This is a genomic window from Sulfurovum aggregans, from assembly GCF_055385215.1.
In genome coordinates, this window is sequence record NZ_AP042387.1 from 403,701 (window position 1) to 461,371 (window position 57,671).

Annotated in this window: 55 protein-coding genes, 4 tRNA genes and 2 pseudogenes (2 of these 61 cut by a window edge); 26 read left to right on the forward strand and 35 right to left on the reverse strand. The window is 37.2% G+C overall.

Translation table 11 applies throughout. From position 1 onward, the window contains the following. Window positions 1-2,046, reverse strand: a pseudogene (locus ACZ48W_RS01890) (type I restriction-modification system subunit M); it reaches 177 nt to the left of the window's first position. A 372-nt stretch (window positions 2,047-2,418) separates the two neighbouring features. Here ACZ48W_RS01890 and ACZ48W_RS01895 point away from each other — a divergent pair. Beyond that, window positions 2,419-2,790: a YbgC/FadM family acyl-CoA thioesterase gene (locus tag ACZ48W_RS01895; RefSeq protein ID WP_464829291.1), complete on the forward strand. Its 372-nt coding sequence runs from the start codon at window positions 2,419-2,421 to the stop codon at window positions 2,788-2,790. Window positions 2,791-2,857: 67 nt separating this feature from the next. Here the strand turns inward: ACZ48W_RS01895 and ACZ48W_RS01900 are convergent, their stop codons facing one another. The 3 genes from ACZ48W_RS01900 to ACZ48W_RS01910 all read right to left on the reverse strand — a co-directional run bounded on the left by ACZ48W_RS01900 (window position 2,858) and on the right by ACZ48W_RS01910 (window position 8,243). Beyond that, window positions 2,858-5,428 carry a bifunctional aconitate hydratase 2/2-methylisocitrate dehydratase gene (locus tag ACZ48W_RS01900; RefSeq protein WP_464829293.1) on the reverse strand — a complete coding sequence of 857 codons (2,571 nt, stop codon included), beginning with the start codon at window positions 5,426-5,428 and terminating at the stop codon, window positions 2,858-2,860. Between the two features lie 145 nt (window positions 5,429-5,573). Beyond that, window positions 5,574-5,975 carry a hypothetical protein gene (locus ACZ48W_RS01905; protein WP_464829296.1) on the reverse strand — a complete coding sequence of 134 codons (402 nt, stop codon included), beginning with the start codon at window positions 5,973-5,975 and terminating at the stop codon, window positions 5,574-5,576. A 9-nt stretch (window positions 5,976-5,984) separates the two neighbouring features. Further along, complete coding sequence (locus ACZ48W_RS01910) at window positions 5,985-8,243, reverse strand: FtsK/SpoIIIE family DNA translocase (protein ID WP_464829298.1); 2,259 nt, start codon at window positions 8,241-8,243, stop codon at window positions 5,985-5,987. Between the two features lie 172 nt (window positions 8,244-8,415). Between ACZ48W_RS01910 and ACZ48W_RS01915 the strand changes: the two genes are divergently transcribed. From ACZ48W_RS01915 to hisS, 7 genes are all read left to right on the forward strand, one after another. Next, window positions 8,416-8,500, forward strand: a tRNA-Leu gene (locus ACZ48W_RS01915). 24 nt (window positions 8,501-8,524) lie between these two features. Further along, window positions 8,525-8,601, forward strand: a tRNA-Gly gene (locus ACZ48W_RS01920). 13 nt (window positions 8,602-8,614) lie between these two features. Further along, a tRNA-Gly gene (locus ACZ48W_RS01925) sits at window positions 8,615-8,689 on the forward strand. A 205-nt stretch (window positions 8,690-8,894) separates the two neighbouring features. Beyond that, a complete protein-coding gene (locus ACZ48W_RS01930) occupies window positions 8,895-9,419 on the forward strand; it encodes a UbiX family flavin prenyltransferase (RefSeq protein WP_464829300.1) in 525 nt (174 codons plus the stop codon). A gap of 140 nt (window positions 9,420-9,559) precedes the next feature. After that, window positions 9,560-10,036 carry a pantetheine-phosphate adenylyltransferase gene (coaD, locus tag ACZ48W_RS01935; RefSeq protein ID WP_464829303.1) on the forward strand — a complete coding sequence of 159 codons (477 nt, stop codon included), beginning with the start codon at window positions 9,560-9,562 and terminating at the stop codon, window positions 10,034-10,036. After that, complete coding sequence (gene tmk / locus ACZ48W_RS01940) at window positions 10,036-10,611, forward strand: dTMP kinase (protein ID WP_464829305.1); 576 nt, start codon at window positions 10,036-10,038, stop codon at window positions 10,609-10,611. The genes coaD and tmk overlap by 1 nt, the downstream gene beginning before the upstream one ends. Window positions 10,612-10,706: 95 nt before the next feature. Next, the gene (gene hisS / locus ACZ48W_RS01945) at window positions 10,707-11,918 is read left to right on the forward strand and encodes a histidine--tRNA ligase (protein ID WP_464829307.1); all 1,212 of its coding nucleotides are present in this window, start codon (window positions 10,707-10,709) and stop codon (window positions 11,916-11,918) included. Here the strand turns inward: hisS and ACZ48W_RS01950 are convergent. From ACZ48W_RS01950 to ACZ48W_RS01965, 4 genes are read right to left on the reverse strand one after another with little or no spacing between them, the layout of a single operon-like run. Next, window positions 11,915-12,493, reverse strand: coding sequence for an ABC-type transport auxiliary lipoprotein family protein (locus tag ACZ48W_RS01950; RefSeq protein WP_464829310.1), 579 nt, complete (start codon window positions 12,491-12,493; stop codon window positions 11,915-11,917). The two genes, hisS and ACZ48W_RS01950, sit on opposite strands and share 4 nt — an antisense overlap. Next, on the reverse strand, window positions 12,490-13,443 hold the full coding sequence (locus ACZ48W_RS01955) for an MlaD family protein (protein WP_464829314.1): 954 nt from the start codon (window positions 13,441-13,443) through the stop codon (window positions 12,490-12,492). The genes ACZ48W_RS01950 and ACZ48W_RS01955 overlap by 4 nt, the downstream gene beginning before the upstream one ends. Then, a complete protein-coding gene (locus ACZ48W_RS01960) occupies window positions 13,436-14,248 on the reverse strand; it encodes an ABC transporter ATP-binding protein (RefSeq protein WP_464829317.1) in 813 nt (270 codons plus the stop codon). Before ACZ48W_RS01960 ends, ACZ48W_RS01955 begins: the two co-directional genes overlap by 8 nt. Then, window positions 14,245-15,351 (reverse strand): MlaE family lipid ABC transporter permease subunit, encoded by a 1,107-nt coding sequence (locus ACZ48W_RS01965; protein WP_464829319.1) that lies wholly within the window; start codon window positions 15,349-15,351, stop codon window positions 14,245-14,247. Before ACZ48W_RS01965 ends, ACZ48W_RS01960 begins: the two co-directional genes overlap by 4 nt. Window positions 15,352-15,428: 77 nt before the next feature. Here ACZ48W_RS01965 and speA point away from each other — a divergent pair, with 77 nt between their 5' ends. From speA to ACZ48W_RS01985, 4 genes are all read left to right on the forward strand, one after another. Continuing rightward, entirely contained in the window at window positions 15,429-17,294 is a 1,866-nt protein-coding gene (gene speA, locus ACZ48W_RS01970; RefSeq protein WP_464829321.1) for a biosynthetic arginine decarboxylase, read from the forward strand. Between the two features lie 2 nt (window positions 17,295-17,296). Then, window positions 17,297-17,998 (forward strand): serine O-acetyltransferase, encoded by a 702-nt coding sequence (gene cysE / locus ACZ48W_RS01975; RefSeq protein ID WP_464829323.1) that lies wholly within the window; start codon window positions 17,297-17,299, stop codon window positions 17,996-17,998. 94 nt (window positions 17,999-18,092) lie between these two features. After that, window positions 18,093-19,262: a pyridoxal phosphate-dependent aminotransferase gene (locus tag ACZ48W_RS01980; protein WP_464829325.1), complete on the forward strand. Its 1,170-nt coding sequence runs from the start codon at window positions 18,093-18,095 to the stop codon at window positions 19,260-19,262. 99 nt (window positions 19,263-19,361) lie between these two features. Next, window positions 19,362-21,443 (forward strand): patatin-like phospholipase family protein, encoded by a 2,082-nt coding sequence (locus ACZ48W_RS01985; RefSeq protein WP_464829327.1) that lies wholly within the window; start codon window positions 19,362-19,364, stop codon window positions 21,441-21,443. A gap of 13 nt (window positions 21,444-21,456) precedes the next feature. Here ACZ48W_RS01985 and ACZ48W_RS01990 read toward each other — a convergent pair whose 3' ends face one another. Continuing rightward, complete coding sequence (locus tag ACZ48W_RS01990) at window positions 21,457-22,014, reverse strand: DedA family protein (RefSeq protein ID WP_464829329.1); 558 nt, start codon at window positions 22,012-22,014, stop codon at window positions 21,457-21,459. Window positions 22,015-22,158: 144 nt separating this feature from the next. On the opposite strand from ACZ48W_RS01990, the gene ACZ48W_RS01995 reads away from it, so the two are divergent. The 4 genes from ACZ48W_RS01995 to ACZ48W_RS02010 all read left to right on the forward strand — a co-directional run bounded on the left by ACZ48W_RS01995 (window position 22,159) and on the right by ACZ48W_RS02010 (window position 25,683). Further along, window positions 22,159-23,073, forward strand: a complete 915-nt coding sequence (locus ACZ48W_RS01995) for an AEC family transporter (RefSeq protein ID WP_464829331.1) — start codon at window positions 22,159-22,161, stop codon at window positions 23,071-23,073. Window positions 23,074-23,160: 87 nt separating this feature from the next. Next, window positions 23,161-24,381, forward strand: coding sequence for a saccharopine dehydrogenase family protein (locus ACZ48W_RS02000; protein ID WP_464829333.1), 1,221 nt, complete (start codon window positions 23,161-23,163; stop codon window positions 24,379-24,381). Continuing rightward, on the forward strand, window positions 24,381-25,088 hold the full coding sequence (locus ACZ48W_RS02005) for a TIGR02453 family protein (protein ID WP_464829335.1): 708 nt from the start codon (window positions 24,381-24,383) through the stop codon (window positions 25,086-25,088). Before ACZ48W_RS02000 ends, ACZ48W_RS02005 begins: the two co-directional genes overlap by 1 nt. 85 nt (window positions 25,089-25,173) lie before the next feature. Further along, entirely contained in the window at window positions 25,174-25,683 is a 510-nt protein-coding gene (locus ACZ48W_RS02010) for an FAD-dependent oxidoreductase (RefSeq protein ID WP_464829338.1), read from the forward strand. 34 nt (window positions 25,684-25,717) lie between these two features. Here the strand turns inward: ACZ48W_RS02010 and pgeF are convergent, their stop codons facing one another. After that, window positions 25,718-26,485, reverse strand: a complete 768-nt coding sequence (gene pgeF, locus ACZ48W_RS02015) for a peptidoglycan editing factor PgeF (RefSeq protein ID WP_464829341.1) — start codon at window positions 26,483-26,485, stop codon at window positions 25,718-25,720. Window positions 26,486-26,564: 79 nt separating this feature from the next. Between pgeF and ACZ48W_RS02020 the strand changes: the two genes are divergently transcribed. The 3 genes from ACZ48W_RS02020 (at window position 26,565) to ACZ48W_RS02030 (ending at window position 28,527) form a co-directional block, all read left to right on the forward strand. Beyond that, window positions 26,565-27,704 (forward strand): FtsW/RodA/SpoVE family cell cycle protein, encoded by a 1,140-nt coding sequence (locus ACZ48W_RS02020; protein ID WP_464829343.1) that lies wholly within the window; start codon window positions 26,565-26,567, stop codon window positions 27,702-27,704. Between the two features lie 3 nt (window positions 27,705-27,707). Beyond that, a tRNA-Ile gene (locus ACZ48W_RS02025) sits at window positions 27,708-27,784 on the forward strand. Between the two features lie 434 nt (window positions 27,785-28,218). After that, complete coding sequence (locus ACZ48W_RS02030) at window positions 28,219-28,527, forward strand: hypothetical protein (protein ID WP_464829345.1); 309 nt, start codon at window positions 28,219-28,221, stop codon at window positions 28,525-28,527. 18 nt (window positions 28,528-28,545) lie between these two features. On the opposite strand, the gene ACZ48W_RS02035 is transcribed toward ACZ48W_RS02030, so the two are convergent. After that, a complete protein-coding gene (locus ACZ48W_RS02035; protein WP_464829347.1) occupies window positions 28,546-28,740 on the reverse strand; it encodes a hypothetical protein in 195 nt (64 codons plus the stop codon). A 49-nt stretch (window positions 28,741-28,789) separates the two neighbouring features. Beyond that, window positions 28,790-29,059: a hypothetical protein gene (locus tag ACZ48W_RS02040; protein ID WP_464829349.1), complete on the reverse strand. Its 270-nt coding sequence runs from the start codon at window positions 29,057-29,059 to the stop codon at window positions 28,790-28,792. Between the two features lie 383 nt (window positions 29,060-29,442). Here ACZ48W_RS02040 and ACZ48W_RS02045 point away from each other — a divergent pair, with 383 nt between their 5' ends. Continuing rightward, window positions 29,443-30,576 carry a Fic family protein gene (locus ACZ48W_RS02045; protein ID WP_464829351.1) on the forward strand — a complete coding sequence of 378 codons (1,134 nt, stop codon included), beginning with the start codon at window positions 29,443-29,445 and terminating at the stop codon, window positions 30,574-30,576. 330 nt (window positions 30,577-30,906) lie between these two features. On the opposite strand, the gene ACZ48W_RS02050 is transcribed toward ACZ48W_RS02045, so the two are convergent. From ACZ48W_RS02050 to ACZ48W_RS02105, 12 genes and pseudogenes are all read right to left on the reverse strand, one after another. Next, window positions 30,907-31,272, reverse strand: a complete 366-nt coding sequence (locus tag ACZ48W_RS02050; protein WP_464829353.1) for a hypothetical protein — start codon at window positions 31,270-31,272, stop codon at window positions 30,907-30,909. Beyond that, window positions 31,266-31,721, reverse strand: a complete 456-nt coding sequence (locus ACZ48W_RS02055) for a hypothetical protein (RefSeq protein ID WP_464829355.1) — start codon at window positions 31,719-31,721, stop codon at window positions 31,266-31,268. Before ACZ48W_RS02055 ends, ACZ48W_RS02050 begins: the two co-directional genes overlap by 7 nt. 109 nt (window positions 31,722-31,830) lie before the next feature. Next, window positions 31,831-33,070: pseudogene (locus tag ACZ48W_RS02060) on the reverse strand (IS256 family transposase). 4 nt (window positions 33,071-33,074) lie between these two features. Continuing rightward, window positions 33,075-33,617 (reverse strand): FtsW/RodA/SpoVE family cell cycle protein, encoded by a 543-nt coding sequence (locus tag ACZ48W_RS02065; protein ID WP_464829357.1) that lies wholly within the window; start codon window positions 33,615-33,617, stop codon window positions 33,075-33,077. Next, entirely contained in the window at window positions 33,610-33,915 is a 306-nt protein-coding gene (locus tag ACZ48W_RS02070; protein ID WP_464829359.1) for a hypothetical protein, read from the reverse strand. The genes ACZ48W_RS02065 and ACZ48W_RS02070 overlap by 8 nt, the downstream gene beginning before the upstream one ends. 95 nt (window positions 33,916-34,010) lie before the next feature. Then, the gene (locus ACZ48W_RS02075) at window positions 34,011-35,240 is read right to left on the reverse strand and encodes a PIN domain-containing protein (protein WP_464829361.1); all 1,230 of its coding nucleotides are present in this window, start codon (window positions 35,238-35,240) and stop codon (window positions 34,011-34,013) included. 175 nt (window positions 35,241-35,415) lie between these two features. Further along, window positions 35,416-36,489, reverse strand: a complete 1,074-nt coding sequence (locus tag ACZ48W_RS02080) for a protein kinase domain-containing protein (protein WP_464829363.1) — start codon at window positions 36,487-36,489, stop codon at window positions 35,416-35,418. Beyond that, the gene (locus ACZ48W_RS02085; RefSeq protein ID WP_464829366.1) at window positions 36,461-37,486 is read right to left on the reverse strand and encodes a PP2C family serine/threonine-protein phosphatase; all 1,026 of its coding nucleotides are present in this window, start codon (window positions 37,484-37,486) and stop codon (window positions 36,461-36,463) included. The genes ACZ48W_RS02080 and ACZ48W_RS02085 overlap by 29 nt, the downstream gene beginning before the upstream one ends. Window positions 37,487-37,561: 75 nt before the next feature. After that, a complete protein-coding gene (locus ACZ48W_RS02090; RefSeq protein WP_464829371.1) occupies window positions 37,562-38,257 on the reverse strand; it encodes a vWA domain-containing protein in 696 nt (231 codons plus the stop codon). Between the two features lie 265 nt (window positions 38,258-38,522). Then, window positions 38,523-39,962: a tetratricopeptide repeat-containing protein gene (locus ACZ48W_RS02095; RefSeq protein ID WP_464829373.1), complete on the reverse strand. Its 1,440-nt coding sequence runs from the start codon at window positions 39,960-39,962 to the stop codon at window positions 38,523-38,525. 150 nt (window positions 39,963-40,112) lie between these two features. After that, window positions 40,113-40,646 (reverse strand): hypothetical protein, encoded by a 534-nt coding sequence (locus tag ACZ48W_RS02100; RefSeq protein ID WP_464829376.1) that lies wholly within the window; start codon window positions 40,644-40,646, stop codon window positions 40,113-40,115. A gap of 110 nt (window positions 40,647-40,756) precedes the next feature. After that, window positions 40,757-42,424 (reverse strand): DUF4407 domain-containing protein, encoded by a 1,668-nt coding sequence (locus ACZ48W_RS02105; protein ID WP_464829379.1) that lies wholly within the window; start codon window positions 42,422-42,424, stop codon window positions 40,757-40,759. 198 nt (window positions 42,425-42,622) lie between these two features. On the opposite strand from ACZ48W_RS02105, the gene ACZ48W_RS02110 reads away from it, so the two are divergent. Next, the gene (locus ACZ48W_RS02110; RefSeq protein ID WP_464829381.1) at window positions 42,623-44,188 is read left to right on the forward strand and encodes an AAA family ATPase; all 1,566 of its coding nucleotides are present in this window, start codon (window positions 42,623-42,625) and stop codon (window positions 44,186-44,188) included. Between the two features lie 317 nt (window positions 44,189-44,505). Further along, window positions 44,506-44,730 carry a hypothetical protein gene (locus tag ACZ48W_RS02115; RefSeq protein ID WP_464829385.1) on the forward strand — a complete coding sequence of 75 codons (225 nt, stop codon included), beginning with the start codon at window positions 44,506-44,508 and terminating at the stop codon, window positions 44,728-44,730. 89 nt (window positions 44,731-44,819) lie between these two features. Here the strand turns inward: ACZ48W_RS02115 and ACZ48W_RS02120 are convergent, their stop codons facing one another. Continuing rightward, entirely contained in the window at window positions 44,820-48,911 is a 4,092-nt protein-coding gene (locus ACZ48W_RS02120) for an ATP-binding protein (protein WP_464829388.1), read from the reverse strand. 197 nt (window positions 48,912-49,108) lie between these two features. Here ACZ48W_RS02120 and ACZ48W_RS02125 point away from each other — a divergent pair, with 197 nt between their 5' ends. From ACZ48W_RS02125 to ACZ48W_RS02135, 3 genes are all read left to right on the forward strand, one after another. Next, a complete protein-coding gene (locus ACZ48W_RS02125; protein WP_464829391.1) occupies window positions 49,109-49,339 on the forward strand; it encodes a CopG family transcriptional regulator in 231 nt (76 codons plus the stop codon). Continuing rightward, complete coding sequence (locus ACZ48W_RS02130) at window positions 49,332-49,583, forward strand: type II toxin-antitoxin system RelE family toxin (protein ID WP_464829394.1); 252 nt, start codon at window positions 49,332-49,334, stop codon at window positions 49,581-49,583. The genes ACZ48W_RS02125 and ACZ48W_RS02130 overlap by 8 nt, the downstream gene beginning before the upstream one ends. Before the next feature lie 163 nt (window positions 49,584-49,746). Further along, window positions 49,747-50,121 carry a hypothetical protein gene (locus ACZ48W_RS02135; protein ID WP_464829397.1) on the forward strand — a complete coding sequence of 125 codons (375 nt, stop codon included), beginning with the start codon at window positions 49,747-49,749 and terminating at the stop codon, window positions 50,119-50,121. Window positions 50,122-50,142: 21 nt separating this feature from the next. Here ACZ48W_RS02135 and ACZ48W_RS02140 read toward each other — a convergent pair whose 3' ends face one another. From ACZ48W_RS02140 to ACZ48W_RS02155, 4 genes are all read right to left on the reverse strand, one after another. After that, on the reverse strand, window positions 50,143-51,933 hold the full coding sequence (locus tag ACZ48W_RS02140; protein WP_464829400.1) for a vWA domain-containing protein: 1,791 nt from the start codon (window positions 51,931-51,933) through the stop codon (window positions 50,143-50,145). A gap of 56 nt (window positions 51,934-51,989) precedes the next feature. Next, window positions 51,990-52,361 carry a heat shock protein transcriptional repressor HspR gene (locus ACZ48W_RS02145; protein ID WP_464830457.1) on the reverse strand — a complete coding sequence of 124 codons (372 nt, stop codon included), beginning with the start codon at window positions 52,359-52,361 and terminating at the stop codon, window positions 51,990-51,992. 11 nt (window positions 52,362-52,372) lie between these two features. Further along, entirely contained in the window at window positions 52,373-53,227 is an 855-nt protein-coding gene (locus tag ACZ48W_RS02150; protein WP_464829402.1) for a DnaJ C-terminal domain-containing protein, read from the reverse strand. An 88-nt stretch (window positions 53,228-53,315) separates the two neighbouring features. Further along, entirely contained in the window at window positions 53,316-53,717 is a 402-nt protein-coding gene (locus ACZ48W_RS02155) for a rhodanese-like domain-containing protein (protein ID WP_464829405.1), read from the reverse strand. 78 nt (window positions 53,718-53,795) lie between these two features. On the opposite strand from ACZ48W_RS02155, the gene ACZ48W_RS02160 reads away from it, so the two are divergent. After that, on the forward strand, window positions 53,796-54,572 hold the full coding sequence (locus tag ACZ48W_RS02160; RefSeq protein WP_464829408.1) for a TrmH family RNA methyltransferase: 777 nt from the start codon (window positions 53,796-53,798) through the stop codon (window positions 54,570-54,572). 46 nt (window positions 54,573-54,618) lie between these two features. On the opposite strand, the gene ACZ48W_RS02165 is transcribed toward ACZ48W_RS02160, so the two are convergent. The 6 genes from ACZ48W_RS02165 to ACZ48W_RS02190 all read right to left on the reverse strand — a co-directional run. Then, complete coding sequence (locus ACZ48W_RS02165) at window positions 54,619-55,542, reverse strand: helix-turn-helix transcriptional regulator (protein WP_464829411.1); 924 nt, start codon at window positions 55,540-55,542, stop codon at window positions 54,619-54,621. 15 nt (window positions 55,543-55,557) lie between these two features. After that, entirely contained in the window at window positions 55,558-55,716 is a 159-nt protein-coding gene (locus ACZ48W_RS02170; protein ID WP_464829413.1) for a PD-(D/E)XK nuclease family protein, read from the reverse strand. Between the two features lie 35 nt (window positions 55,717-55,751). After that, window positions 55,752-56,186 carry a hypothetical protein gene (locus ACZ48W_RS02175; protein ID WP_464829415.1) on the reverse strand — a complete coding sequence of 145 codons (435 nt, stop codon included), beginning with the start codon at window positions 56,184-56,186 and terminating at the stop codon, window positions 55,752-55,754. Next, window positions 56,183-56,518: a hypothetical protein gene (locus tag ACZ48W_RS02180; RefSeq protein ID WP_464829417.1), complete on the reverse strand. Its 336-nt coding sequence runs from the start codon at window positions 56,516-56,518 to the stop codon at window positions 56,183-56,185. The genes ACZ48W_RS02175 and ACZ48W_RS02180 overlap by 4 nt, the downstream gene beginning before the upstream one ends. Window positions 56,519-56,602: 84 nt before the next feature. After that, window positions 56,603-57,004 (reverse strand): hypothetical protein, encoded by a 402-nt coding sequence (locus ACZ48W_RS02185; RefSeq protein WP_464829419.1) that lies wholly within the window; start codon window positions 57,002-57,004, stop codon window positions 56,603-56,605. Between the two features lie 26 nt (window positions 57,005-57,030). Then, on the reverse strand, window positions 57,031-57,671 hold the 3' portion of the coding sequence (locus ACZ48W_RS02190) for a PDDEXK-like family protein (protein ID WP_464829422.1). Its footprint extends 412 nt past the window's final position; 641 of the gene's 1,053 nt are visible here — the last part of the coding sequence; its start codon lies off the right edge, out of view; it ends in the stop codon at window positions 57,031-57,033.

Genomic DNA, 57,671 nt, shown 5'->3' on the forward strand with positions numbered 1-57,671 from the left:
GAGCATATCTGCTACCAAAGCTTTTACATCATCAACACGTTCAAAAAGCTCTGCTTTGTTATCAGAAATTTTGTCACGAAGCACTGCTTTATCACTCTCTTCTTTGGCAGATTTGAGTTTTTTGAGTAGCTCTGTGAGCTTTTGGACTAAAGCCTTCTGCTCATCATCAAGTTGCTCTGTAAAAAACTGACTACCTGCAAGATACGCATCACTAAGAAGATTGTAGTGATACCCACTGCTTTTGATCGACTTGAGGGTAAATTTGTTTTTTACCCACCATGAAGCAAAGATACCCCGTATCTTGAAACGGTCAACTACAGGGTACTCCTGAGCTTCAAAAGCCTTTTCCATTAGTGCATAGCCATCTTTATAGAGCATCGCAATATCTTTACTCTCATCATCTATGAGGCTCTGGTACACTTCATACCAGTTAGAGATAATCTCCTGTACCATCGCATCTGTCTTTTGAAAGTTCTCAGAGCCTTCCAGCACTTCACGGATCTGTGATTTTTCTGTTATTGCATCTATAAAAGCGTAATAGTTCTCATCTTTTTCTTCAAATACAATCTCTGGAGCCAAAGCATAGCTGTCCATCAGCTTACTGTTCCACTCAACCTTTGGCACGCCTCCGTGAATGTGAGCTTTGACATCATGTGGCTCAGGTGGTGGTGTATTGTCAACATAACGACGGATGTTCAGGTTAAAGTCTTCTGCTTCTATCTCTTTGAGTGTCACTAAACGAGAGTAAGCAGGTATCTCCAGCATGTTATGATAGACAAAGTTTATCTTCTCTATATCTTCCGCACGAAGATGGTTTTGGTTTTTACTCTCTTGGTACTCTCTATCTGCATTGATAAAAAATACTTTGTCATCTTTTTTCGCTTTGTTGATGATGAGCAGAGCCGCAGGGATCCCCGTACCATAAAAGAGTCCAGCAGGTAAACCAATGACTGCTTCAAGTATCTTTCTCTCTTTGATGAGATGTTTTCTAAATTCCCCTTCTACACTCCCTCAAAAAAGTACACCATGAGGCATAACAACACCCATTTTGCCGTCACTTTTAAGTGAGGCAATCATATGCTGTACAAACATATAGTCAGCCTTTTTCCCAGACTCAGGCATGAAGTGGCTAAAACGCTCTTTGAAGGTGATCTCAGACTTTTTATAGTTCTGAGAAAATGGAGGATTGGCTATCACCCTGTCAAACTGTTGGAGCTGTCCATTTTTGGTATGTAGAGGCTTTTCCAGAGTATCTTCATTTTTGATATCTGCATCTGCTACACCGTGCAAGATCATATTCATCTTACACATCGCCCAGGTACTCGCTATGGCATCTTGCCCATTGAGTGAAAAGTCTGTAGAGTCATAGATCTCTTTGATGTGCTCCTTTGCCTGGATTAGCATACCACCACTTCCCACTGTAGGGTCATAGATGCTCATCCCAGGCTTGGGGTCCAGTATCTTGGTTAAGAGTGTTACCACACCTGTTGGCGTATAGAACTCTCCTGCCTTTTTCCCTGCACTGTCTGCAAAGTATTTGATGAGATACTCATACGCAGCACCCAGAAGGTCCGGGAACTCAAAATCTTCATCTCTTAGACGAAGTTTGTCAAAATGCTGGATGAGCTGTTGCAGTTTTGCATCAGATATCTTGGAGTTACCCACTTTTTTGTTAAAGTCTATATGCTTGAGTACCCCCTCCAAAGAAGAGAGATTGGCTTCTTCTATGGCAGCCATAGCAATATTGAGTTTTTCTCCGATGTTTTTCTTCAAGTGACGCAAGGCACTCCACTTAGCCTCATCGGGTACATTGAAAGCAAAGGCATGTGAAGCCATAAGTATCTCAATAGTCTCCTCATCATGCCCATCTTTCTCAAACCCCTGGCGTACTTTTTCATACTCCACATCATACTGGTCTGAGAGACGTTTCAAAAACAACATCCCAAAAATATACTCTTTAAATTCACTCGCTTCCATCTTACCCCGCAAGATGTCAGCCGCAGCAAAAAGGTGTCGTTCCAGTTGTGTAAGGGTTAGTTTTTGCATCTATGTTTATTCTTTCTTTCTAGGTTATTGATATGGTATTACATTAGTAGTTAGAAGCCACTTTTAAAAGATCTTTTTCTTTTTTTGATAGCTTTTTTTATAAAAATCGTTGAGCTGTCATCGGCTGCAAATAAATATCATGACGATTAGGAGACCCAAATTTTTAATTTTGTGTCACATAATTCCTTCATACCTTTTAATTCAATTACCATTATACCCTCAAAACTTGTTAAAACTTAACTTCTTCTTGGAAACCTCAAAAAGACTGGGATCAAAGCACGAGTCATGTATAATCTTGGATATATTCCGCATCACAGACCATAAGCAAAGGTGCAAATATCATCAGGTTGTCAAAATACCGGAGGTTTGAAAGTGAAAATACGAGTCTATTACGAAGATACCGATGCAGGGGGTATCGTCTATCATACAAATTATATTAAGTACTGTGAAAGAGCACGTTCCGAAATTTTTTTTAAAAGAGGAATGATGCCCGGGGAAGGTAATCATAATGGATTTGTAGTACGGGATATCAGAGCAAGTTTTTTAGCTACTTCTACTTTAGGTGATATGCTGGAAGTGACTTCCAAGATCTTAACATTAAAAAACAGTTCGATGATATTGCTACAAGAGATATTTAAAGGTGAAGAGAAAATCTTTTCTATGGAGGTTGTATTAGTTTATATCGATAAAGGAAAACCTTCTCGCATCCCTGATCATTTTAAAGAGATTTTTGCTGAATTGTAGCATATGAAAGTCTAAATGTAATAAAGAAGGCAGATATTTTATCTGCCTTAGAAAATGGAGAGTAAAACTACTCTACCATTGCTTCAAGATCTTCTTTAGATACTTTGTTAAAGTTCAAATATCTATAAACTTCATCTGTCATCTCCGGCTTGATCTTGTTTGGTACGATCTCCATATACTCAGCTGCTGTCGGTAACTTACCTTTAAGAGCAACCACTGCTGCAAGCTCCGCAGAACCAAGATAAACTTGAGAATCTTTACCAAGTCTGTTGTCAAAGTTTCTTGTAGATGTAGAGAACACATAGGCACCTCGACCAACTTGTGCCTGGTTACCCATACAGAGTGAACAGCCGGGGATCTCAGTTCTTGCACCTGCTTGACCAAAGATAGAGTAGTACCCTTCTTCGATCAGTGTCTTCTCATCCATTTTTGTCGGAGGACATATCCATAGTTTCGTAGGAACCTGTCCTTCACCTTTAAGAACTTCACCAAGAGCTCTGAATAGACCGATGTTTGTCATACAAGAACCGACAAATACTTCATCGATCTCTGTTCTTAGTCCAGATTCATGGATCTCTGTCAATGTTTTAACATCATCCGGATCGTTTGGACAAGCAAGAATCGGCTCTTTGATCTCGTTAAGATCTATCTCGATCACTGCTGCATACTCTGCATCACTGTCTGCTTCCAGAAGTTCCGGATTTGCGATCCATGCTTTCATTTTGTCAGCACGTCTTTGAAGTGTCGCTTTGTCTTCATATCCTTGAGCAATAAGCTCTTCGATAAGAACAATATTAGACTCAAGATACTCAATAATAGGCTCTTTGTCAAGTTTAACTGTACATGCGGCTGCTGAACGCTCTGCAGATGCATCAGAGAGCTCAAACGCCTGCTCACACTTAAGCTGTTCAAGACCTTCGATCTCAAGTACACGTCCTGCAAAGATATTCTTCTTACCTTTTTTCTCAACTGTCAAAAGACCATCTTTGATCGCCTGATGAGGGATAGCATTTACAAGGTCACGTAACGTGATACCCGGTTGCATTTCACCTTTAAATCTTACAAGAACTGACTCTGGCATAGTAAGTGGCATCATACCTGTAACTGCTGCGAATGCCACAAGGCCTGAACCTGCCGGGAATGAGATACCAATAGGGAATCTTGTATGGCTATCTCCGCCTGTACCTACAGTATCCGGGAGACACATTCTGTTCAACCATGAGTGGATAACACCATCACCCGGTCTAAGGATAAACCCTTTTCTTTCCGTCCAGAATTTTGGAAGTGTATGTTGTAAGTTGATGTCTGCCGGTTTAGGATACGCAGCAGTATGACAGAATGACTGAAGTACAAAGTCTGCACCAAAGCTGAGTGCTGCCAATTCTTTGATCTCGTCTCTTGTCATAGGACCTGTTGTATCTTGAGAACCAACAGTTGTTGCGATAGGCTCACAGTACACACCTGGCTTCACACCTTCAATACCACATGCTTTACCTACCATTTTTTGCGCAAGGGTAAAGCCTTTACCGTTGTCAGCTGGTTGTGATGGAGTCATAAAGATATTTCCTGCATCCAATCCAAGTGCTTCTCTGGCTTTAGCAGTCAACCCTTTACCGATGATAAGCGGGATACGCCCCCCTGCTCTCATCTCATCCGGAAGTGTATTTGGCTCAAGTGTAAACTCACTTACCACTTTACCCTCTTTCTCTATCACGCCATCAAATGGTTTGATCGTGATCACATCACCGGTTTCAAGTTCTGCTACCGGTGCCTGGATAGGAAGACATCCACTATCTTCTGCCGTGTTGAAGAAGATCGGAGCGATAATATCACCGATAACCACACCACCTGTTCTCTTGCCAGGGATACCAGGGATATCTCTACCCATATGCCACTGTACAGAGTTGATACCTGATTTTCTGGAAGAACCTGTACCTACAACATCACCGACATAAGCTAAAGGGTGACCTTTTTTCTTAAGCTCTGCCATAGTCTCAAGAGGTTTGTCCATTCTGTTCACAAGGAAAGAATTTGCATGAAGCGGTATATCTGCTCTTGTAAATGCTTCAGATGCAGGAGAAAGGTCATCTGTATTTGTCTCACCCGGTACTTTATATACAGTAACTGTGATCTCTTTTTCAAGTTCAGGTTTGTTTGTGAACCACTCGGCGTTTGCCCAGGACTCTACCACTTCTTTTGCGAAAGAGTTTCCTTCATCCATAAGATCTTTTACATCATTAAAGGCATCATAAACCAAAATAGTATTCTTAAGTTCATCTGCAGCCGCCTGTGCCACTTCTACATGCTCTGATTTAAGTGCTTCAACAAGTGGACCGACATTGAATCCGCCCAGCATACTTCCAAGGATCTTGACAGCATCCACTTTCGTAAGTGCTTTACAGTGTGCATCACCTACAACAATAGCATTTAAAAATGCTGCTTTTACATATGCAGCATCATCAACACCGGCAGGTACATGGTTTTTCAACAGATCCAGAAGGTATGCCTCCTCAATGATCGGATCTGCTTTCAATAGTTCTACAAGCTCTGCAACTTGTTCTGTTGTCAATGCCAATGGCGGTACACCAAGCTTTGCTCTCTCTTCAGTATGTGCTTTATATTCTTCGATTAAGGCCATATTTGGTCTCCTGTTAGTTTATAATTTGTGAATTAATTCTAGCGAATTAGATGTTTAAGCTACTTTGAATAAGAAGAGGAAATACTTGAGATAAGATAGATGTATCGGATAGTTACAAAGAAATGGGTAATTTCTTACCCATACACTATTTGTCTTTTTTCCTAAAAAGATGATACTGCTCTTTTTTGAGTAGTTTCTCTACATATTCCGGATCTGCTTTATTCACATTTTTCCATATACCGGAAGGCATTCGCACTTCCAATCTGCTTTTCTCTCTGCATTTAATGATCTTTTTAACAGAAAGTACTTTTTTTACAGGAGAAAAATCCTCCTTGGAAAGATCAACATCATCTCTATAGAACATCGTTTGTTTCTTGAAGTTACCCCATCCGGGTATACCTTCATCTGTATAAGGTACTTCATAGCCATTGTTGAACTCGACCATAATAGAGTAAAAACTATCAGGAAAAACATTTACTATTTTTCCTTTTCCAAAAATAAGTCCATAGACTTTATCACCTTTTTTCGCTTTTGAAAAATACGCCATTCTGTCTCCTTATAAGATCTCTCTGTTGCCTTTTGCATTCGGTGCGCTCAATACACCTTTTGCTTCAAGCTGTTCTATGATATTTGCCGATCTATTATACCCTATCTGTAACTTTCGTTGCAAGTAAGAGATAGAGGTTTTTTGGTCCGTAAGTACTACGGATTTTGCCTCTTCATAAAGTGGATCCAGATCTACTTCCGCACTAGCACCTTCAGAGGCATTGGCACCACCGGCCACCAAGTAACTTTCGTCATACTCCGGCTCACGTTGTGCTTTCAGATACTCTACTATCTCTTCTACCTCCTCTTCTGTATTCCAAGGGGCATGAAGTCTTACCAGTCCAGTTGCTCCGGGAGGTGTAAACAGACCGTCTCCCCGGCCAAGTAGACTCTCGGCACCCATCGCATCCAAGATGACCTTGGAATCGATACGCTGCCCTACCCTGTAACTCAGTCTTGAGGGCAAGTTCGCTTTAATAAGCCCTGTCACAACATCCACACTTGGTCTTTGCGTTGCCACAATGAGGTGAATACCGCTTGCCCTTGCCATCTGTGCCAGTCTGGCAATAGAATACTCTACCTCTTTACCCCCGTTCATCATAAGGTCAGCAAGTTCATCGATGATAATAACGATAAAAGGGAATGGCTCGGCAGAACCGTCTTTTTTAACTTTTTCATTATAATTATCTATATTCTTCGTACGGTTATCCGCCATCAGTTTATAACGACGCTCCATTTCATGCACCATATTTGCCAATGCTGCGATTGCCTTTTTGGCTTCGATGATCACTGGTGTAAGCAGGTGTGGAATATCATTGTAGATAGAAAACTCCAGCATCTTAGGATCAATAAGCATCAACTTAAGTTGGTCTGGGTCATTTCTGTACAGAAGCGAAAGTATCATCGCATTGATCCCTACAGATTTACCGGAACCTGTGGTACCGGCTATAAGTAGATGAGGAAGCTTTTTGATATCTGTAATGAACGGATTGCCCACGATGTCCTTTCCTAATGCCACAGTCAGTGGGGAACTGGACTCTTTAAAGAGATTACTCTCTAAAATTTCACGCAGGTAGATCGTATCTATCTTTTCATTGGGTATCTCTATTCCTACAACATCACGTCCCGGAATAGGTGCCTGAATACGTATGGTCTCTGCACTCAGTGCCATAGCAAGATCATCTTGCAAACCTAAAATTTTAGAGACTTTTACATTGGGTGCCGGCTTAAACTCAAAAGTCGTAACAAGTGGCCCGCTGTAAGTACGCACTACATCACCATCAACTTTGAATTGTTGTAATTTAGTAAGTAACTCTTCTATCTTTCTGTCAATCTCTGCTTCATTGACTTTTTTAGTTGTTTTTGGTGCTTTTTGCAAGAAGTCAAGTTTCGGCAGCTTAAAGTTCTTTGGCTTTGCCACCTTTCCTCTCTCTATCTGATCTAACAGTTTGGAGTTCTCTTCCAACTCTTCTACGATCTCAACACCTGAAGTACTGCTGGATTTTGAAGACTTTTTATGAGACTCAAGTGTCTCTTCATATTCATGTTCAAGTTCCAAGATCTCATTGAGCACGGGATCATCCATCTTTTCACTGACATCAATGATGTTTTTCTCTTCAGGCTTGGGCAGGGATTTTCCACTTGTTGCTTTTTTTACTGCCGGCTTTTTAACTGTCCGTCTTCTCTTAGGTTTTTCATCTGATGTTTCAAGTATAGGCATCATTTCATCTTCCAATGCAGGAGAGGAGAAAGGGTTGGTAAATATCTTTTTCAAAACAGATCTTACACCGGCAAAGAATTTTCTCACCCCTGTAGTAAGTGGTGCCAAGCTAAAGCCTTTTATCTTTAAGTCTTTAGGAGAGAAATCATCATCAAGTATAAAAACCAGCGAGAGTGCCATGATCATCAACCAAAACAGCCAGAGTCCGGCTTTTCCTATGAGTGGCTGTAGAAACTCAACTATCTGAGTACCGATGAAACCTGCATTTTTAAGTTCAAGCACCAAAGATTCAAAGATGATGAGTGCGATGAAAAAGAGTATCCACCCCAAATAGAAGTCAATATCTTTTCGTACAGAGGCATTGGTATAGAGTTTATAAAGCGGGTAAAAAAGAACCAAGATATTGACATAGGCAAAGTACCCAAAAAGATGTAGATTCGTATCGCCTACTATCTTTCCAATATTCCCTACCAAAGCAGTCTCATGGAATAGTGTTGAAAAGGCACCGTAGATAAAAAGTATAGCTGTGATAATAATCGTAATTTTCAAAAACATGACCTTGATATTAATTAATGAAGATATTATAACGTATAAAGTTTAGTGAGCTATTAAAAACTGTCATATTGTCATTTTTTTATACTTTATCTACTTTACTAAACCTGATTTAAGCTCTCTAAGAGTAGAATTCCATCTACATTTTCATATTGAATTTGTAACAGATGCCGCAGTGATGGAACTGGTAGACTTGGTAGACTCAAAATCTTCTGCCTTCGGGCGTGTCGGTTCGAATCCGACCTGCGGTACCACTTTAACTTCGATGTTAAATTTATGCGGGAATAGCTCAGTTGGCTAGAGCGTCAGCCTTCCAAGCTGAGGGTCGCGAGTTCGAGTCTCGTTTCCCGCTCCACTTTTACAATGTTGCGGGCGTAGCTCAGCGGTAGAGCATAACCTTGCCAAGGTTAGGGTCGACGGTTCGATCCCGTTCGCCCGCTCCATTATTTTCACACGCTTACAATCAATCATAAAATCCAAAAACTAATTTTCTTTTGCTATAATCCTTATTAAATTAAAAAAGCTCCGTCATTCTCGGGCTTGACCCTGGAATCCAGAAGTTACATATGGCTCAAACTATGGATCCCCGAAATGTATATTTTTAGGTATAAGCACGGGGATGGCGAATATATAAAATCAAGGGTATATATGAAACTCGTAGTAGCAATTACCGGTGCAAGCGGTGTTCAATTAGGCAAGAAGTTTGTGGACTATTTACCTGAGCACATCGAAGCACATGTAGTCGTTTCAGACAATGCCCTCACCGTTGAGTCTTTTGAGAACAAAAAAGTAACATTACATAGTTCTGAAAATATTGCAGCATCTGTCTCAAGCGGTTCATTTAGGATTGATGCAACAGCCATTATCCCTTGTAGTATGAATACTTTGGCAAAGGTGGCATGCGGTATCAGTGACAACCTGGTTACACGTGTTGCAGCTGTTGCACTTAAAGAGCAAAAGAAATTACTTCTTGCACCCAGAGAGTTGCCTTTTTCTGCCATCGCTTTGGAAAACATGCAAAAGTTAGCTACTTTAGGGGTTATCATAGCACCGCCGGTGATGGGGTACTACTCTGAATCAAGCTCACTTGAAGAGATGGAGAAGTTTATCATCGGGAAGTGGTATGATGTACTGGGTATTGAAAATAATCTTTATGAGAGATGGGAGGGATAGCGTTGAGCGTTAAGCGTTGAGCGTTGAGAACACATGAACAACATACTGGAAATTAATAAAAATATTGCAAAGCAATACCTACAATCACTATTTACTATGCACTATTCACTATTCACTAAAAAACTTCAACGGAGTTTTTTATGAGAAGAGCGATCTATCCAGGAACATTTGACCCTATAACCAACGGTCATTTAGACATCATCAAAAGAGCTTGTCATATGTTTGATGAGATCATCGTGGCCGTAGCAGCTTCCGAAGCAAAAAAACCTATGTTTAACCTTGAGCAACGCATACAGATGGTACAGGCTGCTACGAAAGATTTCCCCAAGATCAAAGTAATAGGATTTGATAATCTTCTGGTCAATCTTTCTGATGACCTTCAAGCCAATATCATCATAAGAGGCCTTAGAGCAGTAAGTGACTTTGAATATGAATTACAGATGGGGTATGCCAATGCTTCTCTTAAAAAAGAGTTAGAGACTATTTACCTCATGCCAAGTCTTGAACATGCTTTTGTAAGTTCATCTGTAGTACGTTCGATCCTGCACTTTAATGGAAAAGTAGACCATCTTTTAGCTGAGTCAACCCATAAAATGATACTGGAGTATAGAAAATAATGTATATTTTATTTGAAGGTATCGACACTTGCGGAAAAAGTACTCAAATAGAACTTTTGTCACAAAAACATCCTGAGATCATCATTACCAAAGAGCCTGGTGGTACGAAATTCGGCATAAAAGCAAGAGAAATACTCTTATCGGATTCTCTTGCCTCCAAAAGAGCCGAACTCCTTCTTTTCCTGGCAGACAGGGCCGAACACTACCAGGAAGTCATTAAACCCAATAAACATAAATTGGTCATCTCAGACAGAGGGTTTCTCTCCGGTATAGGTTATGCACTGGCCAATGGTGATTTTGACTTTGACGAACTTGTAAAACTCAATAAGTTTGCACTTGAAGATCATTTTCCTGATAGAGTTATTCTATTCTTGACCGACATGGAGACACTTCAGGAAAGAACCTCCCAAAAGAGTCTTGACGGCATAGAATTACGCGGTTTGGAATATTTGCTCAAAGTACAGGAACATATGAAGCAAAGCATACTTAAACTCGGTATCCCTCATCTTTTTATAGATGCTGCAGACGATATCGAAAGTATTCATCAAACGATACTAACCTACTTGAAGGTATAATTGCGTAATTTATTGGTGTGTTGGCAAACACACCCTACACAATATCCCCTCAAGGTGCGTTCGCCAACGCACCTTTGATAATACAAGGAACAAAAATGATCAACCCACTCAGAGGCATGAAAGACCTCACTTTTGAAGAGAGCCAACGTTTTACACATATTATCAACACGGCTACAAACATCGCCAAAAAGTACGGCTATAATTACATAGAAACTCCTATACTTGAGGAGACTGCACTCTTTAAACGTTCTGTAGGTGAGAGTTCCGACATTGTAGGTAAAGAGATGTATCAATTTGAGGACAAAGGGGGTAATGATGTCTGTATGCGTCCAGAGGGTACTGCCGGTGTAGTACGTGCTTTCATCTCTGCCAAACTTGACCGTCAGCCTGTGAAGCAAAAGTTTTACTACTATGGACCAATGTTTCGTTACGAAAGACCGCAGAAAGGTCGTCTAAGAGAGTTTCACCAGTTTGGTTGTGAAAGTTTCGGTGAAGCTTCTGTTTATGAAGACTTTACTATCATCACCATGATAAGCCAAATTTTCAATGAGTTGGGTATAGGTTTTGACCTTCAGATCAACTCACTCGGATGCAAAGTATGTATGCCCATATACAAAGAGAATCTTGTACAATCGTTAACTAACATCAAAGAGGAACTTTGTGAAGATTGTAATCGTCGAATCGGTACGAATCCTATCCGTGTACTTGACTGCAAAAATGGAAAATGCCAGTCACTCCTGGTAGAGTCACCAAAACTCATCAACTACCTTTGCGAAGAGTGTGATCCGGACTTCAATAAACTTACTGCCCTATTGGACAAAGCAGGTATCAACTACAACATAGATACAAATCTTGTCAGAGGACTGGACTACTACGGCAAGACAGCCTTTGAGTTCGTCAGCAACGAGATAGGTGCACAATCAGCCATCGCTGGCGGCGGACGCTACGACAGGCTCGTAGAGTTCCTGGACGGTAAACCAACACCAGCTGTAGGTTTTGCCATAGGAATTGAACGTATCATGGAACTTGTGCAGATGCCGGAAACTAAAAGAGAAGGCATCTATATGGGTGCTATGACCCCAGAAGCCGTAGAAGTCCTCTTCCCGCTGGCAACACGCAAACGCTTAGAGCAGAAAGTAACTCTAGAGTACAGTTCTAAAGGTTTCAAAAGCCACATGAAAGGTGCAGACAAAGTAAATGCACGCTATGCTGTTCTCATAGGTGAAGATGAACTGAAAAACGGTACGGTTTGGGTGAAGGATCTGGAGAGCAAGGAAGAGAAAACTGTTCTGCTTGGGGAGTTTTAACGCAACCACCCCACCAAGTCTCTACTCAACCTGGCCATCGCCCTATTGGTTGCTTCTACATACCCTTTGGCATTAGTAGTTGTTGTATCTTCTTTATAACTGAACCTTTTGGTTTTTATGAGCCTTCCCGTATCTGTATTTATGAGACTGAACTGTATGGAAATTATGGCATAAGAGGCATCGCCTCTTACATGATGGGAAAAGTCAAAGATACTGCTCTCAAGTCTAAGGTCTTCTCCGGCTGTCGATTCATAAGGGAGCACTGCCTTGAAAAGTCTGCTTTGGTCCAGACACTGGATAATATTGCCTTGCAAAAGTTTACCGATATTATTCGACCATTGGGAGTTTTGATACACTCCCTGTTCACTGGCACTGTATGAATAATTCATTTTATCGGAGATCTTCTCTTTCAGTGTTTGAGGGAATGAGACTTTCAGTGTTTTATTCCGGTATTTACTATAAGAAACCGGTGTAATACCCTCTGCACCGAATGTATATATTTTTAATGGCGGTACCTCTTTCAGACTGCATGCAGTCAGTATAAATATACTTGCGACAATTAAATACTTCTTCATTCTCCCGGTCCTTGTCTTTTTCTTCTTGATTTGAACAATACATCACTTGGACTTTGTTCAAATTCTCTTGCGAGATCATTGATCTGATTGGATACGATACCTATGTCCACAAGTAATGGCTCAAAGATCTTTTTAACATTATAGTCCCCTCTGTCCAGACTTTTTTCTACTTTGAGTGTAACACGGTTGAAATTCCTTACTGTCTGCATAAGCTTTTCAACAGTAGGAACCGTTACTTTTTTGATATCCCCAAAGTCTTTTCTCATATACTCAAAATCTTTCGTCGCTTCCTCGAATCTTTTGGTCAGATTTAACATAGAACTCCTGAACTCTCTCAGTGTCATATCCACTTCTTCAAGTGAGACAATGGCTTTTTGCTCCACCTCTTTTCCTTTGGCTGTAAGTACTTCTGTATTATCAAGTATTTTACCAATGGTCTCAATATTTTTATCATTGAAAAGTTTTTGACTTTTTTCCAACAGAACATTAAGCCGTTCAGCAAGCCCTCCTATGCCCTTTGCCGTTTTCATAAACCATGAAGGTGCAGTAGGAATAACAGGAATATGCTCTTTCGTAGGTTCCAATGTTTTCGCACTATTGCTTCCTCCATCAATCTCTATAGATAAAAGCCCTGTAATTCCAAGCATCTGGGTATGTGCCACCATATCTTCTTTGATAGGAATGCCTCTTTTGATCTTGAGAAAGATTTCAATACGTTCTATGTTTTTGGGGTCAATACGTATCTCACTTACACGTCCTATATCTACACCTCGCAGTTTAACCACTGAATCTTTGGAAAGACCGGCAACAGATTCCGTCATAAAAAGTTTATAGGTATCAAACTCACGGTGTATCCCATACTTGGCAAGCCAAAATGCAAACCATATCAATCCTGCACCAAATAACAATACAAAAATCCCTACAATCGTATAATTGACTCTACTATACATGTTTCACCCTATTAACCCCTACCTTATCCAAATACTTTTGTTTCGTATACTCATTTTTAAAAAATTCTTCAACAAAAGGATGCTGTGATTGTAACACATTTTCCAAAGAACCTTCTGCCACCACATGCTTATCTGCCAGAACAGCCATCCTGTCCACGATACTGAAAATGCTGTCCAGGTCATGGGTGATCATCAGAACAGTAATACCTAACATATCACGCAGATCAACAATGAGTTTATCAAAATTTCGTGCACCGACAGGGTCTAGCCCGGAAGTGGGTTCATCCAAAAAAAGCAGCTTGGGCTCCATCACCAAAGCACGTGCCAGTGCAGCCCTTTTAATCATCCCTCCACTAAGCTCTGAAGGATAAAGTGCTCCTACATGGCTAGCAAGTCCTACCAGGTCTATCTTGGAGCGTACAAGCTTATCACGCATCTCTTTTGAGATATCAGTGTATTCTTTAAGTTGTACCTCTATGTTCTCTGCGATAGTCATAGAGGAATAAAGTGCACCAAACTGAAACAATACCCCCCACTCTCTCCGTAAGGCTTGTGCTTCTTTGAAACCTATACTGCTAAGTTTATGACCTAAGATGGTCATCTCTCCGGCATTAGGTTCCAAAAGCATGATCATCTCTTTCATAAGTACAGATTTTCCGGAACCACTCTCTCCCAAAATTCCGTAAATCTCATTTTTATCTACATGCAAAGAGACACCATCATGAATGGTACGCTCTCCAAATCGCGTAACAATATCTTTTACCTCTATAACAGGAGCTTGGATAGGCATTTTTTGCATACTCATATATCTAACTCCGTATAGATCACTGAGAAGAGTGCATCAAAAGCAATGACTAAAAAGATAGAGTTCACTACACTGGCAGTGGTATGAAGTCCGATACTTTCTGTGTTATCTGAAACCTGAAAACCTCTAAAACATCCTACTGCAGCGATAACGAAAGCAAATACAGGACCTTTTATCATCCCCAGAATATAGTGTTTGACTTCCAAAACCTCATAAAGTCTGTCTGTAAATTGACTGAATGAAATACCTAACTGCATACCTGAAGCAACCATACCGCCGAGTATACCGATAAGATCGGCAAAAAAGATAAGCAAGGGGAGAGCAATCATCAGTGCAAAGATCCGCGGCAGAACCAAAAAATTATAAGGATCGAACCCCATAGTCCGCATAGCAGCTATCTCTTCGGTGATCTTCATAGCACCTATCTCTGCAGTATATGCCGAACCGCTGCGTCCTGCAATGACAATAGCCGTGATCATAGGTCCAAGTTCTCTCACTATAGAAATGCCCACTGTATCAACAATGAAAATATCCGCACCGAACTTTGCCAATTGCACAGAACCCTGATAGGCAATGACCATTCCCACCAGGAAAGAGGTGAGTCCTATGATAATAAGTGCATTAAACCCTGACTGATGGATATGATAGACCATCTCTTTAAAACGTATATTTTTTGGACTTATAAGTGTATGAAACATCGTAACAAAAAGCTGGCCTAAAAAAGTAACAAAGTCTTTCAGGTCATCATACACTTCCAGTGTATCTCTCCCAAGATTTTCCAGAAATCCGTCTTTTCTGGAGGGAATAACTTTTTTAGTGCTCTTTTTTAACAGGTCATACATCTCTTTTTGATCTGCATTATAACCGATCACTTCCAGTTCTGCTGTCCGTTGAAAATATTCATAATATTCTATGAACAGCAAAATGCCGGCACTGTCAAAACTTGTTACTTCAGAGACATCCCAAATAATTTTTTTATTAAAAGAAAATTGCTGTAAAGTTTTTTCTATCTGTGGTACGGTTTTGAGTGTCCACTCCCCACTCGACACAAGCTTAATATACTGCTCCCGGTCTTCATACGATATAAATTCTTTAGTATCCATTGAGTCTATTATAGGTAAGATTAGATTAAGTTTTGCTATAATAATCGTAATAAAGAATGAGGCGGTGAGGTAAAGCAATGAAAAATTTTGGTTTGAACATTTGGGGTGATGATAATTTTATCATAAAAGATGATACAATCAACATTAATTATGCCTCCGAACCATCACTGCTCCAGATCACAGAAGAGATAAGGGAAAAAGGATATAAAGGACCTCTTCTGCTCCGTTTTCCGCATCTTATTAAAAAACAGATCTCTACACTTTTCAATACTTTTGACAAAGCTAAAAAAACTTTTAACTATCAGGGAGGCTTTCAGGCTGTCTTTCCGCTTAAAGTCAATCAGTTCCCCAATTTTATACATGCACTTATAGATGTTTCCAAGGACTATAACTACGGTCTTGAAGCAGGAAGCAAAGCCGAACTGATCATTGCGATGACCCAAACCCCTTTAGGTGCACCTATCACTGTCAACGGTTTTAAGGACAAAGAGATGATCTCACTCTGTTTCATTGCAGCAAAAATGGGACATAATATTACCATAACCATAGAGGGGCTGGGAGAACTCGAAACCATCATACAGGTAGACAAAGAGTTCAATACCAAGATAGAAAAACCTGTGACTCCCAAGATAGGTGTACGGATCAGACTGCATAGTTCCGGTATCGGTATCTGGGCAAAAAGCGGTGGGTACAGTTCCAAGTTCGGCCTTACTTCCACAGAACTTCTAGAAGCCTATGAAATGCTTAAAAAACACAAACTTTTAGACCATCTTTGGATGATCCACTTCCATATCGGCTCTCAGATGGGAGATATCGCTCCTCTGAAAAAGGCCCTCAGGGAAGCAGGCAATATTTATGCCGAACTTAAAAAGCGGGGAGCCGATGCACTGGGTGCCATTAATATCGGCGGCGGCCTTGCTGTAGAATACAGCCAGCATACCAATAGCCAGGAGAGGAACTACTCACTGGATGAATTTGCGAATGATGTGGTTTATCTTATGCAGGAGATCGCCAAAAGAAAAGGGGTAGCAGAACCTGACATCTTTACAGAATCCGGACGTTATATTGCTGCTTCCCACTCTGTACTTGTAGCACCTGTACTTGAACTCTTTTCACAGGAGTACAATGAAAAAGGCTTACGCCTTAAAGAAGTGAACCCTCCTCTGATACAGGAACTTTATGATCTTTTCAACTCTCTTAAACGTAAAAATGCCCGGGAGTATCTGCACGATGCACTTGACCATATGGAGAGCCTGCTCACACTTTTTGATCTGGGATATATCGATCTGGAAGATCGTTCAAACACAGAAATACTGGTCAATCTCATTATCAAAAAAGCCATAGCACTGCTTAAAAACGAAGATACTGATGAACTGAAAAAGCTTCAGGACAGGATACAGGAGAAATACCTGGTCAACTTCTCGGCTTTCCAGTCTTTACCGGACTTTTGGGGACTGGCACAACACTTTCCCATTGTTCCGCTTGACAGACTTGACGAAAAACCGAGTAATCCTGCCAGTATCTGGGATATCACCTGTGACAGTGACGGAGAGATAGGATTTAACCGTGAACTTCCTCTCTATCTGCATGACATCGATGTAAGTAAAGAGGAGTATTTCATCGCCTTTTTTCTTACCGGGGCCTACCAGGAAGTATTGGGTATGAAACATAATCTCTTTACACACCCCACTGAAGCAGTCATACACTTTGATGAAGAGGGTAACTATTCCATAGACAAGCTCATAGAAGCACAAAACCTTATGGATGTTTTGGATGATCTGGATTATGATACGAATCTCATAGACAAATCACTCAAATATAAAATAGAAGAGTCTGTACATATGAGTAAAGAAGAAAAAAGTGAACTTTTGGGAAAACTTTATCTTTATTTAAGTGAAAATAGCTATCTTAAAACCATTCAAGCCATTGACGAGGAGCGTTAAAAGTGAACCCATTTAGTCTTATTCGAGAAGATTTTGCAAATGTCAAACGAAATGATCCAGCTTTGCATTCAACGTTTGAACTTCTCTTTAACTACCCTGGATTATGGGCACTCTTTTTTTATCGTTTTGCACATTGGTTCTATTCGAAAGGATTGAGATTCCTTCCCCGTTTCATCTCTGCTTTAGGTCTCTTTTTGACCACAATAGATATCCATCCTGCTGCAACCATAGGACGCAGAGTCTTTATCGATCATGGTGTAGGTGTGGTAATAGGAGAAACTGCTGTTATTGGTGATGATGTACTGATTTATCAGCAAGTAACACTGGGTGGGGTAAGTCTTACAAAGGGTAAAAGACACCCTACTCTGGAAAATGGTGTCGTCATTGGTGCGGGTGCCAAAGTACTTGGAAATATCACTATAGGAGCCAACTCCAAAGTAGGTGCAAACTCCGTAGTGGTAAAAGATGTACCTGCAGATTCCACTGCCATCGGTATCCCGGCACGTGTACTCAAAAGAGGTTTTGACAAAACACCATTAAGCCACAACAAGATCCCTGATGTCAACAAAGAGATCTTTGAGTATCTGCTTAAACGTATTGAAGTCCTTGAAGATGCATTACCTAAGGGGAAACAGGAAAGTATCAAGAAAAAAGATCATGACCTTGAAGAACTTTACGACAACTTTATCCATTCCATGGATTGATACACGATAAAAGCATAAAACAAAGTAAAATGAATTACCTATAATTTTAACGAAACTTGGTTATAATTATCAAATTTTCAATTAAAGGTTTTTTATGCTTTCAGACCGCATCCAGACATTATCATCATCACTAACTATCGCCATCTCTTCACTTGCAAGAGATCTTAAAGAATCAGGAAAAGATGTCCTTAGTTTTTCTGCAGGAGAGCCGGACTTCGGTACTCCGAGACGTATTAAAGATGAAGCGATCAAAGCGATCAACGAAGGATTTACCCAATATACAGCTGTACCAGGTATTCCAGAACTTCTTGAAGCCATCAGCGGCAAACTTAAAAGAGACAACGGTCTTGACTATGCACCATCAGATATTATCGTAAGCAATGGTGCGAAACACTCTCTCTTTAACCTTTTTCAGGCACTTATCAATGAAGGGGACGAAGTCATCATCCCGGCACCCTACTGGGTTACATATCCCGAACAGGTCAAATATTCTTCCGGTGTCCCTGTGATCATTGATACAGATGAGATCAACAATTTCAAGATCACTGCAAAACAGCTGCAGGCGGCGATTACACCAAAAACAAAAATGCTTATCCTGACCAGTCCGTCCAATCCGACCGGTTCGATTTACAGTAGATCAGAGTTGGAAGCACTTGCTGAAGTACTTAAAGGTACGGATATTATTGTTGCCAGTGACGAAATGTATGAAAAACTGGTATATGATGCAGAATTCGTAGCTACTGCAAGTATCTCAGAGGATATGTATCAAAGAACAGTGACCATCAACGGTCTTAGTAAATCAGTTGCCATGACAGGATGGCGTTTCGGTTATCTTGCTTCACCGAACAAAGCGTTGATCTCTGTGATGAACAAACTGCAAAGCCAAAGTACTTCAAATATAAACTCGATCACACAAAAAGCAGCGATCCCCGCACTTAACGGTGAAGTGGATGATGAAATCGAAATAATGAGAAAAGCATTTGAAGGACGTGCTAAAGAGGCAACAGAACTGATGAATCGGATCGATGGCCTTTCCGTACTCAAACCGGAAGGTGCATTCTATCTTTTCGTGAATATCAAAGATATCTCCAATGACTCTATCGAATTCTGCAAAGAACTGCTGCAGGAGACCGGTGTAGCTGTTGTTCCGGGTATAGGCTTCGGCTCTGAAGGATATTTCAGATTCTCATTTGCTACAGACATGACGACTATCCGTGAAGGTATCAGACGTATTGAAAAATTTGTAAAACAAAAAAGAGCCTGATTTCACCAGTGTGGGCAGTCCCTACTGCACCACCCTGCGTATTAAACTCTCTACAGTTTTACCGTCTTATTCTATTCATTATGCACAAAGGTGGCTCCTATGAATATCTTTTTAAAGCTCTCTCTTATTTTCTCTATATTGACACTCAATCTTCATGCAGAACGTGAAAAATTAAACTTCTCTTTAGTCATCTCCGGAGGTGTCAGTCTTGGTGCCTATGAAGCAGGGTATAACTGGACAATGATCAAAATACTGAATAAAATAAAAGACTCCGGTAAATTAGTAGAACCTGACCTACGCTCTGCAGCAGGCGCATCTGCCGGATCTATCAACACTTTACTTTCTGCAATATACTGGTGCCAAAAAGACTCTATACCTCTTAAAAATAGTGTGGATGATAATCTGTTTTATGAAACATGGGTAAATCTTGGGATAGAAGACCTTGCCATAAGAGGAGAAGACCCTGAAAATAAAAGTACCTTTTTTACAAGAAAAGCTTTAGAGAAAAAAGCTGAAAAAATCATAGAACACCTCAAACAACCTATATACAAAAAAAACTGTGAAGTACCTCTGGGGATTTCAGTGACAAAAGTCACACCTATTGTCGAGACGATCAGTGGCGTCAAGATTAAAAATCAGCATTTCTCTGTACCTTTTACTTTTAAAGAAAAAAACGGAAAAGCCATTATTGAAAATAGAAATATGCCACCTAGTACAGACTTTTATATCTCTATACCCGGCATAGAAAAAGATAGAACGAAGATCATCGATGTCCTCTTCGCTTCTGCTGCTTTTCCAGGTGCCTTTCAACAAGTAAAATTAAATTATAACTATAAAGGTAAAAATTACTCACATTACTTCATCGATGGGGGTGCATATGATAATGTTCCTCTGCAACTGGCCATTGAGCTTGATAAAAGTGCTTCACATTTTCTCTTTATTGATCCGGGCAATATGAGAAAAGAGATTATAGAAAAGAGCGAAGAGGAGAAAGAAGAGATACCTCTTGGTTTCATCACTACCAATACTATGCCACTGCTTAACAGCTTTGAAATTTTCCAATCCATGAAACTTTACCAAGCTATCAATCAGTATTTTAGAAATAATCCAAACTATAAACTAATACTTTCCTCTCGTTATCATCCTCTTACCGGGAATTACTTAGAACATTTTGGAGCATTCTTGGATCATAACTTCCGTGTTTATGACTATTATATCGGTGTATATGATGCTATCTACCATCTTGCAGCATCTCTTAAGAGAAAAAAACAGTATGCCCACCTCTCTCAAACAGAACTGATGAATCGCTTGAAAACAAGATTAGGTCTAGATAAAAAACCTGAGGCCTTGGCAGCCTATAATTTATTTTTAAAGACTGAATTTTTTCATCTCATACCCAAAACTACTGATCGCTTCTCTGCCATCTATAATGCATTTAATATAAAAAAATCTGATGCCAAACGGTATAATAATGCAGAATTCAAAACATTCCTCTCAAAACTTGATATGAGATACCTGAAAGAGTCTAAAAACGCTTTCCTTACATATGCAAAAAAAGATATTGACAACTGGTATAAAAAACCTTTGAGACTTATTATTAACCGTATCACCACACTGGAAAATGACAGAGCCGAAGTCTATAAAGAGCATAAACCTGTAGCCAAAGTGACCAGTATAGGAGCCTGGGCGGGAAGTACATTTATCAAAGATAAAAATGGTTTTCAGTTTTTACCATTAAATGTACCACAAGATGAAGAGAAAAAAAAGTTACGAACGGCATTGAGACTTTTACCCGGAGAAATTGCCACCGATATGAAAAATGGTGGAATAAGCTTAGGATATACTGCTCTTTACTATAACGATATGGACATACTCAATGGCTTTGAAGCAAAAGCCTCATATATTGTAAGCGATGATATACCTGATTTTGTACGTGTAGATTTCAATACTTTTAAGGAGTATGATAATTTTATGAAGTTTGGGGCAGGAGTAAGCCTTTTTGGAGATATGAAAGGATCATTCTATAAGAGAGACAGTGTTTATGGATTCAATACTTATGTAGATATTCTTGATATATTCAGATTCACTTATGTACGAAGAGACGGAGATACAGACAATAATGACTATATCTATTTCGGTATTGAAAATATCCCCGGTCTTATCTATTGGCTCAATAGATAAAAAGAAGTGTTTTCTACTTCTTTTTTTTCGTCATTTTTTCCATACCAAACCAGATCAGACCTATAATACTAAACAATACCACAGGCGCGATCCAAGGGTGTTCTTTGATCACAGAAAAAAAAGCAATGATCGATTCACTTGCATAGTAACTGCTCAATCCTATAGCCAATACAAATACAATAGAAGCAAATATATTAAAGAAAGCAAACTTTTTAAAATCATATTTTGCCAATGCCATAGAGATAGGCACGATCGTTTTTACACCATACAGGAACTTCTGTATAAAAATAGCAAGTATTCCGTATTTACGCATAATAAGTGTTGCCAGAGCTATTTTTCGTTTATGCTTGGCAAAGTACGGTGCTATCTCTTTTTTCTGGTATCTTCCCAAATAAAATAAAAAATTATCACCCATGAAGTTGGCGATAGCCGCCACTGCAAGTGCTATCGTCAGGTCCATATGTCCCATAAATGAAAATACCCCTGCAGCAGCCACGATGAAAAGTGAACCACCGAAAGAGAAAAAAGCTACTGCCAGGTACCCCCAGGTTTCCAGTGAAGAAAAATCCATACATATATCCTAAATTTCAAGTAAACCCAAATTTTGCAAGAGAATTATAAAAATAACGTTTATGCTTGTGATTTCTATTGAATCATTTGTGTTAAGGAATCATATCTAAAATAAGTTAACCCAAAATAAGTTATAATCCTACGCATGATAAGCACACTACTCTCCATTATTTTCGTCTATGTTTTTATACTGCTTGGCTATATGGCCAAACGCATCTTTAAAGAAGAAATGAGCACCAAAACACTTACCCTCATGTCTGTCTACTTTCTCCAGCCTTTTGTCACTATCTGGGGTTTCAGTACGGCTAAACTACATGCAGAACACATCTATGTACCTCTACTCTATCTAGCCATCATACTGCTCCTGCTCATTCCTACTGTATTCATAGGAAAAACCATATTTACAGATCCAAAAGACCGTGCTATCTTCTCTATCGCAGGATTTGTAGGAAACACAGGAAACATCGGTATCCCTCTGGGCATCGCTCTTTTTGGAGAAGGATCTGTCATCTATACGACACTCATCAACATTGCCAATGTCTTTGTTGTATATATCATCGGAGTATATATCTACTCAAGAGGTTCATTCAGTATCAGGGATTCTCTCTTTAATATCATTAAAATCCCCATTATTCCTGCCTCTGCTGTAGCTATATTTATAAACATTTACGATATCCCGTTAAGTACACAGATAGAAGAGTTTTTCAAGATGGGAGCTTACGCAGGTATCGTACTGCAACTTTTTTTACTGGGAACATTCTTACAAGGCATCCGCATCAGAGAATTGCATCCAAAACTTTTCATGGGAACTATAAGCCAAAAGTTCATCATTATCCCTTTAGCTACAGCAGTCATACTTAGTTTTACAAATTTACCACTCTTTGTACAAGGCGTTATCTTCATGGAGATGATGACACCTCTTGCCGTAGCTAACATCAATTTAGCTTCACTGTATAACTGTAAACCCAAAGATGTGACTTCGCTTATCTTACTCAGTACACTTCTGTTCATTCCTGTATTATTTGGGCTGAGTTATGTCATAAATCACTACTATTTGTGATAAAATAATCCTATTGAACCCTCTGAATAACCCATTATTAATACCTAGGGTTATTCGGAGGGTTCTATTATTTTTCTAGGAGTTCTTATGACTAAAAAAACCCTTATCATCGGTGCAGGCGGTGTTGGAAATGTTGTTGCTTTTAAGTGTGCTATGAATGTCGATACATTTGGAGAGATCACTTTGGCAAGTCGAACACTCAGTAAATGCGATGCCATCGCAAATAATGTCAAAATGAAAACCGGTGTCGAGTTGCATACCGCACAGGTGGATGCGGATTCTGTTCCGGAACTCATTGAACTTATTACAGCTACAGGTGCCAATATCGTTATCAATGTTGCATTGCCCTATCAGGATCTTACCATCATGGATGCATGCCAGCATTGTTGTGTAGATTATCTGGATACAGCAAACTACGAACACCCTGACACAGCAAAATTTGAGTATAAAGAGCAGTGGGCAAGAGATGAGGAGTTTAGAAAAACCAATATTATGGGGCTTTTAGGAAGTGGCTTTGACCCGGGTGTGACCAATGTTTTTTGTGCTTATGCCCAAAAACACTATTTTGATGAGATTCACACCATAGATATACTCGACTGCAATGCAGGTGACCACGGTTACCCTTTTGCTACCAACTTCAACCCTGAGATAAACCTTCGTGAAGTATCTGCGAAAGGTCGATACTGGGAGCAGGGAGAGTGGATAGAGACTGAACCAATGGAAATTAAACAAGTATGGGATTACCCGGAAGTAGGACCCAAAGATTCTTATCTGCTCTACCATGAAGAGATGGAAAGTCTAGTCAAGCACATCAAAGGACTAAAACGTATTAGGTTTTTCATGACCTTTGGAGAAAGCTACCTTACACACATGAAGTGTCTTGAAAACATAGGTATGCTAGGTATCGAACCCGTAGAACACAAAGGCCAAAAGATCATTCCCATAGAATTCCTCTCTACCCTGCTTCCTGACCCTGCAAGTCTGGGGCCACGCACCAAAGGTAAAACCAACATCGGTATCTTTGCCAAAGGCATTAAAGACGGTAAAGAGAAAACCATTTACATTTACCAGGTAAGCGATCATGAAAAATGTTACGCTGAAGTCCTGAGCCAGGCAGTGAGCTATACCACAGGCGTACCGGCCATGATAGGTGCCAAGCTCATGCTTGAAGGCAAATGGCAAGGCAAAGGGGTCTTCAATATGGAGGAGTTCGATCCCGATCCGTTTATGGAAGAGCTTAACAAGCAAGGCTTGCCATGGAAGGTGATGGAACTTGGAGCAGAAGAAGACCTAAGAGTTGACATATAATGCATTTCTCAGGTTTTCCCAAAGAAGGTTTGGAATTCTTAAATAAAATCATTATCAATAACTCCAAAGAGTGGCTCGATGCCAACAGAGCTGACTATGAAAAATACATCGTAGAGCCAAATAAAGCTTATGTTCAGGAAATGGGAGAGCATTTACAAATACTTGTGCCTACGATCAATGCCATACCAAATACCAACAAATCACTCTTTCGCATCTACCGTGATGCCCGCTTTCACCTAGCTGACCCAATCAAAACACGTATTGGGATCATCCTGTGGCAAGGTGGTGGACATCGTATGCAGAGTAGTAGTTTTTATATGCACTATGACCCGGAAGAGATATTTGTAGCTACCGGTATACGTAATTTCAAACCAACCCTACTGTCCACCTACCGTGAATATATACAAAATGATGAAAAACGTACCGAACTTCACAATATCCTTGAGGATTTAAAAGCCAAGGGATACAAGATACCGGAACCTCACTACAAACGTTATCCTAGAGATTTTAACAAAGATGCATCACATGCTTACCTTGCACTCTACCGTGCTATGTATGCTTACAGCACATTTAAACCTGACCAAACATTTCACTCTGAAGCCATCATCGACAAAAACTTCAAAATTTATGAAGATATGTTCGCACTACAGCAGTGGGTCTATGAGCTTACACTGCACTGTGATACAAATGCCGATGTGTTCCGATAGGATTGCCGTACAATATCCCGCCTAAGACTGCACACCCTTTCCACACACTTCCGTTACACTGAAATAGTGACAAAGATTGGAGATAATGATGCATCATGTGCTTATACTTGGCGGGAGTTACGGAGGCATTGCGGCAATGCGACGGCTAAGTGGATATCCAGGCTTGAAGATAACACTGATAGACCAGCATCCTTACCACTTTTTGCAAACAGAGGGCTATGAACTCATCTCCAACAATACCCCCTTTGAAGAGACTATCGTAAGTCTGCCTGCTCTGTGCGCAAATTATAAAAATGTCACTTTTCGGCATCAGACCATAGAGTCCATCGATATAGAAAATAACGTCATTCTTCTTAAAGAGGGAGAGTGTAGGTACGACAGCCTCATCATCGCACTGGGAAGCGTCACAAAACGCTTCCCCTGTGATAAGAATGTCTACAACTATTCCAGTGGCGCAAAGAGCCTTAGAGGAGCACTCAAACTCAACCAATTTTTTCAAGATGAACTCTACAAACGACTTGAAAATGCTGCACATGCCAAAGAGAATTTCAATATCATCATGGCCACTTTGGCGGTTAGCTTCAAAAGGATTTAGGAAAATAGAAACCTGTGAGATCTGACAAATTATATTAGACTTCCTGTAAGCCTATCATACTCATAAACCTGCCACTGCATCCCTGCTCTTTTCTATAAGAAAAAAATTTTTCTACTTCACATGCGGTACAGACCCCACTCATCTCTATATTTTCTTTTTTTATTCCAATATCCAAGAGTTGTTGCTTATTGAGCAAAGGGAGATCAAGCATATATTTATCTCCTGCTTTGTCAAAGCCTTTGGGAATATCAAAAAAACCTTCTGCTACATCTTCACCTACTTCATAACAACATCGCCCTATGGAAGGGGCAATACCTGCAATGATATCTTTAGGATCACAGCCATATCTCTCTTGCATCTTTTTCACCGTTTTAGAGACTATGCCTGCCTTTGTACCTTTCCATCCGGCATGCACTGCAGCAACTACTTCTTTTTGAGGATCAAGCATAAGTACGGGAACACAATCAGCAGTTAAAATAGTAAGCACTATACCTTTTTTATTTGTGATCAATGCATCGCAGTCAGCTACTGCACCTTCAAGGCTTTCCCAGCCTTTTGTCTCTTCTTCAGTAATGATTTCTATATGATCACTATGTGTTTGATTTGCAACGACAAAGTACAAGTTGTCATCCAACCCAAGCAAAGAAGAGATTTTTTTACGATTACCTATAATACTTGATTCATCTTCTCCTGTATGCAATGCCAAACTAAATGCATAAGGTTCCGATACCAGCTTGGTAGTCACAGCATGTATACATGCATAATACTTTTCCAACTGTTTAAATCGATAAAAATCAGTCATCATTTTCCTTTACTTATTCGCATAGAAGAGTAATATATTCTTTTCGATATAATACCCTAAAAAGTAATGAGGGTATCAGATGGAATCATGGTTTGACTTCGATAAACGTATTTTCAAACATTTTTCTTACCTTCTCATACTGCAGCTCATCCCACTTTTTGTTATTTCATCGTATCTGGTCTATGAGATAAATCCTCATCTTTACAAGAAACAAATGATTTACTACTTTATAGCTGCCATTGTTTTTTTTGTTTCAGCTTTTATTCCATGGAGACGGATCATTTGGTGGTTTGTACCTATTTTTTACGTAGCCAACCTTGGCTTGCTTATTGCAGTTGAATTTATAGGAAAAAGTATACTTGGTGCAAAAAGATGGATAGAAATACCCGGGATCGGTGTCACCATACAACCCTCCGAATTTATAAAAGTAGCTGTTATTATGATGCTTGGTTATCTTATAAGCAGAAAACCGCCTGATGAAAAAGGATATGGGCTTTTAGATTTCATTAAACTCTCTATTGTGATCATTATCCCTTTTATTATTATCGCTAAAGAACCTGATCTGGGTACAGCTCTTGTACTTCTCATTGCAGGATATGGTATTCTTTTTATTGTAGGTATAAACTGGAAAATATGGGTCACTCTTGCCATACTTGCAGGGGCAGGTGCACCACTGGTCTATGAGTATGGACTTAAACCTTACCAGAAGACACGTATTCAAGATGCACTGAACAAACCAAGCTATCAGGTAAGACAAGCGCTTATCGCTATAGGATCAGGTGGGCTTGAAGGTAAAAGTAAAAAAGAAGCTACACAAACCCAACTTAAATTTCTTCCCGTATCATCTACAGACTTTATATTCGCCTATTTGGGTGAACGATTTGGCTTTAAAGGGATGCTTACAGTCATTGGGCTTTATATCCTACTCATCTTTAATCTGCTCTATATTTCTGCCAAATATGCCAATGACTACCTCATCAAAACATTTGCTTCAGGACTTGCCTTTTTACTCTTTGTATACATGGGAGTCAATATTTATATGATCATCGGTATGGCACCTGTAGTAGGTCTTCCTTTACCTATGTTCAGTCATGGAGGAACATCATTTATTATTTTTGCAGTAATTTTTGGAATTTTACAAAATTTAATTGCTTTTAAAGACTATAGTCGATATACTTCTGACTCGAAAATCATTATGCAAACAAAAGATTTTCACTAATACGGGTCTTTAGCTCAGCTGGTTAGAGCACTCGGCTCATAACCGAGTGGTCCGGGGTTCGAGTCCCCGAGGACCCACCACTTATAATCCCTAACAATCCCCTAAATTACGTTATTTTAGAGCTTTTACAGTATTTGTTTTTTTACTTTGGCAACCTATTGGTAACCAATTATAGATAAAGTGACTTATTTTAAAAATTCATCTATACTTCTGTCGCAACAGAAATAATTTATTTCCAAGGTTTTGGACTAGGTACAAAAGGGGGTTTCCCATATGGTGATGGCTCAAACCTAATTTCAACAGATTCCATAAGGGTTTTATAGTAATTCTTTCCAATATTGCTCAAGATTTCCTTCTAACTTGTAAAAGTTAAAACTTCACCATCTAAGAGATTTATCTTGCCACTAAAACGATGATGACCTGATGCTGAAGGTCTTCATAGAGAATTTTTAACACCACTTAACCATTTTCATACATCGATTTTATCTCATTGATGTGGGTATAAAACTCCACTTTGTGCATACCACGCGATGAAGAGCTCAAGAAAAAATATAACTGGTCGATGTCATACTGGTCATTTTGCAAGTATATGAAAGAAGAGGTGATCTTCAAAGAGAGCCCGATCACACCAAAAAATAAAACCATTTCTCAACCCGATTATCAAACACAACCGGCAGTTAAAAATGTTGCAGAAAGTACACCGGATCAAAACAATGATGCTGTCTCTGAAAATATAGATGAATTAGACAAAGAAGAGAAGCAACGCCTTGCCCAGGAAATCTTGGAACGAAACGCAGCGTTTATCTCTGATAAATGGAAATAGTGTTCCGTAGTTTTGTAGTTATATTGTATCCTCAAACTCCATCCAGGGCTTGGCAATTTCATTCATTTTAGTTACAGCTGCTTGATATTCAATCTCTTTTAGATCCTTTCGCTTAACCTCATTTAGCCATGCCTGGACAAAGTTGTTTTCAGCCTCTTTGAATTGTGCAGTATCGATGCTGGGTTGTGTTTTAAGTCTAGTAAGTGCTGTCACCGCAGAACTGTATATTTCTCTTGTACATCATACTCTATTGATGTTGCCATCATCTCTCCTTGTTTTGAAATTGATCCAAAAGCAACCCCACCGTCTGCGACAAATTCAGCCCCAAGGCTTTGGCTTGGGATGATAGACGCTTATGCACCTCTTTTTCCAAAGTCACTTGGGTACACTTGTGCCGCTTGCGTGATTTTCCCACCCGCATCGCTACCCGAAGCTTTTTGAGTTGGTCATCATTGAGATAGTCGGAGATCCAGCCATTGAGTCGGTCGAACAGCGCTTCATCTACCAGCAGGATATCATCAAATTGCTGCAACACTTCACGGGCTTGCTCTCTGTTTTGGAGTCACGCCAAAAAGAGGGGATTTTATCGAAACTTCGGCGGAGATATGCCAAGGTGATAGTGTACTCCTCTTCGTCTCTGATCCGCCACCGGTTGGCTCGCTGCATGGATGCTCCTTTTTGCAAGTGTTACATTGTAATATATTATTTCTTATGAAGAATTTCACTATTAAAGTATGATAATATTTTGAAAAATGATTATGGTCTTAAAAAAACAGTTATTTTTTATTGTATCTGTAGAAAATTGATTATTTTCCATATCTCTACACCAACCTATTTTATACAATAATACGATTAAATTGATATTCTTATCATTTTATGATATGATTAAATAGTTATTCATATCAGAGGTATTCAATGAAAGAGACAAAGAAGTGGATCTGGCAGCATCCGTCTTATCCAAGTTTTCCATATGACCATAAAGCATTAGATACCGCACTCTGGCAAGTGACACACAATACGGGAGTCCTTGAAGGCACTATCAATACACTGGATAAAAACCATACCACTTCTATCCAGATAGATGCAGTGACCAATGAAATTCTGGCATCCTCAGAGATAGAAGGTGAAATACTCAGCAGGGACAGTGTGCGTTCATCTGTACGGAAAAAACTTGATGAGAGTTTTGACTATACCAATGACCGTTCAACCCGCCATACAGATGGCTTGGTTGATGTATTGATAGATAGCAGCTTCAACCATGAGCCACTTACAGAAGAGCGGATACACGGATGGCACAATGCCCTGTTCCCTACCGGTTACAGTGGACTTGTCAAAATACAAGTTGCTACATACCGTACCGAAGCAATGTCTATTGTATCCGGTCAAGGATTGAAAGAGAAAACACACTATGAAGCACCTCCACCGGAACATCTGTATAAAGAGATGGAGCATTTTTTCCACTATATCAACACTTCAACGGATAATCCCTATATCAAAAGTGCCATTGCACACCTATGGTTTGTCATCATCCACCCGTATGATGATGGTAACGGTAGAATCGCCAGAGCCATTACCAATTATGTACTCTCAAAAGAGTTGGGGCTCAGCCATAAATACTTTTCCATCTCCTCTGCGGTCATAGATGACAAAAGGAATTATTATGAGATCTTGGAAAAGACCAATAAACTGCTGCATAATCAAGCCTATGACTTTACACCATGGATCCTCTGGCATACCAATATGATAAACAGTGCCATTCATATCTCTTTGGAGAATATCCAAATCGTTGTCAAAAAAGCAAAATTCTGGGACAGAGCCAGGGATCTTCATCTCAATGAAAAACAGATCAAAGTGCTCAATAAGCTTTTAGATGCAGGAGAGGGAAAATTTGAAGGCGGTTTGACCAATAAGAAATACAGAAGTATCACCGGCACAACACAGGTCACTGCTTCCCGTCATATCAAAGAATTAGTAGACAAAGGAGTGTTACGGGAAATTGAAGGACATGGAGGAAGAAGTACGAGATATGATATTGCATGGGATAGATAATCCCTTTTATATCATTTCTTTCATCTTCTAAACTGTCAGTGGAATTGTCAGTAAAAATCGCCCATTATCTACTGACATTTTGATTTTTCATATTTTTCAAAAAGCCTTAAAAGCACGGTGTCATCGTAATTTTAAGGCTAAACCATACTGTTACCCGCTGCGGTTCGAGTCCCCAAGGACCCACCACCTATCATCCCTGACAATCCATTTAGATCCACATGATTACCTAAAAACAAGCTTTAAGCCTATTTTTTTATCCAATCCAGTTCAATATACTTCCATCCAGATATTATAGGGATAACTGCTACACTATTAAAAATAGCGCCAATTCTAGTCACTAACGCAATTTATATCCTTTTTAACAAGGGATATATTATTTTTTTGCTTACTACACTTCTCTTCCAAATCATCAAATTCCATCTCTCCATTAAACAAAGTATTCAGCTCATATATACACTTGAGCTTTTGAACCAACTTATGATTGTGAGAGATATTATACGCTTTGACAAACTCCTCTTTTTTATCGATGACTATCAGCCACTCATCAAATTCCATTAGTGCTGTATGGTTTTCTTTGTTTATCTCTTCATATTTTTTTACCTGGCTCTTTTGTAGTGCACTGTTTGAGCCATTTTGAGCATATAAGCCTGTTGACAAAGCTACAGAAATTGCACCTGAACAAATTAGTTTCAACATTTTATTTTCCTTTTTTTTATTTTATGAACATTATTATAATTCTCTCTCATCAGCACCATTCCAAATATTACAAAAAAAATTAAAGTAACTGTAGAACCATATTCCACAACAAAAAGTACAGGAGGGTTAATTGGTGAAAAACCCATAAAGTAGACCAGATGAAATACTACATCCACTATCAATAAAATAGCAATACTTTTTGTAAACAGACTATTATACTTCCAAAGTAACACAATAAGCCATACAAATCCCCCTACAAGAAGAGACAGTACCACTACACCCCATTGAGTATAAACAAATGCAAACACTCCCTCATGTAATCTACTGAGGGTTAACTCCAAGCTGGACAGGGGAGCATGAAAACTCTCTCCTGTGAGAAGTTCCAACCAGTGTTGTATCCGTTGTATTCTATGTGGAGATATGATCATGAACATAATGATTGTCACCATAAAACCACCTAAAAAGAAAAAAAACACTTTAGAGTATCCCACTTTATACAGTATGATCCCAAGCAGAGATCGTTTAGAATTCCGTGTCAGTCCAAAATAGTAACATAAGTTACACCTCTAGATATTTATCTAATCTCCCTTCAAAGAAGATAGCCAGTTGAGAAATGGTCAGCGACCAATTCCAGACTGGCATAGTCCATTTTTTAGATGCATTCAATATACCCATATAGAGTAATTTCATTAGGCTGTTTTCATTAGGAAAAGCACCCTTGGTTTTGGTCAGTTTTCTAAACTGGCGATGTACTGATTCAATAATATTAGTCGTATAGATAATCTTTCTGATCTCTTTAGGATACTTGAAATAATAAGAGAGGTTCTCCCACTTACTTCGCCAGGACTGGATAACAATAGGATACATAGCACCCCATTTTTCCTCTAGTCTATCCAGGGCTTCTTCAGCTACTTCTTTTGAGATAGCTTTGTATACAAGCTTCAAATCTTTCATAAATTCTTTTTGGTTTTTTGAAGCAACATATTTTAGTGAGTTTCTTATCTGATGTACGATACACAGCTGTACTTCTGTTTGAGGGAATATACTGTTAATGGCTTGAGGGAAACCAGACAAACCATCCACTGATGCAATAAGTATATCTTCTACACCACGGTTCTGCAGATCAGTGAGTACCTGTAGCCAGAAATTAGCTCCTTCATTCTCAGAGATATAAAGACCCAGTACTTCTTTTCTGCCTTCAAGGTTTACTCCCAGTATAGTATAAACAGCTTTGGATACATATCTTCCATCTTCTTTAATCTTGTAGTGTATGGCATCAAGCCATACGAAGGGATACATAGCCTCTAGTGGTCTTGCCTGCCACTCTTTGACCTTGGAGATGATCTTGTCTGTTACAAGGCTTATTGTGGCTGTAGAAATGGAGACTTGATATATCTCTTCAATATGAGAAGAGATGTCTCTGTAACTCATTCCTAAGCCGTACATAGAGAGGATCTTCTCTTCTATTTCATTACTGATACTTGTTTGGTGTTTTTTAACAATTTGAGGTTCGAATGTACCATTACGGTCTCTTGGAGTTTCAAGTTCAAAGGTACCATCACTGGTGCCTTTTATTGTCTTTCTGTTAGATCCATTGCGCCTATTCTTTCTTCCTGAAAGTACATCATCTGCAATATGGGATTCTATTTCTGCTTCAAGTGCAGCCTCTGTGAGTTGTTTGATAAGTGGAGCAAGAAGCCCACCTTTGCCAGTAAGCTTCTTTCCACTTCTAAATTCATCGAGTATCTCATCAAAATCAAATTTGTATTCTTCTTTCATTGTCAGTCCTTGATAGTATTTTATCAGACTGACACGAAATTTCTAACACTCCCCCCAAGCAGTGTCAAACCAAAGAGTATCATCATAGGCATATCGAACATAGTCGTCAACAACAAGGTCAGTGCCCATACAAAACCTATACCCCATAGAATATTTTTTAAATAGCGTGTATAATACCTATCTACAAAGTCTATTAACCATAGTGCTCCAATAATAAATAATAACATCGGGTCAATAGATACCTTTCCAATCTTGAGTGCAATACTTCTTCCATTGACAAATAGTGAAAAAGAGTCTGGTCCAAGTAGCATTAAAGTAACCATCAATAAAGAGGTAACAAGCATGACTGCCCCTGTCCAATCAAACCATTTTGGATTCTCAAGCTTGCTCATGAAAAACAGTACACCTATTCCTACTGCTACCATGATCATATGCTGGATAAAATAGTGTAATGGATTATCATAATGTAGCCTCTGTGCCAATTCTGGAGAGAGTAGAAAAACTATAACACTCCCAAGTATTACCAAAAGAGAGAAAAGAATGAGTAATTTATTATTTCTAGTCATCTTTTATACCTTTATTTAAATCTGCCAAAGTCAAAGGGTCCACATTCTCCCCACATTCATTTAGCTGGAATATGAGCTTCCTGTCAACACGGCCAAGAACCAAACCTCTTTTAATCAGTTTGCTTTTTCCTATGCTTGATGAAATTATCATCACACGATCAAGTATCTGTCCTATTGATTCAGGATATATACTTTCTGCATAAAGTATGCTGCCAAACAAGAAACATATGATCATTGTTAAAATAACTTTTCTATTTATATTTTTCATCTTCTTATCACTCTCTTTCAAATATTTCAATTAATTTAGAATCCTCTAATCTGTTCTTAGTATGTTGAATCTTTTTCATGCTCTCAAGTGTAGAAAAAAACTTGACAGCATACAGTGAATATGGATCACAACCTCACTCTAAGTGGAGGATTGTCATGCAGTTTAAAATTTGAGTCCCTATGAAGAGAAAACTCTACAAGACATGGCTTACCCTCTTTTTTGTTCACTGAAAACACCTTGATCTCTTTTATCCCATTTATATTTGGATCTTCTGCCAGTCTCATGATACTTCCTGCAAGCCCACCCTGTTTTTGTCTCTTGTTATCGTTAGTGATCAAACAAAGATTGTATTTTAATCTCAGATTACAAAAGGTACTAATAAATTCTGCATCAGCAAACTTTTTTGTTACAGAATCTGTCACAGCTTCATTATAAAGAGATTTTTTACCTAGTTTGTCTAAGATCCCTCTAGCAATAAGTGCTTTTTCATAAGTCTCATCATCATCAGGATATTCCAATTTTTTTGATATTTCATACTCAACACTTTCTACAATATAAACTACATTATTACTTTTTTCCAACAATGGTATAATAGTTGTATCAATCAACTCAAGCATATTTGTATTCATCAAACTTGAAGTATCAATGAATATCAGGAAGTTATCTTCTAAAAGCTTTTTAAAATCATTATCAGTAGAGAGAGACTTCTCCAATGTACTATTTTTTTGTTTCTCCAGTTCTGCAGTTATTCTTTTGATATTTATATCACTGGTATAGCTTTTCTCGTTCCAAATCTCTGTAATATATAGCTTATAGGCTATCTCTTTAATAACATCTATCCCTACATCATACTCTGCCATCAAATCAGCCATTGTTACTCTTGCTGTCAATATCTTTTGCTCATTGTTTCCTCTGTTATACGTGGGATTATTGGCATTGGCTTTTTCCTTATTAAGCCTATGACATTCTGCAGTAATTTTTTCAGCATCTTCAAGTGACATCATTGTATTTTCGTCTACATCTCCCATATTAAGCACTTCTGCACTTGTTTTGATAAACTCCATGCTCAATGCGTGCTTCAATCTTATCTCTTTTATAGATACTTTATCATTATCTCTGTTATCTTCTATAAGGCCTATTAAAGAGGTTTGTTTATTTTGGATAACTTCTTTTTGATTCTGATCATTTTCTGTATCAACCAGGTTTTTCATACTTTCAAAATGAACAAAACCTTTATTCTCCTCTATATACGACTCATTAATATATGGATGATCATTCTGTACTTTTACTTCTTCATCATAAAAGTCTTCCCACTCATCATTACTATTTAACCTAACTTCATTTTTCTTTGACATCTTGTCTCCTTTTGGCTTTTATATTTTTTCTCAACAAGAAATTTTTGTTTCTTAATTGATAGATACATGATAAAAAAAATAAATTGGATTTTTTGGATAAAAGTATTATTGATAATAAAATAGACACATTTTTCATATAGTTACATTGCTTGAAACCATGGTTTTTTAATAGCATTTATTTTATTTTATTTTTAAGTTGACCAAACCATTTTTGAAAAAAGGTGGCCTGCTTACTTAACAAAGCAATGCTAACTTTTTTTTTAGGAATACTTGATTCAACACACCGTGCAAGGGTCTCTCCAAATACTGCCAAAGAAGTACGTTTTGATGGATAGTTATGACCCACTTCAAATGCATCTAAAAACAGTTTCTGTAGCATAAAAGGCAACTTACAAAACTTAGTATGAGGGTGCCTATTATCAAGCCCGGACAAATAACGTTTTTTACTTCCGTGAACAAACAGACCAGCTTTTATCTTACTTACAATATCTTTTTCTTTATCATATGGCTGCATATATGTTGCATTAAACGGATGTACTCCAAAGAGTAGCTCATACATGATGACCGCAAATGAAAAATTATCCCAATAAACTTCTTTCTTTCTAATTGAACTCTTATGATAAAATTCAGGTGGTGTATACTCCGGTGTGAAAACATTAGATTCATACAGCAATTTACCATTGTCAGAAACTTGAAAACTATCACAATCCACAACGGAAACTTTTGCATCAGCTGTAATCAGTACATTATCTGGTTTCATATCTACAACAATATACTTTTGTGTCTGATGGAGCATGTAAAATGTTGCGGCCAAGTTTGTACATAACTTCAATCTACCAACTATTCCTCTTTCACTTTGAAGATCAAACTTATCTTTAAATACTTGAGGTAACTGTGGACGATCTTTGAAGTTCAAAGGTTTTATTTCAAGCAAGTTGCGACTGTTTTCAAATGCCAAAGGCATAAGATAACCTTTAAACTTGTTACAATAATAAACTGCTTGCTCCGGCCAACACAAATTCACAAAGGAGTTAGTTGCTGGCTTATTTTTGCTCATATAAATGATCTTTGACTCCATTGATTCTGCTTTCGTTTCACTACGATACAACTTGATACAATACGCTTTTGCATATTTTGCCGGCTTTTTGATATGGTATACAATCCCCTCAGCCCCTTTACCCAATATAGCACTATTATTTAATGTAAGTGTTTCTCCGTTACTAAGCTTTACTGTTTTGATGTTCATCATCAACCTCCTGTAACAAAATTCCAATGATCAATGTCTTATCATCTGCCTCATTGGCTATTTTCTCTTCACCATCAGTTAAAAACGAGTCCCATGCCTTATCAAGATCTTCCCTTGATAAACTTTTTGATTGATCCACAAAATAGTCAACCACAGGATCAAAAAAAAGTTTATACGGCAAATTCACCTCAATAACCTTTTCTTGTTTATCGTCCCACCTGGAAGTTAAGTAGCAGAAGTTTTCACAACCATCACTCATAAGAGTAAAAGCTTCAACCCTTTCATTGACCACTCTACACTCTACATACCTACCTACTAATTCCAGGTTATCCCAAAATGATGCACTTATCGGCATTACATGACTTTGTGTCTCACCATTGATCGGATGCATCATGGATTTCCATTCACCATTAAGGGTACAATACCCTGCTCTACCATCCCCCACATGTGTAACTAACAACCCAATAGGAGAATAAATCACTGCAATCACTGTACAAGCAAGGTCATTCATACTATACTCATGAGATAAGGCATATTCTTTAAGAGCCAAATGAGTACGGTAAAGCACATCATATGAGACTTTATTCCACTCTGCCTGGGTTGGAAGCATTTCTGTTTCATTCCATTGATTATCCAATATATAGTCTTTAAGGTACTCACCCACCTTTCTTGAAACGAACTTAGAGCCTATATGAGACAAAGGTTTTGACCCTAGTCCATCTGAGACTATGGCTATACCCCAAAGATCATCAATTTGCTCAACATAATGGCTATCCTGACAAGGAAGAGGTGGCTCTTTTGTTACATGGTCTTTCCCCACAACAGAATCAGCCAATACCAACCACTTATCATCCAACTTCTTTTTTATTGACTTGCTTTCTTTCATCATATTTTCACTCTTATGTACTTGAATAATAAAAAAAAGCAGCATTGAACTTAATGCTGTTACGACACTTACTGTTAAAATAGTAACTTCATAAAAATGGTTTTCACTTAACATTTCTATATCCTTTTTATAACTTTTATACCTAGACAGCCACTATCAAAGTTAGATAATGGCTGCCGATTATTCCACTTAGGCTACAAAACCTTTCATCCAGGTAGGCGCAGGAAGGCTCAACTGTGCTCCATCTTGACTATTATGTACCATACTCATTGATTGATTAAGCCACTCAAAAAACTCACTGAATTTCGAACTCTCCATAGCCAAAGCACTCATCTTTTCTTCAATACCTTCCTTGGTCTTCACATAACCTGCAATTCTATTAAGAATATTCATATTTGCTCCATCCACACCGATTGGAAGCAAAACATACTTTTCTTGTTTCGTATCTTCCTCGATCTCCTGCACCAAAGCATCTACATTCCCATCTGTCGGTGCACCATCTGATATAGGTACAATCCATGGTCTTTTATAAGACTGATTAGTTTGCCTATACTCATTTTTTCTTTCTTCTACTAAACGAATGGCCTCTCTCACTCCTGCATTAAGGGCAGTCCCACCATCATTTGCATGTAGTGTAGGCATACTGATATTTGATACTAATGAAGGCTCTTGAATAACTTCAGCCTCTTCACCAAACTTTACGATAGCAATTTCTAGTCCACTGGACAACCTTACGTCATCCTGGATATCATCATAAAATTCCTGCAATGCTTTATTAAGCTGCCTAATTGGTTCTCCATTCATTGACCATGAATCATCAAGCACCAAACAACAAATCGTTTTTTCTTCATAATTGCCTTCTGGCATTCCTACTTTTGGTCCCATAGTTTACTCCTTTGGACTATTTTATTTTGTAGAGCTATTAAGACTTCTACATTCAAAAACTAACATTATCATTTTGGATAAAATGGACCGGCTAAAGGCTATTCTCGAAAGCCCAGGTCAATTATTATCTAACTTGACACCTTTTGCTTTAACAAGATAAGTATGGCGAATGGTTTTTGGATGTTTTGGATGGAAAGTTTTGTTTGATTAAAATGGAGAGGAAATAGTTGAAATAGCAAAAGGAGTCCAATAAAGTATTAAGACTTTATTGGGCAGAAACCTGTGATTGAAAGAAGTTCAAAAATTCATTAACTTGCGTATCATTTGGACAAAAGTGCATATAGAGCATCAGTTGCCTTAGGGTGGCATCTGCTTCAAATGGCTCAGGTTGTGGTGCTTTATCATATTCCAACTCTACTCCAAGACTATTACCTTGTAATAAATAAAACTCTATCGATGAAGCTATTTGCCACCAATCATTCTCATCTATTTGCCAAACTTTCTGAAGGTCATGATGTAGTTGTGATACTTCTTGTTTTATTTCACTAAATGACTTTTTGTCTTCGGTTTCTTCTTCTAGATTATGTAATATCAATGTGAGGTAAGCTATGTTGACAGCATCATAATACTTCTCCTGGTTTTCTTTTAACTCATAGGCTTCATAATAAAGTGAAAGAGATTTTGCCAATAGATCCAAATTGACATCTTCAGGTTTATTAAAGTCCCCCTGAGTATTATAGAGTGCTTTTCGTTTATAGTTTGACGCCAACAACGTAACAATCTCTGGTTCATGGAAATGATATCTCGAAGCACTATACAGATCAAGCAAAATATCTATGGCATCGTCCCAGTTTTTGATACTATCGTGAGATAGGAATATAGCTTTATGATGCATAATCGTATTTTTGTATTTATACTTAAACGGTTCTCTAGACTTCAGCAAAATATCGATGACATACAATGCATCGTCTATCTGACTATTTATTTTTAAATATTCTACCAATTTGAATAAAAATTCAGGAGAAAAACTTTCAATATCTCCTGGGACTTCAATCGGTAAACTCTGTAACAGAAAATATAGTTCATCCTCTTCAGCAACAGGCATACGATCTATATCTCCAATCACTAGATCATCCAATGGATCATTGTTTTTAGTGGGTTTTTTATACTGATCAACAATTTTTTCAAAATCCTGTACACTATTGCATGATTTCATCCAAACATCATAATTAAGATCAAAGATATCACTAATTTTTCGACGGATACTCTCTTGCTGTATACGACCTCTTTTTATACTTTTTTTGGTATTTTGCCAATTATGAACTGCCTTGGTACCATTGTTTATAATATCCCCTACTAATACTTTCAGATTTGGTTCATACTTTTCAACAAGTACACTAATTCTCTCTTTCTGTCCCTCTTTCTCTTTAAACTCTTCTATCAAAAAAAATTTTAATGATCTCTTTGCAACACTCAAACCCTCTTGTTGCATTTGCCCCAGGATTTCTTTATGATCTATTTCTTTACCCTCTTTAGCTTCTTTCAAAGCACTCACAGCAATGCTTTTAACTTTGTCTTTAATCAAAATTTCAAAATGTACTGCTAAAGCATCTCGATACTCTTTATCACTCTTAGGATTTTTTTTAGAATGAACAAACTCTATTAGAAGATCACGGTTCTCAAGTTTAGATATACCTTTACCCATATCAAGTATGTGAGCGAATATTTTATAATGCATATACAAATGAGGATACTTTGCCCTCATTATATTGAACTTCTCAAGATGTGTTACAGTCTCCTGATCTCTCATTGCCTCATTGTCATCAATATAGCCCATTACCCACCCCTTTTAAAATTATTCTCGTTCACATTCTACTTCATTAAAACTTTTTTTCTCATTTCTTGTATAATTAAATATATCTGATGTTCCACCTACTAGATCATTTGCTTTCTGATCCCATAAAAAGATCATTAAGTCACTTTTATCAACGATCTCACGACCCACCTTTTGATACTGACAATCTCGTTCATCGCCATATTCTGCAATTGATCCATAAGTGTTACCCTGACATAACTCTACCGCATTCGAACTTCTAGCCCCAATAAACAGGTTATAAAACTCATCAAATGACTCATCGTCAAAATCCCATACATAATACTCTATAGGCATAGGTAAAAGTATTTCATAGCGAAGTCCAAGTTCTTTAGCAGCATATACCATAAGTCTATCTGCACCATCAGCTAATGGTGATAAAACTATTACCTCTTTATCAGGATTTTTATCCACTATACTTTGTAATTTTTCTTTCAGCTTTTTTTGATATTCAGCTATCTTTGATGTTTTCAGATTTCTATGACCTGAGATTCCTACATAAAACTTTGGTTTCATTATTGTTCCTTTCTTCTTAATTATTATATTGGATTCTTAATAATATTGCATCATCTATCATTAATTATCATGCAATAACCTCTAGAGGGAATGATACGTTGTACCAGTTCCTAAGCTATTTGTTGTGATGCATAAGCATTTACAGACTGCTTCAGCATATCATCAAGTTCATCATCACGTACATGATGGGATGATGCTTTCAGTCTTGTTTGCCACCTTGCTTCTATTAGCTCTCTTTTCTTTTTTTCAATCTCAATTTCTTCTTGCAAATTATTAATAGTTGCACCTTTATTTTCAAGAAAATTTTCTGTGACTCTTTTTGCACGCATTTGAAGTTTTGTTGCATAAACAGTGGGAGGGCCAAATAGCATTTTACTAATAACTGGGATCACCTCTAAAAAGATCAAAAATCCCTTTACAATCCAGGAAAAGAATGAAATTTCGTCTCCATAAACTGGATCTTTAGAAAGCTCTTTAAACGCAATAAAACGACTCATCATTCCATCTCTAAAAGGGATAAACTCAGGACTTTGCATAACCTCTTGATAGTATTTTTTGACATATTGTTCCTTATTTAACAATAGATCTTCTAATCTTTTCTGTACTCTTTGAAGAGTGTTTTTTAGTCGTTCCTTAATAGATTCAGCATTTGCCTGAAAATTCTCTTCAACTTTTTGCTTATACTCCTTTTCAGCCTTATTTATACTATCTATTTGTTGAATCATATCTTTTTCCAAGGTTTGAATTTGTTGATCATGCTTCTGCCTGATAGTCTTTATCATAGAGTTTACCTCATATAGTTTTTTCTCTTCGATATCTATCCCTTTTTTCAACTGTTCCTTGCGTTTTTTATACATTTTGGCTATTTTTCCTTCTTTTTGAATCCCTGTTGCCTTAATCATCTTATCTCCAATTTTTATCTCCTTAACTCCTCCAACTTCTGCTTGATAAAGAAGACCCATCTCATTATATTCACTTAAAAGTCTTTTCATTTGTTCCTCAATAGGCGTTCTATCAAGCTTTAAGTTTGCTATTTTTTGCTCTAGTTCTTTTTCAAGCACTAAAATATTAGATTTTATTTTCTCTGCATACTCTTTCTTTTCACTTTTAAATCCATTTACTACCTTATCCTTTGCCCAGGAGAATACTCCACTATTGATATTTTGGATCTGTTCCAATAACTTAATTTCCTCTTTTTTGAGTTCTTCCTCTTCTGCATCCAATGTATCAGCATATTTTGTTAATGCATCATAGTGTTCTTTATTTTCATTAAGATGTTTTTTTTGCATAGCAGAAAGTAATTCTGACTCATAAAACTTTAGCTCCAGGAAGATCGAAAGAGCATATGCCAAAGAAAGTGAGATCACCAGTCTAACAGTAATTCTAAAGAACTTAGAGAAAATATTTTTACTTTTCTCCCATATCGTACTCTCTTCACCATAAGGAGCATGCAGAAACCAGTCTGACTGATAAAAAGCTCTATCAAATAAAAATATGACCAGAGCAATAATAAAAGCAATCAATGCATATTTTAAATAGTCCACATATGAAAATGGATGACTTTCAAACTTAACTGAGCTGGATTGTGGGTCAAAAAGAATTTGAGCTCCATCTATATAAGTCATGGAATAAAAAACAACCCCAAATAAAACCACAAACGTAAGAGAAAGGGCATACCCTATATGATTTGCCCATATCTTATCTGACTCAGGGCACTCATCTAGTAAATTCTCATCAACTGCTGCTACACGTCTTGCAAACTTTTTAACGTTCAACATGTAAAACTCCTTATATTTTGATAAGGAAATATCACATAACTATTTTGGATTTTTTAGATGATAAGTTGTAAGGCATATGAGTAAGGGGATGCATGTCTCTAGTATTATGGAGTCAATTCACAACCCATCAATCTTATCCAAAATATCCATTTTAAAGGATGTAAACTCCTTTATGAAACAACCAATAAGGAGTAACCAATGTCACAAACAAATCCAAATCCAAAAGAAAACGCTACCTCTAACTGGCTAAAAAAGTTTGACAAAAAAGTATGGTCAAAGCTTTCTGAAAGTTCAAAACGAAAGCTCTGTCAAAGATTTGAGTTGGAATATCAAACCTTTATGCAGGTCAATGATATAGTAAAACAGATCGATCTTCCTGTACCCCCACGTTCTTTTACAATTGCAGCGTTAAATGAAACTAAAATCAAAAAACAGAAACTTATAAGACAAAACCCCTATAAAGATCTATGGATGGATAAGATCTCTTATGATATCGATCAATGGGGTACTATCAGAACAAATAGACCCTATTATGGACTTTTAAAAAATGCTTCTGTTTCAGAAGATCAAAAAATGCTGTTTGAGAAACTTCTAGTAAGCTCATCCTCCCTAAATAAAGATGAAAAGATCAAGGTTTTGACTGCAGTACCTCAATTATCTATTTTCCAAATAACTGAGTTAATACATACATTTAAAGAAGAATCTTCAAAGTTTAATGAGCTATTTCTTGAACACAGAAATGATGTAGAGCAACTAATTAAAAAAGTTGAAAAAGAGTGGGATGAAATTGAACCAAATCTCTCCTACTATATAGGTACCGAAGAAAACCCAAAAGTCATATTGGATAAACATAAACATCTCAGCCCAAAGTCTATCAAAAAGGCTATGGAAGAGTCTATCAAAGGCCAAAGCCTTGCTGTACAAACGATCGCAACACAACTCTATTATCAACATAAGGTCAAGTTTTTCTATGAAAAGGAAGAATTGATGCCTTCACTTGAGCCTATCTTAGTCAGTGGTACTACAGGTTCAGGAAAATCTTTCCTGCTGAAAACCGGCTGTGATATCATCGGGCTTCCCTATCTGCATGTTGACTGTAGTTCTATGGTCTCTGCAGGTATTAAAGGATACAGTATTGGCGATATTATAAAAGATCTTCTTAGAAAAACAAACTATAATGTAAAAGATACTGAAACTGCAATTATTATCCTGGATGAAGTAGACAAACTACTGGCACATCATGATGGTCACTCCATACTTTTCCAACTTCTGCACCTTGTAGAGGGTAGAGATATTCCTATCGATAGATCATCACATAGTGAGGAAAAAGAGTTTGCAAAAATAAACTCTATTTCTACAGATAAAATGCTCTTTATCTTTGCCGGTTCATTTCAAACACTTATTGATGACAAAAACTCACAAAGTGGTTTTATTAAAGAAGATCTTGATAATAAACCTATCTCTATCAGTGATATTGAGAAGACTGGATTACCTAAAGAGTTGCTAGGCCGTATAAGTGACATAGTAGTTCTCAATAAGCTTCAGAGAGAAGACTACCGATCAATCTTACTTGAAAGCAAACACTCCCCAATTAAAAAGTATCAAAAAATGCTTGCGATCAATGACGATGAGCACTATTTAAGTGAAGATGAAATCGAAGAGATCATTGACCACGCAGAAAACAGCATATATGGTGCAAGATCATTAAAAGTCGTCAAGAAATATTTTGATGAAAAACTTTTTGATGCTCCCTCAACTATGTAAGTACCACATTCTCAAGGAGATCTCATGGAATTTCTAGGTTTAGTGATTTTTATCATTATCATTGCCAAACTTTTAATATGGATTTTACCTATAAGCATTTTTACATCCTCATCTGGATTCTGGACAGGGTTTTGGGTCTATATCTGGTCAACATCAGGGTTTAAAAAACTGATCAAAGTTTTAGTACTTGGTTTCAGTTTCTTATTTGTATTGTTCTTTTTCAAAATGATATTAAAGAGCTGATTGTCTTTAATAAAATCTAAAATATCCAAACCACAAAAGTTATAAGTTTGACATATCAATAAAAAGGATAAAAAATGGCATATGCTATCAATGTTATGGTTATCGACAAAAAAACGAACAGAGGTCTCTCAGGACAACGTGTAAAGCTATATGGAGGTACAGAAATGAAAACAAAGAGTAATGGTATGACTACACTCATTTCTGAGTCATCATCTGTTACAGTTTACGTCAATGGATTTCAAGTCTATAGTGGTGGTGCTTCCAGTGCTTCTAACCCTATTATTTATGAGAAAGGGTAACCTTTCTCAAATACTGAGTGTACATTATAGTTCCAGTCAGATATGACCTGTTCTCTTAACTCTTTCAAACACATTCTATACTGATCAACTTACTGATCTCTTTTTTTATTTTCTCTAATATCTATTATATAATTTTTCTTTTCAATAATCTCACACACTTCTGTAAGAATCAATAACTCTTTTCTTGAAAGTATCTCTTCCGTTAATAATGTCGTATGCGTAAGAAGTATATCATATTGCTCAGTGACTATTTTTTTATATATCTCTTCTGTTTTCTCCAGGACATCATATGCATATCCCATTCCTTCAAGCATCTTTGCAAAAATACGATTTTCCAATGACAATGCCATAGAAATTAATATTTTTTTATTTGTAATAACTTCTTTTGTTTCTATCTTATTACTACTGATATCTTTCTCTCTACTTATATCATTATCATTGAATGCTGATCTTATTTTATTGATCAGTCCTCTGGCCTGCGCACCCTTGAGAAAACTTTTCGGAGTAAGGTTCCCAAGTACAAGATTAGAGTTTTTTGCAAAGTCCAATACATCTTCTGTGGACATACCAACTTCTTCTGCAATCTCTGGGATTGTTACTGTTTCTATTATATCCAATCCCAATTTCAATCCGTTTTGCCACAAGATTACAACTTTTACATTATTACCAATTTTATATATACTGGATAAACGATCTCTTTCCTCTTGAGAAAGTTTTTTTGTATTATATAATCCGTTAAGACCACTTGATAAACTGATAAATATACCAAAATCAACTATCTTTTTAATTCTACCTACATATATCTTTCCTAATTCATATTGATATTTTTCTTTCATAATACCTATAATCTCACTCCTATTGCATTTGGCTTCACTTAATACATTTTGAGCATACACTATATTTTTATAATAATTTATCATATTCCTGTTCATTGCTGTCTGAATGGTCTTTTTCGCAAGATAAAATCTTCTGATATCTATATAGTAGTTGGCCAGATCTAAAATAGATTTTTCTCTTAAATTTAACTCATTGTTATTGATCACAGAATATAGGAGCTCTTTTATTATGTTCGTATATATCGGTTTATCTTTATTTTCAATTGTTTTTAAAATATTTGCAACGATATTTTTAGGGAAATCATATTCTTGATTCTTCAAATAAAAATTCGATAGAATATTAAATATTAGCAGGGCTCTGTTCCGATACTCTCTATACGCTTCACTGGTAGTAATATACCGAAAACTAACTCCATATTTTTTTTGCCTATAGCAATATTGTGCATATTCGGCCAAAGTTCTATTATTTACATAAGTTTTATGTTCCATATATAGCATGAGATACAAATCCATAGGTGAAGTTTTCAATAGTGGAAAATACTTTTCATAACTTATACCTTCATGCTTTATTTTTTCTCTTGCCGAATCTATAATTGACATCATATTAATATACTTTGCAGCTAAAGAGTTTAAACCGTAATCTTTAATATAAAGACTTATATTCTCTCTCGAAGCCAATGCTACACTTACAACCGAACTTCTAAATATTCTCCCTTGTAATTGGGGAAGACTCATGCTGTTCATCACTTTTAAAACAACATTGAAAGCCCAGGACAGTAAATTAACTGCCGTCTCAGATGAAAACTCTTTTTTATTCTCATCACTGTATAAATTAAAAAGTTTAAGGATTAATATAGGGGTTCTACCTACATAATGACGAAAAAAGTAATCTAATATTTTAGATATATCGGTTTGTTTTAAGAGGTTTTCACTTATTAATACGTCAAATATAGCGAAGTCTCCTTTTAATTTATTTTCAATCAAGTAGTCAATATCGAAATACGACATCTTAAGAAGATTTTTATTTTTCAAGATACTGGATAAAAATCTAAATGAGTAACCATCAAATTTATACTTTTTCATCATATGTTTATAGATCAGATTTAAGTCATACCTATCTTCTATCTGAAAGGGACTAGAGTAAAAACAATCAAAACTCAGTAGATATATCAAGTTTTTATTTTCAATAGGCGCTAAATCATCTAAAGAGTGATACAATTCATTAATGATCTTTCTTATTTCAGCTTTTGTACCTTCTTTTACCTTTTTTTCTTCAATAAATGACTTGTTGGTAAGTAGATACTTTACAATATTACTATTGGTATAGTAATCTTCTATCAATAAGTCAAGGTTCAAATAATGAACTTCTCTTAACCTTGAATCAGTATTAGTATAAAAATATTTAGATAAATTAAAATCCAATTCTTTATAATCAAAGCTCCAACCTTCTTTAAAATAGTAGTTTCTTGTTTCAATATAAAAACTTCTATATTTTTTAAATGCATTTCGATCTTCTATGGTTAGCTTATAAAAATGTTCAATAAGGGTATCCAAGAGAGATTTTTTATCATTTGTATCCAATAAAACACTGTTTAAGATGAGTTTCTTTAGGTCAAACAGGTCGTGAACACCTGACTTGTGTACTATAATATCAAAATTTCTAAAAATATATGATTCAAAAACATTTGTAAACTCAATATTGTGCTCTCTCAGACAACTGAATATGGTATTGATCTTATGAAAACATTTAATATATGTGCTCATAATGTTTTCAAACATTTTTTCACTATCACCACCATAATATGTCTCTAAAACAGTATTGAAGATCTCCTCATCGTAAAATTGAGAGATCCCGCTAAATGTATCTTCTTCATATGTTAAAAGAAATTTTTCCCGTAATCTATTTAAAGCTTTAGCCATGTTGGTCTCAGGCAGAAACACATCTCTGTACCATAATTTTCTATTCTTTCTCGTAAAAAAATAAACAACTGATAAAACATCTAGAAAATTTAGTTCATACTCATCTAAAATTGTTTTATTCTCTTTAAGTAATACTTTAATAGTATCATTTAAATGACTATCAAAATAGATGATTGAACTTAAAAATGCCATTGGCTTTTGTTGCGTTATCATGTTTTGCAACACTTGCATATTTTTAGCTTCCGGAAATTTGTTTTGATATATCTCTACAATATGCGCACGCTCTTCTGAATAGTTACCGATATCAAATTTTTGATATCCTTCAAAATAAGCATAGTCTATATATTTTTCAAAAACACTGAACCCATCATTGTTTCCAGACTGATCGGAGCTCAATAGTAAATGGAACTTATTTTCATTGATTACCATACTTAACAACTTTTCCAGGCTATCAATGTCTTTAAAGTTTATTTTTTCGACAATAACGATCACATTTGACTTTTCCGACGATTCTATATATTCCAGACTCTCTATAAAAGCAGAATCAATACCATCCTCACTGATATATATATGATTGTTTGATTCTTTTAACAGTTCTCCTATGCATTGCCTTATAAGTGTTGTCTTTCCACATCCGGACTCACCTGTTAGTAACAAAATATTTTTACTGGTTTCCGACTGCATTCCTGATAATAACTCTGTTTGTATTTTTCGTTCAAAAAATAAGTGTTTATTGTTAGCCGTATAGGTAAAGTCATTTTTAAAATGATTATCTCCTCCTTGCGTTAAATTGGCTTTCAAATAATTTTCATCTAAACACTTTAACATATTAGGCTGCGCCGCTAATGTTTTATAAGGAAAATTTTTCTTGATCTTTTTCACAAGTTTTTTATAGTCAGTACTCTTAAATACCCAGCCACTTTTATCAAACATATTGTATAAAAAAACCTCACTTGAAGTAAGGCAAGTACCAAATTGAGATACTCTTGCCGTTCCTGCTGTTTTTTTTAAATGAGTTTCCAAATATTTCTCTATAAATTTAGAAGATTTTTTTTGTAGTTTATGATACATTCCTTCATTGGCTAAAAACTCTGAACCCAACTCTTTTTGAAAATCTTCATCAACTATAGGAAAAACATTTCTTCCTAAGCCTTCTCCCTCATGTCTTCTTATAATCTCTCTTACTTCTTCTATGCAGTAGCGACTTTTTATCAAATACTTTTTAGAAATAATTATAATTATTATTTTACTTGAACCTATTGCAGTCATCAGTGCATCTATATTAAAGTCTTCGTCATTTTTTATTTTTGACGCATACTCTTCTATTTTATAATCTTTTTCAAGTAATGGAACAATTAAGTCTCTTAACTTATTTGATGATGGACAATTAGCATATGATATATGTATTACTTGTTTTTTACTCACAGTTACTCCCCCCCACATTGACCAAAAACCTGTTTTAACTCTATTAAATGTTATCTAAAATATCTAAAATCTTTCAACTACTATGCTATTAATTATGGCTCTTCGTAAAATTAGTGACTTTTGTAAGTAGTTATGACTTGACATATTAATTATTATGCACTACAATTGTATCTACAAATAGTTAAGGAGATTCTACAATGAAACAAGCTATAAATATTAGACTTGAGAAAGATGTCATTGAAAGCTTAGATATGTATGCACACGAATTAGATAAAACACGTACTAGTCTTATAGAAAAGTCTATAGAACTCTATTTTGATAAATTAGATGAAATGGTTGCAGATAAACGTATAGATAATCTTAAAAGTGGTAAGAGTACTGTAGTACCATTAGAAAAAGTATTCGCAAAGGCCGGGATAAGTGTATAAGGTAGCTTTTGAATCAAGTGCCGAAAAAGAGTTCTTAAAGTTACAAAAGTCCATACAGGAACTGGTAGCTGCAAAAATCATTGATCTTCGCAATGGCAATTTTTCTAACGATAAAAGACTGCAAGGAAAACACAAAGGTAAATTTAGAAAAAGAGCCGGTGATTATAGAATAGTTTATCTCAAAGAAAATAATTTACTCGTAGTTACCGTTATTAGGATTGCTCATAGAAAAGAGGTCTATTAAAGATCAAGGTCACTAATTTTACGAAGAGCCAATATTTTTAATTAAGCCATCACTTACTTATTTCCCGGGAATAGCATTATTTCATTAGGTTTTATCCTATTACTTTACATTTTCCATACTAAAAAAATATACTATAATAAAGAAAAGATGAAAGGAGTATATCATGCATAAAATATTGAAGATCACACTTCTTGCAGCTTCCGTACTGCTGATGCAGGGTTGTGCTACACATGAGAATTTTGTAAAGAAATATGACTCATGGGTTGGCAGGAATATCAGTTATCTTGTAGCCCAGATAGGCTATCCGGACAGTACCTACATTCTGCCGAACAAAAATAAAGTCTATGTCTATGAAAGATCAAGGGTCTATTCCCTCCCTTCTATGCCGGTCATGGGGTATGGCTACTATGACGGATATGCAATGTTCGGGTATGGTAATGAAGTGATGCAGGAGAGATGTAAACTTTTTATCGAGACCAATAAGAAAGGTACGATCGTAAAATGGGGATCACGCGGCAATCACTGTGTCAGTCAGTAGCAATAGAATGGTCTCTCCATTCTATCTGCCAAAATAACTATGCCAGTCATCTACCTTCTCTTCCTCGCTGTCTCTAAGTTTATTTTTCAATAAACGGTTTAAAACTTTTAACTCTTTATTCAAACTCTTATCCCGTAACTGTTTCATCTCATGCGTATAGTGCCGTCTGAAAAGTGAGAAGATTTTTTGGTATCCTTGACTTACCTGCAGTTTACATGATCTTCTCTCCCAGGTTTTCAACTTCTTATAAATCGGTCTGACAGGCGGATATATCATACACCTTTGCATAATCCGGATCGGTGGCTGATATAGATACTCAACCTTGTCATTGCATCCTGCTCTGGCATCGATGATCCAGTTCTTCATAAGCGTTACATACTCGGCAAGCAGGATCGCTTTTCTTATGCCCTTGTTATCATAATATCCGTTTTCTTCAAGTAGTGTCTGACGGCTGAAATTGACTTTTTGGCTGTTATGATACTTTTTGCCTCTGGTATCTTTATAACTTACACTGAGTCTGATATCTTCAGCATTTCCTGTTTTTTTAAGACGCAAAAGGATCACTCCCCCTTTATTGCGTTTACCATCACTGGCACTTGGGAACAGAGTATTTACCTTCATAATACAGCCGGTAGAGAGGTTTGCCTGAGGAGAACCGTATACTGCATCTATTTTGTACCCTCTGCTTGCAAGTTTTAACTCCAAGTCATAAACCAATGGCGTTACCATATAGTCAAACTCTTTATCCATACGTTTTTTAAACTCTTTACTGGAATGTACAGAATAGTAGTTCGCCCCCTTTGTTTTACTCACATATTCAACCAAATTGGCATTAAAATCTACACCTACACCTATGAATGTAGTGTGTATCCCTCGTTTACTGGCTTTTTTTGCCATACCAAAGAGTCTGTCTTTATTTAATTCACCGGAGTTTGGCATAGCATCCGTGATAAAAATAATACGATTTTCATACCCTTTTTTCTTTATCCTGTCAAAATATTTCAACCCTGCCCTGTACCCTGCACTCCAATTTGTGCCACCCCTGTCTCTAAGTACCAAAATATGTTTTTTGATCGCTTTCATATCGGTATAGGCTACTTTACGTAAAGGTTTTACAGGATAGGCACCGTCATCAAAAAGGACCACACCAAGGCTGTCATTCGGTTTTAGGTGATCAAGCATTGCGACAATGGATTCATTGGCTATCTGCATCTTGCTTTTATTGTCTGAACTTCTTTTTTTCCCATCGTAATAATATTTGTCAAAACGTGACCCCATAGAACCGGAGATATCCAATACCACTACAAGATTAAGATTTTTACGTTTAAAATCACTCTCATTAATACCTGAGTTAAGTCCTACACTCAAATAATAGTGTTTATCTCCGGTATAGATATCTTTTGTGACAGCCTTGGAATAAGAGGGACAGAAAAGTGATCGGCACTCTCCCCTCAATCCTGTGTCGAAATAGTGTTGATAATAGGTTCCTTCATACGTAATAGCATCAATTTGGGGAATATACCCCTGCTTGATATTCTCTATAAAATTATCTGTATCCTTTGCTCCACCCACTGCCAAACCTATTTTTTTAGCCATAGGTGCCGGTGCAGCCATAGCAACTACCGGTGCTACAGGAGTAATATTACCTCCCATACCTCTGGAATATTTCATATATCTGTTCGACTTTTTTATTGTCTTTTTCTGTCTGACAGTCGCATTGCTGTCCCAGTCATCGATCTGTTTCGGTTTTTTTGCATAGATATCAAGGGTAAAGAGAGAAAGTAGAAATATGAATAAAAGAAGTTTTTTCATGCCAAATCCTTTAAGGTCTTTGGCATAGTATAATATATTACCGTGTCAGAATTGTGTCAATCCTCAAAAATGATGATGTCATAATTGCTTTTAGTGACCAATGCTTTGCTTACATGTACCGAACCGTTACGGTTGACCCTGCTCAGTTCATCACGTAGCTGGTCTATCTCACTTTGCATCTGGCCGATCTGCTCTTTGAGTTGAAGCACGATATCCACACCTGCAAGATTCACACCCATTTGACGGGTCAAACGCAAAATAAGTTTCATTCGGTCGATATCCCTCTGTGAATAGAGACGCATACGTCCCTGGGTACGGGACGGTTCTACAAGTCCCTCTCTTTCATACTGTCTCAGTGTCTGAGGGTGAATGTCCAACATCGTAGCCACAACAGAAATAAGATAAACCGGTTCATCATAACTATGCATCATCTACTCCTTTACAATTTTTCTTCAAGTACTTTTCTTACATCATCATCAAGGGTATCGACATCAGGCAGTATGACATTTGCTATAAGATAGAGATCACCCTTCATCGCTGTTTTCCTGTCCGGTACACCTTTTCCCTTAAGTCTGAATTTTTGACCGTTTTTGGTATTTTTCGGTACTTTGAGAGAGACCTCTTTTTCAGGTGTATTTACCGCGACTTTACCGCCGAAAAGTGCTTCTTTCAAAGGAACATCAAATGTTTTATACAGGTTGTCACCTTTTCTTTCATACTCATCCGATTCCGCTACTTCAACTTTGATAAGAAGATCTCCTCTTTGTCCCTGATACTGTTTTCCTTTGCCTCTTACCCGAAGTGTTTCTCCGCTTTTGATCCCTGCAGGAATTTTAATATCAAAACTTTCACCTTCCACATTGATCTTGTATTTCCCGCCCTGTATAGCAGTCATGAACGGTACGGTGATACGTGCCTGTACATCAAGATCCGGTCCTCCGAAACCTCCGAAGCCGCTGAAGCCTCCCTGGGCACCGCCGAAGCCTCCGGCACCTCCACCAAACATCTGTCTGAGGATCTCATCCAGATCGACCCCTGCACCTTGACCTTGTGCAAAATCATGGAAATTCTGACCGCCGAACATCTGATCACCAAACTGATCATACTGCTGTTTTTTCTCCGGATCGCTCAATACTTCATATGCAGCATTGATCTCTTTGAACTTCTCTACAGCACTTTCATCCTTATTGATATCCGGATGGTACTTTCTTGCGAGTTTTCTATAGGCTTTTTTTATTTCATCTGCACTGGCATTTTCACTGACACCCAGTGTTTCATATAAACTTTTTGACATGGCTCTTCCCTAACATCATTTATTTCTTTTTTAAAAGTATTATATCAAAAAACTTTAGTCAATGTCAATCAACTTTAATCAATAATGTTTATTTTTCAGGGGTATAACGTACCGGTTTATACCCTTCATACATCAGCTTCATCATCCCGCCTTTAAGGTTGATCACTTTATATCCCAACTGTGATGATAAAAATTTGGATATCTCCATTGTTCGGCTGCCTGTACGGCATATGAGTGCAAACTGCTCATCTTTCTTAACGACTTTATCCAATTGTTCCAGGAATTTCGGTACATTATATCTGCCTTTTTCATCAAAGAACATGATCGTATAGGCTCCTTTGACAATACCTGTCTCTTTCCATTCGCCCGGTGTACGTATATCTATGATCTTCATATCTTTTTTTAAGAAATCCGGTGTTACCCATATATTTTGTAACTCTGCAAAAAGCGAAGTACCCAAGAGCAATAATCCTAATACTATTTTCTTCATGGTCAATTATCCTATTTTATTTTTTTGCATTGTAACAAAAAGAAGTAAATAAACGTGTGTATTAGAGTACAATACATTATGAATTATACACCCATAGATGACATCAATGCACCAGAGTTGCAAATATACCACCAGTTTCGCGAACATGCCTTCAAAGCGGACGGAAGCTTCGTAGCAGACAGCCCTAAAGTGGTCAATCTGCTTCTTGAAAAAAACATAGAAGTCAAAAGCATCCTTGCCACACAAGAGTACTACGATGCATACCGGGCACTCATAGAAAGTAAAAAAGATGCGGTATTTTATGTGGCTACCAAAGAGCAGATGCAAAACATTGTCGGACACAAGATACACCACAACGTCATGATGCACGGCATACGCCCCGCAGAAACACCACTGGATGATCTGGGAGACCATATCCTGATGCTGGATGAGATAAGCTCCACACAGAACATAGGCGCCATCGCCCGTTCTGCTGCAGCCATAGGCATAGACTCTTACCTGGTACCAAATCATGGACCTCACCCCTACTCCAGACGTGCATTAAGAGTTTCCATGGGGCATGTGAGTATGCTGGACATACATTGCTACGATGACATCAAACAAACCATACACGCATTAAAAGAAAATGGCTACCGCATCTACGCGGCAGAAGTCACCCCGGACTCCACACCACTAGCCTCTGTAAAAGTGGTGGACAAATGGGTACTACTCATGGGGCACGAAGGCTCAGGACTCTCAGATGAAGTACTTGCACTCTGTGATGAAGTAGTCACTATAGAGATGATGGAAGGTGTGAAGAGTTTTAATGTGGGGATAGCGGCTTCCATTATGATGTATCAGTTTAAACACTCATGAGCATTTAGACATCGCGTATACCATACATTAAACTAATCTTTATTCACTACGCTCTGTTCATATACGCAGCAAGATCATTTCGAATAGCTTTACGGATCCTTTCCGGTTCCAGTACTCTAATATGTGGTATCCAATACTTCACAAACGGAATGATCTCCATGTCATTGGTAATCTCGACACTTACCACCATACTGCCATCTTCTCGTACTTCTTCAGTTCGTTGTGTTTTTGAGATCGGTTTTCTTTTGAAGTATTTAGCTACATCTTCTGAGAACTCCACTACAACTCTATAGGGCTCACCATCTTGTTCAAACCAAACTGAAATGGAGTTTTCCAGTAGATTGTCAAGCGTAGTATCAGTGTAAAACGTCTTCTCTTTGAGGGTGATCTGTTTGATGTTTTTAAGGTAATACTTTTTCAGCACATCATTACGGGCATCAAGTGCTATGAGATACCAGAAGCCTTCATAGTTGGCGATTTTAAGCGGTTTGAGGTCAAGTGTTTTACTAAAATCCCCAAAGTCATATACACACTGTATCTGCTGCTTGCTTTTGATTGCACTCTCAAGCTGCTGTACCTCTTTGAGCTTATCGCCTATGTCCTCCATGTCAAGTTTGGCATAAAAGGGGTTGACACTCTGGTTCTTGATCTTGGAGAGTAGCCGCTCCGCTTTCATCGAAAACTTTTGTCCTGCTCCTTCTATAAGTTTTTCCATAATGTCCAACACTACCGTATCTTCAATGGAGGTACTCTTCTCCAACTTAAAGCCATCCTGCATCTTCCACTTTTTCTTGTCTTGGTAAACAGGGAAAGAGATAAGCCGTTCATTGAAGTCTCTTTGGATGGTTCGTTCGCTGACATTGAACTCTTTTGCCAGTTCGGTAACTGAGAGAGCTTCACCGTCATTAAGACGAGAGAGGATGATGGTAAGCCTGGTTAAAATCGTATCGTAGTTGTGTTTGTATGCCATTAATTGTTTCCATGATTAAAGATTTTTTTCATTTGCCAATAATAAAAAACTATCAATAAATTTTCTTCCAAGACCATGATCCTGATTAGGACTTAATAAATAGGCTAACATAGCCGACATACTTGTTTCGTGTAAACGTGATTTCCCCATACTTAGTACATTAAAAATATTCATCTCAAACTCCCTTCCGATTTACACATTTTAACCAATCAGTCTTTATCTTTCATGGCGGCTATCACAATTTTATCTGACTTATCAGGACTTGTAAACGTACCAAACAAAATATTTGCATGATGAGCTTGCTCTTCTATGACAGACATCATCTCGGCTATATTCGTGCAAGGTACAGCAGAACTAAAAGTAAAATGCACAAGAACGGTTGTAAAGTTTTCAAGTGAGGAAAATTTTTTTTCATGGAATTTAACCATATGTTCCATACTTTCTCTGTTCATTCTTCTGTTTACACATATATACTTTGAAATACTAATACTCTCAGTAAGATCAAGTATTTCTTCCAAGTCAGACCATACAATAGATATGTCATCTTCCGTTTTGATATCCATTAAAAGAGGCACTCTATTTATAAGCCATAAAACTTTAGCATCTAAAGACAAATGTCCAGTATCTTGAAAACAGCTTTTCATAAGTTGCAGCCTTTCAACAACTCTTCAGGAACAAAAAAAGATGCGTTATACTGCATACCTCTGTTACTCTCGACAAACTCTTCAAAAGCCTTTCTGTACCATGAAGACTCACCAGGATCATTTGTTTCAGTTTCGTAAACCGAAACATCATAAAACTCACCGTCTCTCCAACACTCAATGCCGTATATACCCAAACCATATCTCTCAACTCTTGACAAAACAACTTCAAAATCCTCTTGCGAGAAATATATGACATCTTCAGTATCAAAACCATCATTTACATTTTTTAAGTCCTTAAAAATGTATAAGTCTAAAAATTCCCATGTGTTCATATTATTTCCTCATAAATACAGTTTCTCTGTTTTTACTTTCGTATGCTTAATATATTTTAAGTATAGCAAGACTATTGGACATCATTATGTCTGGATTTTAATTCTATTTTTTATAACTTCTCCAATTGATTCACCAATTTGCTGAAATTCTTCAAATGTAAATACATCAGATTTTGCATTATTACACCAATAGCAAGATAATTTACAATTATCTGGACTATAAGGTTCATCTTTTTTTCTTTCTATTTCCAAAGATTTACCTCTCGTTATTTTTCTTTTTGAATTGTTTAAATCATAAAATAATTGTAATTCATCAACTGTACATCCACAGTAACAACAAACTTTCAATTCATCTTCATACCAACTAATAAAATCTTCTCTTGTCCAATATTTTTCCAAATTATAATCTACTCTTTGCTTGATAGAACTATATCTATTCGAAGCATATCTTTGTATATCATTTTTATATTTTAAATTTCTTCCCATATTTTATATAATTTCTTTACTCACTTTTAATTCTTCTGCTGATACAAAATCTTAATACCATCTACACCTGTTTCTTTAGGATATTTTTTAATTAAAGATTTACTATCATCTATGTAATAGAATAAATCAAATTTATCATGATTTTTTTCATTTACATTATAATGAATTCTATTTTTTTCATTTACTATACTCATATATACTTGAGCATTTAAAGTACCTTTATTTATTGCAAGATTATTGTCTTTATAAACGAGGTCAGATACTTTCTTTTTAATCTCACTAATCTTATATGTTTTATTTTCAGCAAGTTCATTAAAAACTTGTCGTATATACCATCTAATGGGTTGTTTATATTTCAGCTTTTTATTAATGTTTGATTTCTCTTCTAAATATGACTGAAAATCTGAATCAATAAAGTTAATAAATGCTTTGATTGTATATTTTGAATATTCAAAAATTGGCTCCATTCTTCCTTTTGCTTCTTTCTCAAGCATATCTACTAATAATTGATATATACTATCATTGACGCTATCATCATTAGCATCATTCCAAAAAAGGTGATATGAAGGTATAATACTATACTCCTTTTTAAAATCTTCATACTCTTGTATGCTAGCTGTAGTTTTTGTTGGAGTCAAATATATAAATCCAATAGGGATATCTGCAT

Bases quoted from the DNA above. Each gene is read 5' to 3' on its own strand.
- ACZ48W_RS02180 (WP_464829417.1), bottom strand. From the start codon at position 56,518: ATGAACACATGGGAATTTTTAGACTTATACATTTTTAAGGACTTAAAA.
- ACZ48W_RS02050 (WP_464829353.1), bottom strand. From the start codon at position 31,272: ATGTTGAAACTAATTTGTTCAGGTGCAATTTCTGTAGCTTTGTCAACA.
- ACZ48W_RS02160 (WP_464829408.1), top strand. From the start codon at position 53,796: ATGAATTATACACCCATAGATGACATCAATGCACCAGAGTTGCAAATA.
- ACZ48W_RS02095 (WP_464829373.1), bottom strand. From the start codon at position 39,962: ATGGGTAAAGGTATATCTAAACTTGAGAACCGTGATCTTCTAATAGAG.
- ACZ48W_RS01995 (WP_464829331.1), top strand. From the start codon at position 22,159: ATGATAAGCACACTACTCTCCATTATTTTCGTCTATGTTTTTATACTG.
- ACZ48W_RS01990 (WP_464829329.1), bottom strand. From the start codon at position 22,014: ATGGATTTTTCTTCACTGGAAACCTGGGGGTACCTGGCAGTAGCTTTT.
- ACZ48W_RS02185 (WP_464829419.1), bottom strand. From the start codon at position 57,004: ATGGGAAGAAATTTAAAATATAAAAATGATATACAAAGATATGCTTCG.
- ACZ48W_RS02075 (WP_464829361.1), bottom strand. From the start codon at position 35,240: ATGTCAAAGAAAAATGAAGTTAGGTTAAATAGTAATGATGAGTGGGAA.
- ACZ48W_RS01900 (WP_464829293.1), bottom strand. From the start codon at position 5,428: ATGGCCTTAATCGAAGAATATAAAGCACATACTGAAGAGAGAGCAAAG.
- ACZ48W_RS02000 (WP_464829333.1), top strand. From the start codon at position 23,161: ATGACTAAAAAAACCCTTATCATCGGTGCAGGCGGTGTTGGAAATGTT.
- ACZ48W_RS02140 (WP_464829400.1), bottom strand. From the start codon at position 51,933: ATGAAAAAACTTCTTTTATTCATATTTCTACTTTCTCTCTTTACCCTT.
- ACZ48W_RS02005 (WP_464829335.1), top strand. From the start codon at position 24,381: ATGCATTTCTCAGGTTTTCCCAAAGAAGGTTTGGAATTCTTAAATAAA.
- ACZ48W_RS02055 (WP_464829355.1), bottom strand. From the start codon at position 31,721: ATGGTGACAATCATTATGTTCATGATCATATCTCCACATAGAATACAA.
- tmk (WP_464829305.1), top strand. From the start codon at position 10,036: ATGTATATTTTATTTGAAGGTATCGACACTTGCGGAAAAAGTACTCAA.
- coaD (WP_464829303.1), top strand. From the start codon at position 9,560: ATGAGAAGAGCGATCTATCCAGGAACATTTGACCCTATAACCAACGGT.
- pgeF (WP_464829341.1), bottom strand. From the start codon at position 26,485: ATGACTGATTTTTATCGATTTAAACAGTTGGAAAAGTATTATGCATGT.
- ACZ48W_RS02170 (WP_464829413.1), bottom strand. From the start codon at position 55,716: ATGAATATTTTTAATGTACTAAGTATGGGGAAATCACGTTTACACGAA.
- ACZ48W_RS02020 (WP_464829343.1), top strand. From the start codon at position 26,565: ATGGAATCATGGTTTGACTTCGATAAACGTATTTTCAAACATTTTTCT.
- ACZ48W_RS02165 (WP_464829411.1), bottom strand. From the start codon at position 55,542: ATGGCATACAAACACAACTACGATACGATTTTAACCAGGCTTACCATC.
- ACZ48W_RS01965 (WP_464829319.1), bottom strand. From the start codon at position 15,351: ATGGATACTAAAGAATTTATATCGTATGAAGACCGGGAGCAGTATATT.
- ACZ48W_RS02080 (WP_464829363.1), bottom strand. From the start codon at position 36,489: ATGATGAACATCAAAACAGTAAAGCTTAGTAACGGAGAAACACTTACA.
- ACZ48W_RS02105 (WP_464829379.1), bottom strand. From the start codon at position 42,424: ATGTTGAACGTTAAAAAGTTTGCAAGACGTGTAGCAGCAGTTGATGAG.
- speA (WP_464829321.1), top strand. From the start codon at position 15,429: ATGAAAAATTTTGGTTTGAACATTTGGGGTGATGATAATTTTATCATA.
- ACZ48W_RS02110 (WP_464829381.1), top strand. From the start codon at position 42,623: ATGTCACAAACAAATCCAAATCCAAAAGAAAACGCTACCTCTAACTGG.
- ACZ48W_RS02150 (WP_464829402.1), bottom strand. From the start codon at position 53,227: ATGTCAAAAAGTTTATATGAAACACTGGGTGTCAGTGAAAATGCCAGT.
- ACZ48W_RS02045 (WP_464829351.1), top strand. From the start codon at position 29,443: ATGAAAGAGACAAAGAAGTGGATCTGGCAGCATCCGTCTTATCCAAGT.
- ACZ48W_RS01985 (WP_464829327.1), top strand. From the start codon at position 19,362: ATGAATATCTTTTTAAAGCTCTCTCTTATTTTCTCTATATTGACACTC.
- ACZ48W_RS02090 (WP_464829371.1), bottom strand. From the start codon at position 38,257: ATGGGACCAAAAGTAGGAATGCCAGAAGGCAATTATGAAGAAAAAACG.
- ACZ48W_RS01960 (WP_464829317.1), bottom strand. From the start codon at position 14,248: ATGAGTATGCAAAAAATGCCTATCCAAGCTCCTGTTATAGAGGTAAAA.
- hisS (WP_464829307.1), top strand. From the start codon at position 10,707: ATGATCAACCCACTCAGAGGCATGAAAGACCTCACTTTTGAAGAGAGC.
- ACZ48W_RS02145 (WP_464830457.1), bottom strand. From the start codon at position 52,361: ATGCATAGTTATGATGAACCGGTTTATCTTATTTCTGTTGTGGCTACG.
- ACZ48W_RS02175 (WP_464829415.1), bottom strand. From the start codon at position 56,186: ATGAAAAGCTGTTTTCAAGATACTGGACATTTGTCTTTAGATGCTAAA.
- ACZ48W_RS01980 (WP_464829325.1), top strand. From the start codon at position 18,093: ATGCTTTCAGACCGCATCCAGACATTATCATCATCACTAACTATCGCC.
- ACZ48W_RS02010 (WP_464829338.1), top strand. From the start codon at position 25,174: ATGATGCATCATGTGCTTATACTTGGCGGGAGTTACGGAGGCATTGCG.
- ACZ48W_RS01950 (WP_464829310.1), bottom strand. From the start codon at position 12,493: ATGAAGAAGTATTTAATTGTCGCAAGTATATTTATACTGACTGCATGC.
- ACZ48W_RS02085 (WP_464829366.1), bottom strand. From the start codon at position 37,486: ATGTTAAGTGAAAACCATTTTTATGAAGTTACTATTTTAACAGTAAGT.
- ACZ48W_RS02125 (WP_464829391.1), top strand. From the start codon at position 49,109: ATGAAACAAGCTATAAATATTAGACTTGAGAAAGATGTCATTGAAAGC.
- ACZ48W_RS02115 (WP_464829385.1), top strand. From the start codon at position 44,506: ATGGCATATGCTATCAATGTTATGGTTATCGACAAAAAAACGAACAGA.
- ACZ48W_RS02155 (WP_464829405.1), bottom strand. From the start codon at position 53,717: ATGAAGAAAATAGTATTAGGATTATTGCTCTTGGGTACTTCGCTTTTT.
- ACZ48W_RS01955 (WP_464829314.1), bottom strand. From the start codon at position 13,443: ATGTATAGTAGAGTCAATTATACGATTGTAGGGATTTTTGTATTGTTA.
- ACZ48W_RS01930 (WP_464829300.1), top strand. From the start codon at position 8,895: ATGAAACTCGTAGTAGCAATTACCGGTGCAAGCGGTGTTCAATTAGGC.
- ACZ48W_RS02065 (WP_464829357.1), bottom strand. From the start codon at position 33,617: ATGACTAGAAATAATAAATTACTCATTCTTTTCTCTCTTTTGGTAATA.
- ACZ48W_RS02135 (WP_464829397.1), top strand. From the start codon at position 49,747: ATGCATAAAATATTGAAGATCACACTTCTTGCAGCTTCCGTACTGCTG.
- ACZ48W_RS02100 (WP_464829376.1), bottom strand. From the start codon at position 40,646: ATGAAACCAAAGTTTTATGTAGGAATCTCAGGTCATAGAAATCTGAAA.
- ACZ48W_RS01905 (WP_464829296.1), bottom strand. From the start codon at position 5,975: ATGGCGTATTTTTCAAAAGCGAAAAAAGGTGATAAAGTCTATGGACTT.